Source organism: Methanobacterium sp. (genome assembly GCF_038562635.1).
Taxonomy (GTDB): Archaea; Methanobacteriota; Methanobacteria; order Methanobacteriales; family Methanobacteriaceae; genus Methanobacterium_D.
Map to the genome: position 1 here is coordinate 1,216,911 of NZ_JBCFBO010000001.1, position 57,671 is coordinate 1,274,581.

The 57,671-nt window shown below is 34.3% G+C and carries 58 protein-coding genes (2 of these 58 cut by a window edge); 29 read left to right on the top strand and 29 right to left on the bottom strand.

Translation table 11 applies throughout. From position 1 onward, the window contains the following. The 8 genes from rpl12p to AAGU07_RS06080 all read right to left on the bottom strand — a co-directional run. A protein-coding gene (gene rpl12p, locus AAGU07_RS06045) for a 50S ribosomal protein P1 (RefSeq protein WP_048080322.1) crosses the window boundary here: on the bottom strand, positions 1-209 show its 5' portion. It extends 94 nt beyond the left edge of the window; only the first 209 of its 303 coding nucleotides appear in the window; it begins with the start codon at positions 207-209; its stop codon lies beyond the left edge, outside the window. Positions 210-235: 26 nt separating this feature from the next. Further along, positions 236-1,240: a 50S ribosomal protein L10 gene (locus AAGU07_RS06050; protein WP_342458239.1), complete on the bottom strand. Its 1,005-nt coding sequence runs from the start codon at positions 1,238-1,240 to the stop codon at positions 236-238. Beyond that, positions 1,240-1,878, bottom strand: a complete 639-nt coding sequence (locus AAGU07_RS06055; RefSeq protein ID WP_069585608.1) for a 50S ribosomal protein L1 — start codon at positions 1,876-1,878, stop codon at positions 1,240-1,242. The genes AAGU07_RS06050 and AAGU07_RS06055 overlap by 1 nt, the downstream gene beginning before the upstream one ends. Before the next feature lie 103 nt (positions 1,879-1,981). Beyond that, entirely contained in the window at positions 1,982-2,461 is a 480-nt protein-coding gene (locus AAGU07_RS06060; protein ID WP_342458240.1) for a 50S ribosomal protein L11, read from the bottom strand. After that, entirely contained in the window at positions 2,461-2,904 is a 444-nt protein-coding gene (locus AAGU07_RS06065; protein ID WP_069585610.1) for a transcription elongation factor Spt5, read from the bottom strand. The genes AAGU07_RS06060 and AAGU07_RS06065 overlap by 1 nt, the downstream gene beginning before the upstream one ends. A 54-nt stretch (positions 2,905-2,958) precedes the next feature. Continuing rightward, a complete protein-coding gene (locus AAGU07_RS06070; protein ID WP_069585611.1) occupies positions 2,959-3,144 on the bottom strand; it encodes a protein translocase SEC61 complex subunit gamma in 186 nt (61 codons plus the stop codon). Positions 3,145-3,341: 197 nt separating this feature from the next. After that, positions 3,342-4,493, bottom strand: a complete 1,152-nt coding sequence (ftsZ, locus tag AAGU07_RS06075; RefSeq protein WP_069585612.1) for a cell division protein FtsZ — start codon at positions 4,491-4,493, stop codon at positions 3,342-3,344. Between the two features lie 276 nt (positions 4,494-4,769). Next, entirely contained in the window at positions 4,770-5,333 is a 564-nt protein-coding gene (locus AAGU07_RS06080) for a pyruvate kinase alpha/beta domain-containing protein (protein WP_342458241.1), read from the bottom strand. Between the two features lie 311 nt (positions 5,334-5,644). On the opposite strand from AAGU07_RS06080, the gene comA reads away from it, so the two are divergent. Then, positions 5,645-6,418 (top strand): phosphosulfolactate synthase, encoded by a 774-nt coding sequence (gene comA, locus AAGU07_RS06085; protein ID WP_342458242.1) that lies wholly within the window; start codon positions 5,645-5,647, stop codon positions 6,416-6,418. Positions 6,419-6,450: 32 nt separating this feature from the next. Here the strand turns inward: comA and AAGU07_RS06090 are convergent, their stop codons facing one another. Beyond that, complete coding sequence (locus AAGU07_RS06090) at positions 6,451-7,131, bottom strand: class I SAM-dependent methyltransferase (RefSeq protein ID WP_342458243.1); 681 nt, start codon at positions 7,129-7,131, stop codon at positions 6,451-6,453. A gap of 305 nt (positions 7,132-7,436) precedes the next feature. Here AAGU07_RS06090 and AAGU07_RS06095 point away from each other — a divergent pair, with 305 nt between their 5' ends. The 3 genes from AAGU07_RS06095 to AAGU07_RS06105 all read left to right on the top strand — a co-directional run bounded on the left by AAGU07_RS06095 (position 7,437) and on the right by AAGU07_RS06105 (position 9,602). Continuing rightward, positions 7,437-8,279, top strand: coding sequence for a coenzyme F420-0:L-glutamate ligase (locus AAGU07_RS06095; RefSeq protein ID WP_342458244.1), 843 nt, complete (start codon positions 7,437-7,439; stop codon positions 8,277-8,279). A gap of 326 nt (positions 8,280-8,605) precedes the next feature. Continuing rightward, positions 8,606-9,082 (top strand): transcription factor E, encoded by a 477-nt coding sequence (gene tfe / locus AAGU07_RS06100; protein ID WP_342459348.1) that lies wholly within the window; start codon positions 8,606-8,608, stop codon positions 9,080-9,082. 31 nt (positions 9,083-9,113) lie between these two features. After that, positions 9,114-9,602, top strand: a complete 489-nt coding sequence (locus AAGU07_RS06105) for a TIGR00295 family protein (RefSeq protein ID WP_342458245.1) — start codon at positions 9,114-9,116, stop codon at positions 9,600-9,602. Positions 9,603-9,628: 26 nt separating this feature from the next. On the opposite strand, the gene AAGU07_RS06110 is transcribed toward AAGU07_RS06105, so the two are convergent. The 8 genes from AAGU07_RS06110 to AAGU07_RS06145 all read right to left on the bottom strand — a co-directional run bounded on the left by AAGU07_RS06110 (position 9,629) and on the right by AAGU07_RS06145 (position 16,392). Continuing rightward, on the bottom strand, positions 9,629-10,414 hold the full coding sequence (locus AAGU07_RS06110; RefSeq protein WP_342458246.1) for a polymer-forming cytoskeletal protein: 786 nt from the start codon (positions 10,412-10,414) through the stop codon (positions 9,629-9,631). Between the two features lie 159 nt (positions 10,415-10,573). After that, positions 10,574-11,668 (bottom strand): ABC transporter permease, encoded by a 1,095-nt coding sequence (locus AAGU07_RS06115; protein WP_342458247.1) that lies wholly within the window; start codon positions 11,666-11,668, stop codon positions 10,574-10,576. Further along, positions 11,669-12,598 carry an ABC transporter ATP-binding protein gene (locus AAGU07_RS06120; RefSeq protein ID WP_342458248.1) on the bottom strand — a complete coding sequence of 310 codons (930 nt, stop codon included), beginning with the start codon at positions 12,596-12,598 and terminating at the stop codon, positions 11,669-11,671. Positions 12,599-12,627: 29 nt separating this feature from the next. Beyond that, a complete protein-coding gene (locus AAGU07_RS06125) occupies positions 12,628-13,308 on the bottom strand; it encodes a polymer-forming cytoskeletal protein (RefSeq protein ID WP_342458249.1) in 681 nt (226 codons plus the stop codon). A gap of 41 nt (positions 13,309-13,349) precedes the next feature. Continuing rightward, positions 13,350-14,108 (bottom strand): ABC transporter permease, encoded by a 759-nt coding sequence (locus AAGU07_RS06130; protein WP_342458250.1) that lies wholly within the window; start codon positions 14,106-14,108, stop codon positions 13,350-13,352. Between the two features lies 1 nt (position 14,109). Further along, complete coding sequence (locus tag AAGU07_RS06135) at positions 14,110-15,039, bottom strand: ABC transporter ATP-binding protein (protein WP_342458251.1); 930 nt, start codon at positions 15,037-15,039, stop codon at positions 14,110-14,112. Between the two features lie 46 nt (positions 15,040-15,085). Further along, positions 15,086-15,757 (bottom strand): polymer-forming cytoskeletal protein, encoded by a 672-nt coding sequence (locus AAGU07_RS06140; protein WP_342458252.1) that lies wholly within the window; start codon positions 15,755-15,757, stop codon positions 15,086-15,088. An 11-nt stretch (positions 15,758-15,768) separates the two neighbouring features. Further along, entirely contained in the window at positions 15,769-16,392 is a 624-nt protein-coding gene (locus AAGU07_RS06145) for a YhbD family protein (protein WP_342458253.1), read from the bottom strand. Between the two features lie 299 nt (positions 16,393-16,691). Here AAGU07_RS06145 and AAGU07_RS06150 point away from each other — a divergent pair, with 299 nt between their 5' ends. Then, positions 16,692-17,342, top strand: coding sequence for a TfuA-related McrA-glycine thioamidation protein (locus AAGU07_RS06150; protein WP_342458254.1), 651 nt, complete (start codon positions 16,692-16,694; stop codon positions 17,340-17,342). Positions 17,343-17,522: 180 nt separating this feature from the next. Beyond that, positions 17,523-18,578: an ATP-dependent sacrificial sulfur transferase LarE gene (gene larE / locus AAGU07_RS06155; RefSeq protein ID WP_342458255.1), complete on the top strand. Its 1,056-nt coding sequence runs from the start codon at positions 17,523-17,525 to the stop codon at positions 18,576-18,578. A gap of 66 nt (positions 18,579-18,644) precedes the next feature. On the opposite strand, the gene AAGU07_RS06160 is transcribed toward larE, so the two are convergent. The 10 genes from AAGU07_RS06160 to rimI all read right to left on the bottom strand — a co-directional run bounded on the left by AAGU07_RS06160 (position 18,645) and on the right by rimI (position 30,118). After that, a complete protein-coding gene (locus tag AAGU07_RS06160; RefSeq protein ID WP_342458256.1) occupies positions 18,645-19,070 on the bottom strand; it encodes a hypothetical protein in 426 nt (141 codons plus the stop codon). A 1-nt stretch (position 19,071) separates the two neighbouring features. Continuing rightward, positions 19,072-19,908, bottom strand: a complete 837-nt coding sequence (locus tag AAGU07_RS06165; protein WP_342458257.1) for a CBS domain-containing protein — start codon at positions 19,906-19,908, stop codon at positions 19,072-19,074. A 45-nt stretch (positions 19,909-19,953) separates the two neighbouring features. Beyond that, the gene (locus AAGU07_RS06170; protein ID WP_342458258.1) at positions 19,954-20,403 is read right to left on the bottom strand and encodes a universal stress protein; all 450 of its coding nucleotides are present in this window, start codon (positions 20,401-20,403) and stop codon (positions 19,954-19,956) included. Between the two features lie 114 nt (positions 20,404-20,517). Beyond that, a complete protein-coding gene (locus tag AAGU07_RS06175) occupies positions 20,518-20,964 on the bottom strand; it encodes a universal stress protein (protein ID WP_342458259.1) in 447 nt (148 codons plus the stop codon). A gap of 55 nt (positions 20,965-21,019) precedes the next feature. Next, positions 21,020-22,177: an amidohydrolase family protein gene (locus AAGU07_RS06180; protein ID WP_342458260.1), complete on the bottom strand. Its 1,158-nt coding sequence runs from the start codon at positions 22,175-22,177 to the stop codon at positions 21,020-21,022. 127 nt (positions 22,178-22,304) lie between these two features. After that, complete coding sequence (locus AAGU07_RS06185) at positions 22,305-23,357, bottom strand: CARDB domain-containing protein (RefSeq protein WP_342458261.1); 1,053 nt, start codon at positions 23,355-23,357, stop codon at positions 22,305-22,307. Between the two features lie 247 nt (positions 23,358-23,604). After that, positions 23,605-24,528 (bottom strand): hypothetical protein, encoded by a 924-nt coding sequence (locus tag AAGU07_RS06190; RefSeq protein WP_342458262.1) that lies wholly within the window; start codon positions 24,526-24,528, stop codon positions 23,605-23,607. Between the two features lie 380 nt (positions 24,529-24,908). Beyond that, positions 24,909-28,088 carry a carbamoyl-phosphate synthase large subunit gene (gene carB, locus AAGU07_RS06195; RefSeq protein WP_342458263.1) on the bottom strand — a complete coding sequence of 1,060 codons (3,180 nt, stop codon included), beginning with the start codon at positions 28,086-28,088 and terminating at the stop codon, positions 24,909-24,911. Between the two features lie 126 nt (positions 28,089-28,214). Then, positions 28,215-29,297, bottom strand: a complete 1,083-nt coding sequence (gene carA, locus AAGU07_RS06200; RefSeq protein ID WP_342458264.1) for a glutamine-hydrolyzing carbamoyl-phosphate synthase small subunit — start codon at positions 29,295-29,297, stop codon at positions 28,215-28,217. 377 nt (positions 29,298-29,674) lie between these two features. Next, positions 29,675-30,118: a ribosomal protein S18-alanine N-acetyltransferase gene (gene rimI, locus AAGU07_RS06205; protein ID WP_342458265.1), complete on the bottom strand. Its 444-nt coding sequence runs from the start codon at positions 30,116-30,118 to the stop codon at positions 29,675-29,677. A 19-nt stretch (positions 30,119-30,137) separates the two neighbouring features. On the opposite strand from rimI, the gene AAGU07_RS06210 reads away from it, so the two are divergent. From AAGU07_RS06210 to AAGU07_RS06235, 6 genes are all read left to right on the top strand, one after another. Beyond that, complete coding sequence (locus tag AAGU07_RS06210) at positions 30,138-30,524, top strand: UPF0146 family protein (RefSeq protein ID WP_342458266.1); 387 nt, start codon at positions 30,138-30,140, stop codon at positions 30,522-30,524. A gap of 799 nt (positions 30,525-31,323) precedes the next feature. Beyond that, positions 31,324-33,858 (top strand): calcium-transporting P-type ATPase, PMR1-type, encoded by a 2,535-nt coding sequence (locus tag AAGU07_RS06215; protein WP_342458267.1) that lies wholly within the window; start codon positions 31,324-31,326, stop codon positions 33,856-33,858. After that, a complete protein-coding gene (cobK, locus tag AAGU07_RS06220; protein ID WP_342458268.1) occupies positions 33,855-34,631 on the top strand; it encodes a precorrin-6A reductase in 777 nt (258 codons plus the stop codon). The genes AAGU07_RS06215 and cobK overlap by 4 nt, the downstream gene beginning before the upstream one ends. Positions 34,632-34,854: 223 nt before the next feature. Then, positions 34,855-35,601: a hypothetical protein gene (locus AAGU07_RS06225; protein ID WP_342458269.1), complete on the top strand. Its 747-nt coding sequence runs from the start codon at positions 34,855-34,857 to the stop codon at positions 35,599-35,601. A gap of 225 nt (positions 35,602-35,826) precedes the next feature. Next, positions 35,827-36,303, top strand: coding sequence for a flavodoxin (locus AAGU07_RS06230; protein WP_342458270.1), 477 nt, complete (start codon positions 35,827-35,829; stop codon positions 36,301-36,303). A gap of 221 nt (positions 36,304-36,524) precedes the next feature. Beyond that, positions 36,525-37,313 carry a transcriptional regulator FilR1 domain-containing protein gene (locus AAGU07_RS06235; protein ID WP_342458271.1) on the top strand — a complete coding sequence of 263 codons (789 nt, stop codon included), beginning with the start codon at positions 36,525-36,527 and terminating at the stop codon, positions 37,311-37,313. Between the two features lie 46 nt (positions 37,314-37,359). Here AAGU07_RS06235 and AAGU07_RS06240 read toward each other — a convergent pair whose 3' ends face one another. Both AAGU07_RS06240 and glp read right to left on the bottom strand, forming a co-directional pair. Beyond that, complete coding sequence (locus AAGU07_RS06240; protein ID WP_342458272.1) at positions 37,360-37,530, bottom strand: hypothetical protein; 171 nt, start codon at positions 37,528-37,530, stop codon at positions 37,360-37,362. A 121-nt stretch (positions 37,531-37,651) separates the two neighbouring features. Continuing rightward, positions 37,652-38,866 carry a gephyrin-like molybdotransferase Glp gene (gene glp / locus AAGU07_RS06245; RefSeq protein ID WP_342458273.1) on the bottom strand — a complete coding sequence of 405 codons (1,215 nt, stop codon included), beginning with the start codon at positions 38,864-38,866 and terminating at the stop codon, positions 37,652-37,654. Between the two features lie 904 nt (positions 38,867-39,770). Here glp and eif1A point away from each other — a divergent pair. The 17 genes from eif1A to AAGU07_RS06330 form a co-directional block, all read left to right on the top strand. Continuing rightward, positions 39,771-40,082, top strand: a complete 312-nt coding sequence (gene eif1A, locus AAGU07_RS06250; RefSeq protein ID WP_342458274.1) for a translation initiation factor eIF-1A — start codon at positions 39,771-39,773, stop codon at positions 40,080-40,082. A gap of 91 nt (positions 40,083-40,173) precedes the next feature. Beyond that, positions 40,174-40,950, top strand: coding sequence for a serine protein kinase RIO (locus tag AAGU07_RS06255; protein ID WP_342458275.1), 777 nt, complete (start codon positions 40,174-40,176; stop codon positions 40,948-40,950). 154 nt (positions 40,951-41,104) lie between these two features. Next, entirely contained in the window at positions 41,105-41,671 is a 567-nt protein-coding gene (locus AAGU07_RS06260; protein WP_342458276.1) for a KH domain-containing protein, read from the top strand. Positions 41,672-41,745: 74 nt separating this feature from the next. Then, on the top strand, positions 41,746-43,350 hold the full coding sequence (gene top6B / locus AAGU07_RS06265; RefSeq protein WP_342458277.1) for a DNA topoisomerase VI subunit B: 1,605 nt from the start codon (positions 41,746-41,748) through the stop codon (positions 43,348-43,350). After that, the gene (locus AAGU07_RS06270) at positions 43,343-44,395 is read left to right on the top strand and encodes a DNA topoisomerase IV subunit A (protein ID WP_342459349.1); all 1,053 of its coding nucleotides are present in this window, start codon (positions 43,343-43,345) and stop codon (positions 44,393-44,395) included. The genes top6B and AAGU07_RS06270 overlap by 8 nt, the downstream gene beginning before the upstream one ends. A 394-nt stretch (positions 44,396-44,789) precedes the next feature. Further along, positions 44,790-45,728 (top strand): GTP 3',8-cyclase MoaA, encoded by a 939-nt coding sequence (gene moaA / locus AAGU07_RS06275; RefSeq protein WP_342459350.1) that lies wholly within the window; start codon positions 44,790-44,792, stop codon positions 45,726-45,728. Positions 45,729-46,070: 342 nt separating this feature from the next. Further along, the gene (locus tag AAGU07_RS06280) at positions 46,071-46,607 is read left to right on the top strand and encodes an SIS domain-containing protein (protein ID WP_342458278.1); all 537 of its coding nucleotides are present in this window, start codon (positions 46,071-46,073) and stop codon (positions 46,605-46,607) included. Further along, the gene (locus tag AAGU07_RS06285) at positions 46,604-47,620 is read left to right on the top strand and encodes a phosphorylating glyceraldehyde-3-phosphate dehydrogenase (RefSeq protein ID WP_342458279.1); all 1,017 of its coding nucleotides are present in this window, start codon (positions 46,604-46,606) and stop codon (positions 47,618-47,620) included. Before AAGU07_RS06280 ends, AAGU07_RS06285 begins: the two co-directional genes overlap by 4 nt. A gap of 200 nt (positions 47,621-47,820) precedes the next feature. Next, positions 47,821-48,699, top strand: coding sequence for a decaprenyl-phosphate phosphoribosyltransferase (locus AAGU07_RS06290; protein ID WP_342458280.1), 879 nt, complete (start codon positions 47,821-47,823; stop codon positions 48,697-48,699). A 2-nt stretch (positions 48,700-48,701) separates the two neighbouring features. After that, positions 48,702-50,408, top strand: a complete 1,707-nt coding sequence (locus tag AAGU07_RS06295; protein ID WP_342458281.1) for a glycosyltransferase family 39 protein — start codon at positions 48,702-48,704, stop codon at positions 50,406-50,408. Positions 50,409-50,425: 17 nt separating this feature from the next. Further along, entirely contained in the window at positions 50,426-51,058 is a 633-nt protein-coding gene (locus AAGU07_RS06300) for a PHP domain-containing protein (protein ID WP_342458282.1), read from the top strand. 75 nt (positions 51,059-51,133) lie between these two features. After that, positions 51,134-52,063 (top strand): lysylphosphatidylglycerol synthase transmembrane domain-containing protein, encoded by a 930-nt coding sequence (locus tag AAGU07_RS06305; protein ID WP_342458283.1) that lies wholly within the window; start codon positions 51,134-51,136, stop codon positions 52,061-52,063. A gap of 27 nt (positions 52,064-52,090) precedes the next feature. Then, entirely contained in the window at positions 52,091-53,725 is a 1,635-nt protein-coding gene (locus AAGU07_RS06310) for a hypothetical protein (RefSeq protein WP_342458284.1), read from the top strand. Positions 53,726-53,806: 81 nt separating this feature from the next. Next, positions 53,807-54,934 (top strand): DUF362 domain-containing protein, encoded by a 1,128-nt coding sequence (locus tag AAGU07_RS06315; RefSeq protein ID WP_342458285.1) that lies wholly within the window; start codon positions 53,807-53,809, stop codon positions 54,932-54,934. 205 nt (positions 54,935-55,139) lie between these two features. Next, positions 55,140-56,099, top strand: coding sequence for a radical SAM protein (locus tag AAGU07_RS06320; protein ID WP_342458286.1), 960 nt, complete (start codon positions 55,140-55,142; stop codon positions 56,097-56,099). 54 nt (positions 56,100-56,153) lie between these two features. Then, positions 56,154-56,993, top strand: coding sequence for a TIM barrel protein (locus AAGU07_RS06325; RefSeq protein WP_342458287.1), 840 nt, complete (start codon positions 56,154-56,156; stop codon positions 56,991-56,993). A gap of 221 nt (positions 56,994-57,214) precedes the next feature. Next, a protein-coding gene (locus AAGU07_RS06330) for an AAA family ATPase (protein WP_342458288.1) crosses the window boundary here: on the top strand, positions 57,215-57,671 show its 5' end (the start). The gene runs 665 nt beyond the window's last position; the window shows 457 of its 1,122 coding nt (coding positions 1-457); it begins with the start codon at positions 57,215-57,217; its stop codon lies beyond the right edge, outside the window.

Genomic DNA, 57,671 nt, shown 5'->3' on the forward strand with positions numbered 1-57,671 from the left:
GCTGGAGCTGCTGCTGCTGGAGCTGCTGCTGCTACTGCAGTTTTTTCCATTGCTTCTTCGATGTCTACGTCTTCGAGTGCTGCGATTAATGCTTTTACTCTAGCTTCGTCTACTTCTGCTCCTGCTGCTTCTAATATTTTAGTTACATTTCCTTCGTTAATTTCCTGACCAGTTGTGTGCAATAACATTGCTGCGTATACATATTCCATTATAATCACCTTTCAATTTTATAAATTTAACCAAACAAGGCACCTAACCCTGCTGCGGCATCTTCTTCTTTTTCTTCTTCCTCTTCTTCTTCGTCTTCATCTTCTTCTTTTTCTTCTGATTTAACTTCAACAGCCTGTGGGCGTGATTTTAGTTTGTCCAGAAGTTCATCATCAAGTGCTTCTTCATTTTTGCTAGCTATTTCAGATGCCAGTGCTAACATTTGTAAGTAAGCCTTGGATAACAGTAAGTCTGTTGTTTTTGATGTGAGAATTTCTGCATTTAATGCTAGATTCATTGACTTGCTTGCAGCATTCTGTATTATATATGGCATAGCCACTTTGTTGTATATTGAAGCATTTACTGATAAGTTCAATGCTTGAGAGAATGCAGTCTGTATATCAGATATGGTTTTACTCTCATCAATTGTTAAAAGATCAGATGTGTATACCGTTTGATCTTCATATGCTGCTACTAAATCAATTCCAACTTCCATTGGGTGGATATCAAGTCTTGTAAGAATACCTGCTATCTCCCTGGAAACTACTTCCCCTTCAGCTACAACAACCTTATCCTTGGTTATGACGATTTTTCCTTTATCAATTTTTGCAGGAATACCGACTTTTTGAAGTTCCCCAAGAATAGGACCTGGTTTGAAAGCTGTGTCACCTTTAGGTACTACAATATCTGCAGGGGCAATACTTCCAGCCTTTGCAGGAGCAGGAGTCTTACTAGCTTCAAGAATCTTAAAAAGCTTAAATGGATTCATATTTGTAAAGATTAATGCAGGTTGCCCTTCCATATGTTCTCCGAGAGCATCTATATTAGATTTTTGAGATTCACTTAAAGCAAGGCTCATCAATGTCTTTCTTGACATTTTTACAGTTGCGTCCTCTTTTAAGGTTCTTCTCATCTTTTGGAGTTGAGGAGCTGGTATATCTGCTAGATTAGCCATACCTACTACGCTATGGCCGTCAATCAGTTCTTTAAGATTATTTACCTCGTCCTTTTTCCAATTAGCAACATGAGCCATTAGATCACCCTCGTTACTGGACCCATGGTTGTTTTAACATACATGGATTTTATTTGGTTTCTTCCTTTTTCAAGGTTCCTGTCCAATACGCCAAGCACAGCTTCTACATTATCCGCAATCAGTTCATCATCCATATCTTGTGAACCTACAATCGCCTGAATAACTGGCTGATCTTTTATTCTTACTTTTACAGTATTAGAAAGCCTTTCCAATATAGGATCTGGTTTTACAGTAGCTGGAACTGGTTTTGGCATTTTTTTCCTAGGCCCAAGAACTGGTCCTAAAAATCTACCAACCTGTGGCATCATATCTGCCTGTGCAACAAAAAATGTGTATTGACTGGCCATTTTTTTGGCCTGTTTCCGGTCTTTTCCCAGCTCTTCTAAATCAGCTTTGCTGATTACAAGGTCTGCACCGGCATTTTCTGCTAGAATTGCCAGTTCACCATCTGCTATAACGGCAATTTTAATGCCTTTACCGCGTCCATTTGGAAGGAAGACTTCTTCATCAAATCTGTTTTCTGGTTTTTTCACGTCTAAATCTTTGATGTTTATAACAACATCGATAGACTGTGTGAAGTTTCTCGGCTTGGATTCTTCCTTAGCCTTCTTCACTGCTTCCACTATCTCTTGATTCATCAAATTCCTCCATGAACTTTTTTGATAAAAAGTTCACAATTATATGTGGTATTTAAACCAAACGGATTATTTTGGTCAACTTATATATTTAATTTATTAAAATTTATAATAATTTATCGTCGTAAATACCTTCATCGATTTCTTTTTGAACTGTTTTAGGATCCTTTCCTTCTACAGTTAAACCCATACTTACACAGGTTCCTACAACTTCTTTTGTAGCCATTTTGTAATCGTTTGAAAGTAACGCGCTAAATTTCATTCTGGCTACTTTTAATGCTTGTTCTATTGATAGATCAGCAACTTTATCAAGTCCAGGATCTTGAGAACCCTTTTCAATATTAAGTTCATCCTTTATAAGTGCTGTTGTTGGTGGTGTACCTACTTCAATTTCAAATGCTTTAGTTCCAACGTCTACAATTACTTTTACTGGAACTTTCATTCCATCGAAATCTGAAGTTTTTTCGTTTATCTGTTCAACAACTTGCATCATGTTAATACCAAGCGGTCCTATTGCAGGTCCTAATGGTGGTCCTGGTGTTGCTTTTCCGCCTTCAATGAGAATTTCTACGGTTTCTTTTGCCATTAATCTGCCTCCTTCTGTATTAATCTAATTTGGTCACCTTTGACCGTAACTGGGATTGGAATCGCAGCTTCAATAAGTTCTAAAACTACTTCTTCCTTAGATTCATCTATTCTAACTACTTTAGCTTTTTCATCTTTAAAAGGACCAGATATAAGCTCTACAATACTTCCTTTTTTAACAGAGGCAAGTACCGGTTCTGGGTTTAAAAATGTTTTTATCTCTTCAAAGGATATTTCACCTTCAACTGATCCCCTTAAATTTGGAACTTTAAATGCGGGATCCTGCATATCTACTTTTGAAGGAGTTTCTACTAGTATATAACCTTTTAAAGTATCTGGAACAAGTATTGAAGTTACGTCTATATCACTGTTTCTAATATTTCTTGCAAGCAGCCTTGCAACGTTTTTTTCTTGTCCCACAAGGGTTCTAAATGCATATATCAAATTATCACTTACCTAAAACATTTAAGCTAATTTAATGCAGTAAATCAATAAAAATTATGTTTGACTAATTAACTGAGCCACAAGAGTTATTACAAAACCTATGACCCCTATGATTATAATTCCAATTCCAGTTATCTTTGCTACGTTTATATATTCATCACGTTCTGGCCTTTTGGATATGTATAAAACTCTTCTGTATTGTTTTAAAGCTTGGGTAATAGATTCTTTATTCAAATTCATAAAAATACCTACTTAAATTCATAATAGAATAAGTTATTGAATTAAGGATTGGGAATAATGTATTTGGTAATTATTCTATATAAATGATAATAGTTTATTTTCATTATGAATTTATAAACCTTTTCATTTTTATAGATAACTAAAACTAACCAAGAGAGAGAAAATCATAGGGTGTTTTTATAATTTATATTATATGATTAAAAAACACCATCTATAAACTCTTCTAAAGCAGATTCATGCACAGAATCTTTGCTTTCTTCTTCCAGATACTCGCGTTCAGCAGGCGCGCCATATATGTGAGGAGATTTTACTCCAGCTACTACTATAGTTGTCCTGATGATATTTTGAAGGTCTTCCTGTATCTGTGTACCCCAGATTATGTTTGCATCGGGATCAAGTTCATCAGCCACTATCTGAACAATCTTTTCAGCTTCGTGTAATGTCATATCTGAACTTCCAGATATGTTTATCAATGCACCTTTAGCATTTGAAATATCCAGATCAAGTAATGGACTATTTAATGCCTCATGAACAGATTCAATTGCCCTATCGCCAGATTCAGATTCGCCCATACCAATCATTGCCATTCCAGAACCCTGCATTATACTTCGTATATCTGCAAAGTCAAGACTTACAAGACCAGGTTTAGTTATGAGCTCGGTTATTCCTTTAACAGCTCTTCCTAAGAGTTCATCTGTAACCATGAAAGCTTTGTTTATAGGCAGATTTGGTGCAACTTCCAGTAATTTATCATTAGGTACAACAATTACTGTATCTGCATTACTCTGCAGCTTTTCAAGTCCTTTTTCAGCATTTTCTCGTCGTCTGAGTCCTTCAGCACTGAAAGGCATTGTAGCGACTGCAATAGTTAATGCGCCAATTTTTTTGGCTAACTTCGCAATTACTGGAGCAGATCCTGTTCCAGTACCTCCACCAAGCCCACAGGTTACAAAAACCATGTCGGCTCCTTCTAACCTTTCTTTTATCTGTTCTTCACTTTCTTCAGCACTTTCTTCACCTATCTCAGGTATACCGCCAGCGCCTAATCCTCCACATGTTCCTTTACCTATGAGTATCTTTTGATGAGAATTTGAGTAGAATAAGTCCTGTGCATCTGTATTTACTGAAATAGTATCTGCGCCTTCGATTCCTATTTCCATAAGTCTTGAAACTGTATTATTTCCAGCCCCTCCAGTTCCAACAACAAATATTTTTGCTTTACTCTGTTCTATAATGTCTTTGAGGTCACTGTTGATGTCTGATATATCGAAGTTATTCTGGATATCACTTGGTGTTCTCTCCCTTCTCACTTCAGATTCTTTTAAGGTACTATTTATAAGAGATTTCAATTCCTACCCCCACAGCCAATGTTGTTAAATTTATTTGTGGTATTGTAATAACTTATATTTAAAACCAGCGATTATATCAATGATAATTTACTATCTTGCAAATAATTTTTTAGTTTTATGAGGATATCCCCGCCACATCTTTTAGATATTGCTCAAGTATATTACTACATTAATGTCTTTGATTTTCTAATATATGTCCACGTTAAATTCATGAAAATATATCTAAATATAAGAATTATCTCCTAAAATTTAAGATTAAAAAACTATTCCCGCAAACTAAGATCGAGGCATTGCAATTATCTCTTTAATTTTAAGATCAAAGAAATTATTCATATGCGCCGGCTCTAAAACTACCGCAGCATCAGCACCCCATGCAGTTCCACCAATTGCAATTATCTCAGAGTCCATGGGTATTAAACCAGCATCAGCAGCCATAATGGTTACTTCAACACAAACCTTTATTCCCTGGCCAAATAATCTAAGGGTGCCTGCTATTACCTCAACAGGTGTTACTCCACCAAATTTATTTGATATTCCCCTGCCAACACCACTTAAAGCATGCGATCCTGTGTAAAATGTTATACCTTTTTCTACAAGCTTACTTTTGCCTTCTTCAGATATTTCCAGTTTTCCTTTTTCTTTAAATCCGGCATGATGAGTTATACTTACTATATCCACATCATCCATCGCTTCTTTTAGTTTAAGCGCGGTTTTACCAGATACAGATGCAACTACAATATTTTTTATGCCTAATTCTTCTTTTCTCTGCTTTACAACTTCTACCAATTTATCTGTATTTTGTTCACCAGGACTTTCAAAATAATAAATGCTCTTTTCCATTTATTTCACCTCAATAACACCCTTATTTATCTATCTCCAAAACTTTATACTTTATTGATATTTTTTGCAGCTATGCCAGGTTTACCCCATAAATCACCGAAGACATGATGCCCTAAAATAAAGCGTAACTAAAAATTTTATTTTTGATAGTATTATCTGTTACAATTTACATATTTATACAAAAATTAGAATGTCAAATTAACAAACACAAACTTTAAAATTTACATGCATTACTATATAAATCACAAAAACAATAAAAAACTGACATAATTAGATTTAATTGTTTTAGAAATTTATCAAAAGGTGAATTAATGAAAGCATTTGACTTTATTGGGTCATATAGAATTCCTAAACCCCGAAAAATAGGAATAACAATGATGTTAGATAAAGGTCTGGGTTTAAATGCCCTAAACGATCTGATGGAAGTATCTGGTGAATATATAGACCTCGCCAAATTTGGATGGTGCACTTCAGCACTCCATGATAGAGATCTTGTTAAAGACAAAATTGACACATATTTATCCTACGATGTAACTCCTTATCCTGGAGGAACTCTTTTTGAAGTTGCATATATGAAAAATAAATTTTCAGAGTTTTTAGATGAATCTGACGAGTTAGGTTTTACAGCCATTGAGATATCAGATGGATCTACAATCATATCCCCCGAAGAAAGAAGAAATATAATCTCTGAAACTAAGGATAGAGGATTCACAGTTATTTCAGAAGTTGGAAAAAAGAATCCTAAAGATGATTGTAAACTGGACACTGAAGACCGTGTGAAACTTATAAATTCCGATATAAATGCAGGTTCAGATAGAATACTGATTGAAGCACGTGAAGGCGGAAAGGGTATAGGCATTTATGATGAATGTGGAAATGTTAAGGAAGAAGAAGTTGAAATACTTGCAAAGACAGATATGGAAAAAATAATCTGGGAAGCCCCTTTAAAAAACCAGCAGACTTATTTAATCCTGAAATTTGGACCAAATATAAATCTGGGCAATATAGCGCCAGATGAAGTAACTGCACTTGAAACCATGCGGCGCGGGCTTAGAGGGGATACTTTAGGTAAATTAGACCTTTAACCCACTATTTCTTATTTTTATAATTACACTCACTATTTAATACAGTAAAATCCAGCCTGCATATAAGAATACCAGAACATCTCAACTACACTAAATCCACTTTTTCTAAGTAATGAAAGATGATCCTCAACAGTTATAGGGAAATATTCTACACCAAACCGTTTAATATGGTTATCAGCATCAACAACTGTTTTACCCCTTGAAATTTGAAATTTTCTCCAGTACTCTTTTCCTATTTCAGTTCCTTGGTCTGTAAGCGGGCGAATATTTTCAAATGTTACATAAACCCCATTTTCATTTAAATTATTATAGCAGGACTTTACAGCTTTATATCTCTCATTTTCATTTAGGTAATGATGTGATTGAATTGAAGTAATTACATCAGCTGGATCTGAAAGAGAAATATTCTGACTTGGTGCAGGTTCTAGAAATTCCACGTTTTTATTATCTTCTAATTTTTCTTTTGCTTTATTTAGCATGTCTGCAGAAGGATCAGCCAGTATAAATACAGTATTTTGGAATTTTTGCAGCGCTTTTTCTACCAGATTACCTGTCCCACAGCCAGTATCTAACCAATTATCAGGCCGAATATCCATCGATTCAATTAAATTAATGATTTCCTGGTGAAAGAAATTATAGTAAGGGATTGTATTTGCTATTTGTAAGTCATATTCACTTGAAAGGTGTGATGTTAAATTATCTAATTTCTGCATTTTTACTTCTCCAAATAATCTTATAAATTAAAATTAAAGCTAATCTTTAATATAGGGAATAACTAAATATTTTTGACTAATTATTTATAAGAAAATCATCTAGTGTTTTGGACCTCCAAAAATCTCTGATTTTTTAGGGATTCGCAGGTTACGATTTTCAAATATATCTAAAAATTATTAAGTTTAAAAAAGTTACGTTATTGACTATATTTAATGATATATTTGATTTAATTGTAAATGTTATTTTCTAAATATCCCATAGATACTCTCAAATTTAGTTATACAACTCAATTAGATGTGCAGTTATGAAAAATCAAAAATATAAAATTATTCCAGTTAAAACAGGTTATATCAAACCAAATGAACCATATGACATCATCATTGATAATGCTGAGAATTTATTAGAGAATGGAGATTATCTCGTAATTTCAGAGACCCCCATAGCCATAGCCCAGGGCAGGATGGTTGATGAAGCATTGGTTAAACCTTCATACCTTGCAACTTTTCTTGCAGATATCTGGTCAAAATACCTGTGGGGTTATATCCTCGGCCCTCTTTTAAGAATTAAACAGAGAACAATTAAAAATTTAAGAAACCTACCTCCTGAAGCGCGATCACATAAGGAAGTTGTACTGAAATATTATGGATTAAAACATGCTTTGAAGCCGGCTTCTGAAGCCGGAATTGACCTGAGTAATGCACCGGGGACTTATGTCTCGCTGTTACCACACGAGCCGCAGCATGTGGTGGAAGACATTGCACAAAAAATATCTAAAAATGTTGCAAAAGAAGTTGTAGCTATAGTAATTGATACAGATGCAACTTATGAATTTTTAGGTATGAAATTTACATCACTTCCCATAGCTGCAGAAGGAATTAAAGCTGATTTTGGAATAATGGGATATCTGCTGGGAAGATTCGGCAGAATCATAGGCCCTACCCCCTTAGCTATCTCCAAACCTCAGAATATGGAAAAAATCCTGGAAATTGCCAAAGTTGCCGATGATTACCAAAACCAAACTGAATACAGTATGAAAACTGTTTACGACATGGGAAATACATTTGACAAAGAAGTTGACAGCGTAACAATTGAAATGTTGAGTTCTATAGAACATACCCCTGCAGTCATCATCAGGGAGATTAAATAATGATAATATCTGTTGACATCATTGTTCGCCATGATCAATATTGTTACATCCAAATAATTAAATAGTAGTATAACAATAATAATAACAAGAGTCAAAATGTGTTACTCAACATCATTTTGATAAAAATTAAAATTTAAATGTCTTAAGAACCAGTGTTTTTCAGAAATGCTCGTTAAATATTTTTTTAATTTAACTTTAACGACTTTGCAATTTACATCTACCGCACTTTTTTAAAATAATTTCCTAGGAGGATAAACATGCTTAATGTTAATGGCCCAGTAACTCAAGAATTAATTAAATCTTCCCTATCTAAAGAAGGAACCCAGATTCTAAACGAAACTATGGTTCAAGAATTGATCCAGGAAGTCACTGAAGATAATGAACATAGTCTCACCATTATCAAATGTCTTTTAGAAGGTAAAATAACCGATGAAGAAATTTCAGAAGAAATCGAAGTAAGACTCAATATAGTGAGAAGAATTCTTTACAAACTCTACGATGCAGGACTTGCAAGCTACAAGCGAAGTAAGGACCCTGAAACTCAATGGTACACCTACAGCTGGACATTTGAAAAAGACAGTGTTATTGAAACTATTTCTAAGAATTACGAAGAAAAAGCGGAAGAAATCGAAGAATCATTAGCATATGAAGAAGACAATATGTTCTTTGTATGTACCAATGGATGCAGATTTAAATTTGAAGAAGCTGCAGAGTACAACTTCATATGCCCGGAATGTGATGAAACACTAGAGTACCAGGATAACGCTTCCGTAATAACTGGATTAAAAGAACAAATGAGCTAACACTCAAAAATCTATTTTCAGGGGCAAATATTTGACTATTAAAATTTTAAAGGATTTAAATTGCCCTATTCATTTAATTAATCACTCCAAGGCTGTTTGCATGAAAGCCTTGAAATTATCTTCTAATTTTGATGTTGATATCGAACTGGTAGAAACAGGCGCTCTACTCCATGATATTGGTAGATCTAAAACAAATGGCATAGATCATGCAATAGCAGGCGCAGAAATACTAAAAAACATGGGATTCCCAGATTCCATTGCAAATATTGCACTGAGGCATATAGGTGCAGGTATTCCAAAAGAAGAAGCAATACAGCTCGGTTTACCGCCACAAGATTATATTCCACTTACACTCGAAGAAAAAATTGTCGCCCATGCAGATAATTTAACCCACTGGGACAAAGAAGTAAATTTAGATTTTGTAATTAAAAAGTGGAATGAAAGGCTTGGAGAAGATCATCCCTCAATCAAGAGGATTATTAAGCTCCATAATGAGATTGTAGGTTCTAATACTTATTAATTTTCAGCTTTTTTTACTATATGTAATTATGTTTTCTTATTATCAATGATCTCAGATTTTTCATCCTGTTTAAAACTATTTGTATATTCCACCAGTTCAATTTTACAGCCAGACCCGATGGTTACATCAGTCCCTCTCACCACTTTTGCAGTTGTATTTTCAAGGTAAATACGGTCTCCTTCAATGATATCTGCAGTAAGTTCATTTTGTCTGCCAGGCGTGACAATAAGCTTAAGGCCTAAAAAGCTTAATTTTCCGCTTTTTTTAACTGTGATTTCTGATCCTCCAATTTCATGTACTTTACAAGGCCAGTATAAGTTTATTTTTACTATATCTGCATTTAAAAGGCCATCAATTGTAAGACTTCCTTCTACAGTAAAAATTTCGGCATTACAATCCCCTGAAGTATTGATATTTCCAGTAACTTTAACTTCGTCTGCAACTAATTCACCGTTAACTTCAAGTTCCCCCTGAACTTTAACTTTTTGAGCTTTTAGATCACCTTTAACATCTGCTTCGCCCCTTATGGTTACGTTACCTTCAGCTTTTAGGTTTCCATCGACTCCACCTTCTCCATTAACTTTAAAATCAGTGCAGTCAACATTTCCATCTAACATTCCTTCCCCCATTATACTGACCGTATTTACTGCTTTTAAATTACCCTCTACTGTACCTTCTCCATTAATTTTAAGATCTTTACATTCAATATCCCCATTTATTCTTCCTTCTCCCATTATGCGGATTTTATTGTATTCTCCTCCAGATGAACTTCCAGATCCATAAATTTTTAAATCTTCAACTTTGTTTTCCATAATAACCTCTCCTCAAATAAAACCCGCAAAAATCACCGATTTTTGGGGGTGTTTGCAAATCTAAGCATGCAAATCCCTAAAAAATCTGCGATTTTTTGGGCAAAAAATGCAACGCATTTTTCTAAAATTCCATAATTTTCTAGCATTAAAGAAAGAGAACTAATCCTCTTTCCAGCTAAATGTAGCTACCCCCAACCCAAACAGTATGATTCCAAGTACTGCGACAATTGCCAGGTTAATAAATGCATCTCCCATATTTCCAGTAATCATAGAGCTCCTCAAACCTTCACTCAGGTAAGTTAAAGGAGATATTTTTGCCAAATACTGCAGGAACCACGGCATGTTCTCAACAGGTATTAACGTACCTGAAACGAACATCAATGGAAATGTTATAACTCCTACAGCGTTCATGGCCGATTCTTCATTTTTAACGAAGTTTGCAACCACTATTCCAAACCCTGCAAACAGTGCAGTCCCAAGTACTATCAGCAGTAAACTTATCAGGTTGATATTTGGATGTATGTTAAATACAAGCCATGCTATGAATACAGCTACTGCCAGGGAAAGAATCACCAACACAGTCCATGTGGTAATTCTTGCAGCGATCCATTCCTTACTTGAAAGGGGCGTGGTTGAAAGTTTTCTAAACACGCCAGTACTGCGTAATCTTGCAATGGTTCCCACTGCCATATTTGTAGCGGCAGACATTATGGTAATAGCAAGTATTCCTGGAAGCAGGAAGTCAAAGTAGTTCATTCCAGATGAAGCAGCTTCAGTTGGTTTTACATTAATAATATTTTTGGCACCTGCCATTTTCATGTTAAAACCATTTGCAACCTGTTGAACCACAGAAACAGCTGCCATGGATGTAGATTTTGACTTATCGTAGTATATTGGCAAATCAGCACTAGGAAAACCACCAGATCCTGTCGTTAAAATGTCTTGCCCAAATCCTTTAGGTATTTCAAGATATGCGGAGACTTTCCCATCTTTAAGCATCTGCTCCAGATTCATACCCGAACCATCTTTGAGTTCCAGTGCACCTGTAGAGTTCAGCGCCTGAATAAAAGAATTCGACATCTGTGAACCATCGTTATCCTGATAATATAATGTGATAGAGCCAGATTGACCACCAAATATGTATCCAAATAATAGGAATAAAACTATGGGAAATACAAACATCCAGAAAATATTCATTCTGTCCCGGAAGGTCTCTTTAAAACTGTATTTAATATCAGTGCTAATTCGTGACATTTATTTTCCCCCCTCAACAAGTTTGTCCCCAGTTAAATTTAAAAATACATCTTCAAGAGTTGCTTTTTTAACGTAAAGCTCTTCACATGTTAAACCATTTGCATTAATAATAGATATTGCCTCGGACATGCTCTTCATTCCATTTCCTTCTTCTAATTCTACCAAAATGTCATTACCTTCAACTTTACAATCAGGGATAGCTTTAATAAGTTCACCTCTTGTATGTTCGTCACATTCTCGGATAATAAGCATATTACCCCCACCGTAACGGTTTATTAAGTCTTCAGGGGTTCCTTCAGCAATAATATGGCCGTTATGTAAGACGCACACCTTACCTGCAAGATAGTGGGCCTCATCCATATAATGAGTTGTAAGAAATACAGTCTTACCCTGTTTTTTTAATTCCTTAACTGCATCCCATACATCTCTTCTTGCTTTTGGGTCAAGACCAGTACTTGGTTCATCAAGAAAAACTATTTCAGGATCGTTAACCAGAGATATAGCAATTCCCACGCGCTGTTTTAAGCCTCCGGAAAGATCCTTAAATAAAGTGTCTCTTTTATGCTCTAAACCCAACATTTTGACTAAATCATCGACTTCAAGATGTTTTGGATACATTTGAGCGAAATAATCGATATTTTCATATACTGTCAACCATTCAAATGCATTAAAATCCTGTGGAAGCACGCCAATTTTTTGTTTAACTTTCATTTCGTCTTTTTTAATGTCAAATCCAAGAATATTTACAGAACCAGCAGTTGAACTTTTAAGACATTCCATTATTTCAACTGTTGTAGTCTTCCCTGCACCATTAGGTCCAAGGAAAGCAAATATTTCACCTTTTTTAATATTAAATGATATGTTATCTACTGCAGTGAAATCCCCATATTTTTTTACCAGAGATTTCACTTCAATTACGTTATTTGTCATATTTCCACCTTAAACTAAACAATTTATAATCATATCTGCCTGTAATCGCCCACTTCTGCTTTTTCATCCTGTTTGAAACTTTCATTGTATTCCACAAGTTCAATTTCACATTCAGGCCCTAATTCTACATTATTTCCCCTTACAACTTTAGCACATGTATTCTCGAGGTAAACATCATCTCCCTCGATAACATCTGCATTAAGGCCTTTATCGTGCCCATGCGGCCAGATAAAATTTTTTAGACCTCTTAATCCAAACCGGCTCATTCTTTTAACCGTAATTTTCTCACCGCCAATTTCGCGTGCTCTGGAGGGTCCATGTAAATTAAGTCTTAATTCACCTGCATTTAAGAGGCCTTCGACTGCAAACATGCCGTCTACACGGAACATTTCAGCGTTGCAGTCCCCTCCAATATTGATATTTCCATAGGTTTCAGCCTCTTCTACAGACAAATTCCATTCAATATGTGTCATACCCTTAACTTTAACTTTCTCAGCGCTCAAATCCCCTTTTATTGAGCTATTACCATTAATTTTAAAGGATTCTGCTTTTGTATTGCCTTTAACATTACCCTGTCCATTAACTCTCAAGTAAACACATTCCAGATCGCCGTTTATACTTCCATTTCCATTTATAGTTACAGAGTTGTATTTACCCCCGGCTGAACTTCCATGACCGTTGATTTTCAGGTCAGATATTCCATTTTCCATAATAATCACCATTAAACTATTTTAATTTTCGGACAAACTTTTTAATCCTCTTTCCAGTTGAATAACGCGACTCCTACACCAAAAAGTAATATTCCAAGTCCTGCAACAATTAACAGGTCAGTGACTGCGTTTCCAGTATTTCCTGTAATCATCGAACTTCTAAGACCTTCGCTTAAGTAGGTTAAAGGCGATATTTTCGTCAGGAACTGCAGGAACCATGGCATAGTTTCTACAGGTATGAAAGTCCCTGAAACAAGCGTTAACAGAAACGCTGTGCCCATTGTAACAGTAAATGCAGCTCCTTCATTTTTAATGAAGTTTGCAACAAGTATTCCAAATCCTACAAACAATGCAGTCCCAGCGACCATTAATAGCAGGCTTATCAGATTGATGTTTGGATGTATGCCAATTATCAGCCAGGCTGCAAAAATGGCTACGGCCAGTGAAAGAAGTGTTAAGATAGTCCACATAACGATCCTTGCAGCAATCCATTCCATGTTTGAAATTGGTGTTGTTGCAAGTTTTCGAAATACTCCAGAATTGCGGTAGTTGACAATAGTTCCTGCAGCCATTTGTGCACCAGTCATCGTAATAAAAATAGCCAGTATCCCCGGAAGCAGGAAATCAAAATAGTTCATACCAGAAGATGCATTATTCTGTAATTGACTTCCCAGACCCCCCAACACATTTCCTAACAACAGAAACAGAATAGTTGGGAATATGAAGAAAATAGCAATATTTGTTTTGTCATTAAAAGTTTCTATGAAACTGTATTTAAGGTCAGTGCTAATTCTTGACACTTTATTTTCCCCCTTCAATTAAGTTATCACCAGTTAAATTTAAAAATACCTCTTCAAGCGTTGCTTTTTTAATGTATAATTCTTCACATGTTGATTTATCTGTATCAATGATAGAAGCTGCCTTAGATATTATTTTCATATCATCTTCGCCAGACAATTTCACCAATATATTATCACCATCAATAGTGTATTCGGGGACAGTTTTGATAAGTTCATTTTTCGCTTTTTCGCTACATTTTCGGATAATTAGCATCTTATCGCCACCATAACGACTTATTAATTCTTCAGACGTTCCTTCAGCAATAATTTGACCATTGTGTAATATACATACTCTATCAGCAAGATTTTGGGCCTCCTCCATATAATGAGTTGTAAGAACTATTGTCTTACCATGAACTTTTAAATCTTCTATTGCATTCCATACATCTCTTCTTGCCTTTGGGTCAAGACCAGTGGTTGGTTCATCCAGAAAAACTATATCTGGATCATTTACCAAAGATATTGCGATTCCTACTCGCTGTTTAAGACCACCAGAAAGATACATAAATAACGTATCTCGTTTGTCCTCCAAACCCAACATTTTGATGAGACTGTCCACATTTACGTGTTTTGGATACATCTGAGCGAAATAATCAATGTTTTGGTAAACTGTTAGCAATACAGATACGCCGAAATCCTGAGGGAGAACACCAATCCTCTGTTTAATTTCTATTTCATCTTTTTTTATGTCATATCCCAGAATTTTTATGGATCCTGCGGTTAAACTTTTAAGACACTCCATCATTTCGACTGTAGTTGTTTTTCCTGCCCCATTAGGACCTAAAAATGCAAATACTTCACCTTTTTTGATATTAAAAGATATATCATCTACAGCAGTGAAATCACCATATTTCTTTACAAGCAATTTAACTTCAATTACATTTTTTACCATATTTTCACCTAAAAAAGCATTCATAAGCTCAAAATTAAACATTTAATCAGTATATATTTTTATGAGTCCTTACTTCAGACTTTTTATCCTGTTTGAAATCATCTTTGTATTCTACAAGTTCAATTTCACAACCTGGCCCTATCTCTATGTTATTTCCCCTTACAACCCTAGCTTGAGTATTCTCAAGGTAAATATCATCTCCTTCAATGGTCCTCACAGTAAGTTCTTTACCTTGCATCATACCTTTTAAGCCTAAAAAGCCACTTTTTCCTTTTCTTTTAACTGTAATGTTTTCGCCACCAATTTCTTGTGCTTTAGATGCTCCATATAATCTGAGTTCCAATTCACCTGCATTTAAAAGTCCTTCGATTGCAAACGTGCCTTCTATTTTGAAAACTTCAGCATTACAATCTCCATCAACACTGATACTTCCATAAGTTTCAGCATTATCTATAGATACATTCCCCTCAATGTTAGCATTACCATAAATTTTGGCTTTTTCTGCTTCAAGATTTCCTTTAATTGAATTAGTGCCGTACACATCAACAGACTCAGCTTTTACATTGCCATTTATATCACATCGCCCATTAATTTTCAATTTGATACAGTCCAGATCACCGTTTATTATTCCTTCTCCATTTATAATTACAGAGTTATATTTTCCCCCACCAGAACTTCCATGACCGTTGATTTTCAGGTCAGATATTCCTTTTTCCATAATAATCACCATTAAGCTATTTTAATTTTTAATTCCTCGATTAAATCTGAAAGATTCATCCTTTCAATGATTTTCATACTGCTTTCAAAATAAATATCACAAACATTCGAGACCAGACAGCAGCTTGAAATTCCAAGTTTACGCAGGAAAAGCAATTCTCCACCTTTTCCCTTAAATTTAGGATATTCTTCCTCTAAAAGGTTTAATATTATTTCTCCCTCGTCAAAATTGATTTTTCCAGATTCAAACATTTTGTCTAAAGTATACAGATAAAGCATCTTTCCAAAGGCAAATTTCTCTACTTCGCCCCTCTTTTGTGTGTAAAAATCAAGGGTAGTTTTTGAAACAATGTTCCGTTCCACTAACTTCTCACTTTCAAACACCGTTTCCATCAAGTTTGGGGAAAGCATTTCCGCCAGATCATCTAAAGATACGTCTCCTTTCATGTTTTTTATCTTTTCAACCCTGTCCAATATCCTATCCCTTGGAAAAAATGTTTCCTGACCTGTAAATGTAGACTTCTTAATGAACCATTCTTCAGGTATAAGGTTTTTCCGTTTCCAGCGGTAAAGCTGGCCGTAGGAAATCCCGGTCAATTCCAAAAGTTCTTTTTTGGATATTAATTCATTTTCCATGAGTAACTCACCCCCATTGTGGCTATTTTTATTAATGAAGCATCTAAAAACTTGATTAGTTTAAATTATAATCAAAGTACCAGCAACATCATTACACTAACTTCACGTAACATAACATTGTTACACTAACTATATAAAGATTACCTTCAAACTAAAAATAAAAATAAATTTTTAACACACCCCACTTACCAAAATTCCAGACATAAAAATATAATAATTACCGCACATATCTATACTAATACAAGTTCAACTGATTTCACAAGTTTACTCTGTTAATTTCACCAAATGAGGTAAAAATATTGAATTTAAACAAAAAGAATATCATAATCTTTCTCGGACCATCACTGAGTGCTGATGAAGCTTCCAAAATATTAGATGCAGATTATCGTCCCCCAATACAGAGAGGAGATGTAACAGCCGCCCTACAGGATAATCCGGACATAATTGGGATTATAGATGGTGTTTTTCACCAGCAACCTGCAGTTTCCCACCGCGAGATATTAGATGCCCTTAAAAAAGGCGTTAACGTTGTGGGCGGTGCGAGTATGGGTGCACTCAGGGCATCAGAGCTTGATGGCTTTGGAATGGTTGGGATAGGTTATGTTTACAACCAGTATAAAAACGGCTTTATTGAATCTGATGATGATGTAGCTATTGTTATTAATCCATTAAATTTAGAACAGCTCTCAGATTCACTTGTCAGCATGGAATACAACTTCAAAAAGATGCTTGAGGAAGGAATAATATCTGAAGAAGAATTTAACAGATTACTTAAAACTGCAAAATCTATTTTCTATCCAAAAAGAACCTATGATCTGGTTTTTAAGAGTGTTGATATTGATAAAGGTAGAATTAAAGAACTTGAAAGATTTTTAGATGAAAAAGGAATTGATATTAAACAACAAGATGCAGTTGATGTTATAAAATACATTAAAAACATGACCGAATGAATAACAATTTCATAAGATACCATTGATGTTATAAAATACATTACAAGTGAAAAACAGCAATCATAAATACAGTTGATGTTACAATACATTAAAAACATGATAGACTAATAAAATTAATTCTAACACACTATTTAATTATTAAACTGAATTTACTGCGTATTGAATTTTAAGGATGAGTTTATGGACCTTGAACAGAAAATAGAAAAAATAAAAGAATGTCTTAATAATAAAGAAGTTATAATTGCATTTTCAGGAGGTGCAGACAGCACGCTGATCGCGAAAATAGCAAAAGATGTCTGCAAAGAAGCAGCGGCTGTAACAATAGATAATGGAGTTCTGCCTCCAGACTGTATCAGCAACGCAACTGAAATTGCAAAGGAAATTGGGATTCCCCACGAAGTGGTGAGATACAATCTTCTTGAAAATGAAACTTTTAAATCTAATCTACCCAGCAGATGTTTTATTTGCAAAAATGAAATGTACAGCCAGTTACAGGACATAGCTAAGGATAAAGGGATTGATACAATCATCGACGGGACAAATATCAGTGATTTGCTTGAAGACCGCCCCGGAATAATGGTTAACTATGAAAAAAATATAGTCAGCCCCCTCGTATACGCCGGTTTTACAGACGAAGATGTAAGGAAAACTCTTAAAAAGCTGAATATACATTATTCAACATCCACAACATGTTTTGCAACCAGGATTTCCAGATACAGTGAGATAACCCCCAAAAAAATAAACAGGATAAGCTACGCCGAATCATTTATCAAAAATATGGCAAGAGACGGTCCTGTAAGGGTAAGAGACGACAACAATATTGCCCGGATCGAAGTTGGAAATGTCGAAAAACTATTGAACATGGGAATTTTAAATCATATAAACTCAGAATTAAAAGCAGTTGGATTTAAACGTGTTGCGCTGGATATTAGCGGTTACGGGGAGCCAGAGAAAGAATTAGTTGTTTATAAACCGTGTAAAGATGAAGAAAATAAAATAATGTTTGAAACAGAACTGCCCTATGAATTAGATATTAAAAATACATGTTCAGAGCTTAAGAAACTAGGATCTACTAAATGTTCAGAGCAAATGGGAATAGCAATGCTTGAAATAGAAGGTAGAAATGTAACGGTATTTAAAACAGGTAAAATCGTTGCCAGACGTGTTGCAGATAAAGAAGATGCAGAAAAGATTTTAATTGATGTTCTGCCACGTATTAGAAGAAAATTGGAGTAAATATGGTTTTGAATAATTACTCCCCTATTTTTTATACATTCAAATTTTTACCCATTTAAAATATAATTAAAAGTCTTTATGCACGCTTCCGCTGGCCTTTCTTCTAGAACTGGTAAGTTTTTTCCAGAATCCCCTTGTATCTTCACTTTCAAAGGAGATATACCTTCCAGTAACCTCAATTTCCACACCATCAACCACCACACTATTTATAAATATTTCAATAGTTGATGCATCTTCTAAAAGGTCATTTGCTTCGTAATCATAGTCGATCACAAGATCGTCATAGTCATAAACGTTTTTGATGGTACTTTTAATTGCATCTTCAATTAAATTAAATACCGTTTCAACTACTGGAACATTTGCCCACCAGCAGTATCCAAGGATTAATTTAAGTAGTATACTTTTAATAGACACTTCACCATCAAGTTTGGAAACAACTTTAATATTTCCGTTCTGCGATGTTATTTTGAGAGTAAGTAGTGATTCTGACATCTTAATCCTTAATTGCTTTTATTAGATCTGTAGCTCTTACAAGTCCTGTTAATTCTCCATCAACATCTATAACTGGTATCTGCTCAATATTATGATGCCTCATTTTATTGGCACATTCTGTCACAGTGGTTCTTGTGGTGGCTGTTATTAAATCAACTGCCGCAACATCTTTAACCTCTTTATCAGAAAATTTAAGATGGTTTGTTATGACATAAAGAACATTTGTACTGTCCCATGACCATTTATCTCCTTCAGTACCTACAGATGTGTTATGAACTGTTCTTTCAGAGACAACTTCACTTTCATTTATAAAATCAGTTTCTGTGAGTATTCCAGATAATTTTCCATCTTTATTTAACGCGATAAGCACTTTAAATCCAGAATATCTCATCATTTCAAAAGCTACATTCAAAGGAGTTCTTTCCCATGTTGTAGGAATATTTTCAAGCATATAATCTTGAACTGGTTCTCCAATGTCTAGTTTAGATAATGCCTTTTGTATCAAGTCAAATGCAGTAACTAAACCAACTAATTCTCCATCATGAACAACTGGAACTCTTCTTATATTGTTCTCTATCATTTTGACTGCAGCATCTTTAATATCATCATCTGGAGTAGTTGTTACCAGATTTCTAGTCATTATAAGAGCTATTTGTTCTTCATCCGGGTTATTTACAAGATCTGATCTTGTAACTAATCCAACAAGTGTCTTTGTTCCAGATTTTACAACAGGCAGCCCTGACACATTCTTTTCTCGCATTAATTCCAGAGCGTTCAAACGGTTCCCTGGAACCTGTATATAGTGTATATCCTCTGACATTACCTCTTTTACAAGCATTGTTACACCAACTAATAAAAATAACTACAAAACAGATATTCAAATTTAATGCACGACTAAAACCGGGCACTGTGATGACCGTACCACATTTTCAGTCACACTTCCAAGTAAAAATCGGTCTAATCCATGTTTTCCTGAAGTACCCATTACAACAAGGTCAACACCTTCTTCTTTCACAGTATTTATTATAATATCTGAAGGAGAGCCTTCTTTAGTACTAAGGGTTAATTTAACTTCTTTTTGACATTCGTCTTCAATTTTACTTTCCTTTAATATGTCAGAAATATTCTCCAGTGATTTACGCCCTTCTTCCTTTAGCATCTCTTTGATCCGCACTATAAGATCCTCTGCAGGTAATCCAACAAGCGATGATGTCTCAATTACGTTTAGAGCTATAAGTTCTGCACCGTTTAATCTTGCAAGCCATATTGCATGTTTTGCAGCCTTGTTTGCATACTCAGAACCATCTGTAGGCAGTAAAATTTTTTTATACATGAATTCACCTCTTAAGATAATATATGACTTAATAATATATATTTTAATTGTACTGATTCAAATATTATATAAACTAGATTATTAATTTTTACTTAATTAAAAGATGATTTAATATTAACGTATTACTAAAACAGGACATTGTGCCGATCTCATAGTGTTTTCAGCTACACTTCCAAGCAAAAATCTATTAACACCATGTCTTCCAGCAGTGCCCATTACCACAAGATCTATATTTTCCTCATCTATAGTTTTGAGTATTTTATCTGCAGGAGACCCTTCCTTAAACTTCAAATCTAATTTAACATCCTTCTGGCATTTTCCGCCATCCATAATTCCAGTCAGCATATCTGAATATTCGTCAAACACCCTTTGTACGTCCTGTTCTAATTCTTTTTTTAGTTCAGTTTTATTAACTGATCTGATTCCACTAAATCTAGGGGTTTCAACTACATATAAAACCAGTATCTCTGCACCACTTCTACTTCCTATTTGAAAAGCTTGTTCTGCAGCCCTTTTTGCATTTTCAGAACCATCTGTAGGCAATAAAATTTTTTCATACATTAATCCACCTCTCACATTTTTCTAATAATAGTTATGTGCTGTAAAATGCCATAAATTAATTAATATATACAATATTGCCTTCTGTGATTAAACCAACTATATCTTTCGGTTCTGTTCTGTTAATAAGAGATAATATTGAATTAACTGAAAATTGTTTTACAATGATAATATCTGCAGTACTTTCTTCTTTTATACATCCTGTATTTAAATCAAATGCATTTGCAGCGTTTACTGTCGCCATCTTAAATATTTCTGCGGGAGAAAAATATTCTCGGTAATAGCCACGAGTTACTTTCAAGGCATATTCCATTTCCCTCAACATATTAGGGGAATTAAACATTATATTATCTGTTCCAAGAAGTACATTTATTTTATGTTTAAGCATGTCACTTAGTGGTGGAATTCCAACAGAAAGTGTTCCATTTGATCGAGGGCATGAGACCACAGAACTACCGCTGTCACCTATCAATTTTAAATCGTTCCCAACAGGAGCTGTAACATGAATTAAAGCATTTAAATCTGCTTCAACAGCCCTTTGAACTTCACTCTTTCCAGTTGCTTTAATAGAATCTTCCTGCAGTTTTTCATATTCTGCAGTATGTATTGCAGAGATTTTTCCATGTTTTTCACATATTTTAGCAATTAAAGCCACCACTTCATCCCTTATTTCACCAAATCCACTTAAACCTATACCATCACACGATTTAAGGAGATTTTTAGTGATGCTTTTAATTTCTCCATTTCCCACGTCAGGATCAAAGAATGCATTATCCCTTCCAAGAACTATTTTTCTAATTGGAATATCTTCAGAAGCTTCTTCTAGTAAAAGTATCCCTTCAAGTCCTCCTTCTCTAAAATCAACGAAAGTTGAAGTGCCGCTTGCAAGCATATCATTCATAGATCGCTTCATGGAATTTATGATTTCTTCAGGTTTTGATCCTTCAAGTATCCTGTGTTTAAGGCCGTTTGGTGGTTTAACAATTTCAGCTATGGTTTTTCCATCCCCAACATCGCAGGCTATAGAATCACCGATGTGCACATGAGAATTAATAAATGCAGGGGCCACAATACATCCCCTTGCATCGATCTTTTTGCCGCCCCTGACTTTATCTTTAGTAATTTCAATTATTTTATCGTCTTCAATTACCACATTTGCATTAATGGCATCCATGCCTTCTCCATACAGTACTTTGCCATTTTCAATTGTTATCATGTGAATCAGTATTTTGTCTTGTATCTATAAAGTGAAATTTTAAATTAATTTATTATCTTTTAGTTTAAGTATAAAAATTTGAATGTAAAATTAAAAAGTAGAAAAAATATGGATTTAAGAAGAAAAGTTAGAAAGATTTCCCATTATTATTCTCATTTATCTCAGAAACCTTCTTATTATAATCTGATTTAACTGTACCATGCTTATATTTAAAATAAACCTTGTAAGTTTTGTATGCTCCAGATTTAAGCCCATATGTGTAAATATTTTTGTAATAACTGCCGTACCACGCCCTTGTGTAACAAACCCCTGAGGAAGCAGTTCCCTGGTTTTTGACAGTTACATACAAATAATTTCCAGATTTGTAAGCTTTTGTTATTATAAGATCAGGTTTTGGGTTTACTGCAGTATTATACCACTTTTCAGCGGCAGAATTATCGTAAGCCGTAGTTTGAACAGCAGTTGGGAATTTACCGCCCCAGTTACCTACAAAAGCACACATCCCTTTATCATTCCGCCATACCTGAACCCCATTGTAAGTTGTATACTTGGCTATCTTTTCATAATTTTTAGTGTTAGCATCCGCGAAATTTGTCGCTCCCCTTAAGAAATCATAAACTATTTCTGCCCCATTCCATCCACTGGCATAATAATTTGCCCCTGCGCCATTGAACATCCTCGCAAAGTTGTAAACTGTTTGGGCGGGATTTGCAACTTCTTTTCCATTGACCCAGCCTGTTGAAAAGCATGTGTGTAACAGGATTACAGGGATATTTTTCTTAAATGGTGCTGTAAATAGTTTTCCGTTCCATCCTTCGCGCATTTGGCCGTTTATACCCCAAATAAATCCATTAGATCCAACAAGTGCGAAGGGGGCTTTTGCTGTTCCGCCGTTTCCATTGTAGTTTCCTGACTGGTAACCACCATGCCCTGCATAGATCACAGCATCCGCATTGTACATTCCTTTTATAATGTTTTTAGTGGTTGCATTTTCTTTATAAAGCTCTAAAACCTTGTATCCCTTACTTTTTAGAGCCTTACCAATTGTTGAAGCTTCATTGTAATTATTAGAATCAGATATAATGAGAATATGAGCTTCAGCAGCAGGTAAAAAAGTAAAAACACCCACCAGAAATGCCGCTAAAGTTAATTTCACTAATTTCTTTTTAGATTTATACAACTTTATACCCCACAAAGAAATAAGACCGACAATATACTGTTAAAAAATCACATCAATATCATTTTTATTGTATATTTAAGTGATTTAAGGCACATGTTAATAAAACTAGTGTTAAATAAAATATATTTTAATATAATAATACCATAAAATAATTATTTAAGATTTATTTAAAATATTTTTAAAGTGATTATAAAAAAAGTAGGTAAAATAAAATTTTACCCAATTTAAAGAGCACATACTGCCATATTTAATAATAATTACCTATTGCACCTTTAACAAGTTTAAAAAAATGATTTAAATCATTTTGAAGAGTTATACACAAATAATTCCATGATTTATAAACATTTGAAGTTACAAGATCTAAATTTGGAATGCCATCAAATACATTTCCTGCTACATTACTATCATACCATTTTTCAGCCGCAGCATCGTTGTAAGGAGTAGTTTGAGCAGCAGTTGGGAATTTACCATTCCAGTTACCAACAAAAGCAGCTATTCCATGGTCATTCCGCCACACAAGGGTACCGTTGTAACTTGTACTTTTTGTTATCTTTTCAAAGTTCTTATTGTTGGCATCAGCAAAGCTTGTTGCCCCACCTAAAAAATCATAGATTATTTCTGCCCCACTCCAGCCAGTGGCATAATAATTTGCCCCTGCACCTGTAAACATCCTTGCAAAGTTGTAAACAGTTGCAGTAGGGTTTGCAACCTCATTATTTTCCACCCATCCATCGGAAAAACATGCATGCAGCAATATTACAGGAATGTTCTTTTTAAATGGCGCTTTAAATGTTTTATGTCCTAATCCAGTGCTCATTTGATTTCCCACACCCCATACGAAACCGTCCGATCCAATAAGTGCAAATGGAGGGCTTGCAGTTCCACCATTTTGATCATAATTTCCAGATTCATAGCCGCCATGTCCTTCGTAGATCACAGCGTCAGCTTTGTACATTCCTTTTATAATATTTTTAGTGGTTGCATTCTTTCCATAAAGCCATAAAACAGAGTATCCTTTACTTTTTAAAGTTTTGACAATTTGTGAAGCTTCATCATAATTATTTACATCAGATACAACAAGAATATGCGCCTCAGCTGCAGGTAAAAAAACAAAAATACATATCACTGTAGCTAAAGCCACTTTCAATAAATTTTTTGAAATTCCATGCAATTTTATGTCTCCAATATAAAAAATTTAATTTTTTATACCATTCGCCACATTTTTCCAGAGGTAGTACATGACTGGTAAAATGAAGTTGCATATAATTTATTTCATTGTAATACTATAAAATATTTATTTAATAAGGCTCATGTCTCAAAAGTTGTGCAAATATTATATTATTTTTCATAGTAGGTGAACTACATGTTTTAAGATAATTTGCTATCAATCAAAATTACAATTTAACATGAAGTATATTCCTGCACTTGTCGGGCATGAACGTTTAATAAAATTAGTTAGAATGCTTAAAAAGATAGTTAAGTTAATTAATTGGATTAACTTTGTAATTGGGATAACTAAGTTCAAAAATTAAAAATAAGGATTTTTAAGACCTATGAATTATGGTAATCATTCAATGATTTTACTCCAATTTCATCGTCTTTAACCTTTTCAATTGCAGTAAGCGCTGCACGAGCTCCCGCAAGTGTTGTAACATAAGGTATTCCAAGTTCAATCGCCATTCGCCTTATGAAATAGCCGTCATCTGCAGACTGTTTACCTGAAGGCGTATTTATTATAAGATCTATTTCATCATTTACCATTGCTTCTTTTATATTTGGAGAGCCTTGACTGATTTTTTTAATTCTTCCAATTTTTACATGGTCTTCAACTGCTTTTGCAGTTCCCCTTGTTGCTACAAGATCAAATCCAAGTTCTTCTGCTTTTTGAACTATGTCAAGGATTTTAGTTTTATCGGCATCTTTTACACTTATGAATATTTTACCTTCAGTTGGAAGTTCCATACCCGCTGAAAGCTGAGATTTATAGTAAGAAACACCGAAGTTCTCATCAATTCCCATACTTTCCCCGGTTGACTTCATCTCAGGGCCGAGTATTGCATCAGATTCTGGAAGTTTGATAAATGGAAATACTGACTCTTTAACAGCCACATGGTCAATTTTAACCATATCTACAAGGCCTAAATCTTTTAATTTGGTGCCCATCATTAGTTTAGCCGCTACTTTTGCAATTGGCACTCCAACAGATTTACTGACAAATGGAACAGTTCGGCTTGCACGTGGATTTGCCTCTAAAATGTAAACTTTAGGGTTTCCATCATCTTTTACTGCATACTGGATATTCATAAGCCCAACTACATCCAGTTCAAGTGCGAGTTTCCTTGTGTAATCTTTAATGGTTTCTATAACTTCAGCAGGAATAGTCTGTGGTGGTATAACACATGCTGAATCTCCGGAGTGTACTCCAGCCTCTTCTATGTGTTCCATTATTCCACCGATGAATACATCTTCTCCGTCACACAGGGCATCCACATCCACTTCAATAGCATCTTCAAGGAATTTATCCACAAGGATAGGATGTTCTGGCGAAATTTTTACAGCTTCTTTCATGTATTCTTCAAGTTCTGTGTTATCATAAACTATTTCCATAGCTCGCCCACCCAGCACATATGACGGACGGACCAGTACAGGGAATCCTATTCTCTCTGCAGCAGTTTTAGCATCTTCAAATGAATGAGCAATACCAAAATCTGCCTGAGGAATTCCAAGGCGATCTAAAACTTTTGTAAATTGTTCACGGTCCTCTACACGGTCTATACTCTCATGAGGAGTACCTAATATCTTTACTCCTTCCTCTGCAAGAGGCACAGCTAGATTTATTGATGTTTGACCACCAAACTGTACAACTACACCATATGGTTTTTCTTTATTGACTATGTTCATGACATCTTCCAGAGTCAATGGTTCAAAATAAAGTTTATTGGAGATATCATAATCAGTACTAACAGTTTCAGGATTGTTATTTATAACTATAGTTTCTATTCCTTCTTCTTTAAGTGCCATTGCACCATGTACACAACAATAATCAAATTCTATACCCTGTCCAATCCGTATAGGTCCAGCACCGAGTATAATAACTTTTTTATTATCAGAAACTTCCACTTCATCAAACTGTTCATATGTGCCGTAGTAATAAGGAGTTTTTGCCTCAAATTCAGCAGCACATGTGTCAACCATTTTATAGGTTGGGATGATTCCATTCTCTTCCCTTAAAGCCCTTACCTGTTTTTCAGGCATTCCTGTAATTTGAGAAAGTTTTTTATCTGAAAAACCCATTCTTTTTGCTTTTTTCAGTAAAAATGGATCATAAATAGTGTCTTTGTTTAATTCTTTTTCAAAATTAATGATATTTAATATTTTATAAAGGAAAAATTCGTCAATTTTAGTGATCTTCTTTATCTCTTCAATGCTTACGCCGGATTTAAGAGCCGTATACACCTCAAATATCCGCTTATCAGTAGCATTTTCAAGTGATTCCTCATCAAATTCCACATCGTCAAATCCATATCGCCCAATATCAAGAGATCTTATGGCTTTATGCAGAGACTCTTCAATTGTTCGCCCTATTGCCATAACTTCACCAGTAGACTTCATCTGGATTCCAATCTGCCGATTTATGCCTTTGAATTTATCAAAGGGCCATCGGGGTATTTTAGCAACAACATAATCAATAGAAGGTTCAAAAGAAGCAGGTGTTTCTTTAGTAATATCGTTTCTGATTTCATCAAGGGTCATTCCAATGGCGATTTTAGAAGATATTTTGGCTATTGGATATCCTGTTGCCTTGGAAGCTAATGCACTGCTTCTACTTACCCGTGGATTCACTTCAATTACTTTATATTCACCAGTTACAGGATGCACTGCAAACTGTATGTTACATCCTCCCTGAATTTTTAATGCCCTTATTATTTTAATAGAAGCATTTCTAAGTCTCTGGTTATCATCATCGCTTAAAGTCTGTGAAGGAGCAACAACGATACTCTCCCCAGTGTGTATTCCCATTTGGTCAATATTCTCCATGTTACACACAATTATGCACGTGTCATTTTTATCACGCATGACCTCATATTCAAACTCTTTCCATCCCATTACAGATTGATCAATGAGTACCTGGCCAATATAACTCATATCAAGCCCACGAGATGCAATTTCCATTAATTCCTCATCATTATGGGCTACTCCACCACCAGTACCTCCAAGGGTAAATGCAGGCCGGACAATAACAGGGTATCCAATCTCTTCAACTGCTTTTAATGCACCTTCCAGTGTGTCTACAGCGTGGGCTTTTGGTACAGGTTCATTGAGTCTCTTCATAAATTCATCGAAAAGTTCACGATCTTCTACATTTCGTATAGTTTCTACTGATGAACCTATTACCTTAACACCTTTAAGAGCACCTATTTCTTCAAGTCCGGTTGCGACATTTAAACCTGTCTGTCCACCCATTGTTGGTAAAATTGCATCTGGTTTTTCTTTTTCTATGATTTTTGCAACGATTTCTGGAGTTAATGGCTCGACATACACTCTATCTGCCATATCTACATCCGTTTGAATTGTTGCAGGATTACTATTTACAAGTACAGTTTCAATTCCCTCTGCCCGGAGGGATTCGCACGCTTGAGAGCCAGAGTAATCAAATTCGGCTGCTTGACCTATTTGAATTGGCCCTGATCCAATGATAAGAACTTTTTTTATGTCATGATCCTTCGGCATCTTTATCCCCGTTATTTTGTAACTTATTTTTGTGAGTTTAAATCCATTGAACTATGTTTTTATCTTTATTAAATATTTTTCAATCTGGCAGTCTTATCTTTCAAAGTACTCCCAATGATGATTTTATTAATATTCATTTATTGTCTTAAGGAACCTATCAAATGTATAATCTGTATCGTGAGGTCCAGGACCTGCTTCTGGATGGTACTGTACACTTGAAACTGGAAGTTCCTCATGTTCAATTCCTTCAGGTGTACCATCGTTCAAATTAACCTGAGTCATTTTAAGAGGAGTTTTTTCAATTGATTCTGGATCAATAGTAAATCCATGATTTTGAGAAGTTATAGAAACTTTATCAGTCCTCAGATCCATTATTGGTTGATTTATTCCCCTATGGCCAAATTTCATCTTGTATATCTTGGCCCCAAATGCAAGCCCTATTATCTGCTGTCCAAGACATATTCCAAAAACAGGAAGTCTTTCAGATAATTTCCTTACATTTTCTATAGCCTCTTTTACCCTTGTGGGGTCTCCAGGGCCGCTTGATATAAGTATTCCATCAGGGTCGTGATCAAGAACGTCTTTATAATTAGTTTTATACGGTAAAACAACTACACCAGTTTCTCTTTTGAGTAATGCATTTATACTGTTATTTTTTATTCCGCAGTCAACAATAGCTACCCTTCTTTTGAAATCTCCCCCATAAATTACGGGCTTGTCAACACAAACTTGATCTACAAGGTCTATTTCTTCTATATCCGGTTGATGCTTTGCAGTATCCAGCAGTTCCTCATCAGATATGTCTTCAGTTGTAAGTGCTCCTTTCATGGTTCCGTGTTCTCTGATCTTTATTGTAAGTGCTCTTGTGTCAACTCCACTTATTCCTGGAATTTTATAGTCGCTTAAAAATTCTGAAAGGCTTTTTTGGGAGTGGCTGTGTGATGGATGCTTACTTTCATCCCTTACTATGAACCCTTCTGCCTTTATTCCATTTGATTGGAACCACTCGTCAGATATTCCATAATTTCCCTGAAGAGGATAAGTATTCATTAATATTTGACCTTTATATGAGGGATCTGTAAGCGATTCTACATATCCTGTCATTCCTGTAGCAAAAACTACTTCCCCAGTTTTTGTAGTTTCAAAACCAAAACTTTCTCCTTTAAATATTGTTCCGTCTTCCAAAGCTAATTTTGCTTCCCTTACCATTTAATCACCATATAATCGCGAGTTAGTTTAATAGCTTAAATTAATTTAATTAAAAAATTGAACTTTAATTTAGTAGTTATCTTTATCACATTTGATCTTTTACTATTATAGTTTTATGTAGTTTTCGAGAATTAGATATTGAAAAATTATTCGGTGGCCTTCAAAAACCCATAGGGGTTTTGATGCCTACAAAAACGAAGTTAGCAACTCTTCAAGTTGCACTCCGAAATCGCAGATTTCGAGAGTTTTCGCATGCCCGCAAAATCCTCAAAAATCGAAGATTTTTGGGAGTTAGAAAAATGCAATGCATTTTTCTAAAATTCTAAGAATTTTGCACGGCTTTCAAAAACCTTTGGTTTTTGATGCCCACAAAAAAATCAAAGATTTTTTTGGACGGCTTTTTTCATGATTACGGCGTCTTCACCGTCTTCATAATAACCTTCACAGATTTTACTTTCTTTAAAACCTAAGTTAGTGTAGAATTTTCTTGCTCCCCTATTTCCAACTCTAACCTCTAGTTTAATTTCCCTTACATTGCATTTTTTGAAGATATCTACAGCATAGCTTACAAGTTCCGCACCTACACCTTTCCTTCTGTAATTTTTATCTACCGCAATTGAAATTATATGGCCTTCATCTTCATATCTGATCCAAAATATAATATATCCCACAACAATATTATCTTGTTGGGCAACTAAAAATCCTGCCCCTAAATTATAAATATCTATAATAATACTTGCCGGATAAGGATCCTTAAATGATTCCATTTCAATTTCAAGGACTCTTTTAATATCTGGACGTTTAAATTCTCTTATTATCATGAATATCTCCGTGGTAGAAATGTGGAAAGATTTTGCTCAGTATATCATTAACAATTATAGTAACGCAGAGAAGATAGTGGAAGTAGGTGCTGGAAAGTTCCATAAAGTTGCCTCTATTCTGGAAGAAAGCCTCAGTTCATCTATTGTCATGACAGATATTAAACCTTCTCATGGGAAAATAATCAAAGATAATATTTGTAATCCTGACTTAAAAATATATGGTGGATCATCTCTTATTTATTCTATAAGGCCCCAGCCAGAATTGATGCCCCACCTTATTCTTGTTGCAGAAAAAATTGGTGCCGATCTTATCATAAAACCATTTTCTACAGACTCGGTAAATTCCAGCAAAATGAAGCTTATAAATTATAAAAGGGCAACTTTTTACAAGGCGTCTTATAAATAATAGTCCTTAAAAACGTGATTCCTGCTAAAATTGGATTATTATTTATTTTTCAACATAATATATCGTAAAAACATGATATTAAGCTTTAAAAATTGAAAATAATTTTTAAAATGGATTTTCTAAACAGCATAATGCTATTTGAAAATTGTTCAGGGTTATGATATTATAACATAATTTTGACCAAATGAAAGAATTTAATTAATTATATATTAGGTTAATTACTATAAAGATTGAAGAACGGTTGTAAAATCCCTCAAAAATTTGAAGAATTTTTGGGGCACGAATCGAATCTGTAAAACATGCTGTGCATGTTTTACGCATAAAAAAATCGGAGATTTTTTAAGATTCGTAAGCTTCAATTTTACACAGCAAAAAACTTCATTTTTTGCATGCCGTCGAAAAATCGGAGATTTTTCGGGCAGCAAAATTAAAAATTTTGCATGTTTGCAAAACAAAGTTAGCAAAACTAAAGTTAGAAAAACTTTGTTTTTCTACATCAAAAATCAAAGATTTTTGAAGTTTTGCATTTTTGGAAATCGAAGATTTCCGATACCCCGAATGCGAAGCATTCGAGGGCTCCAAATCCTTTGGATTTGAGAGTTTCGCAACCGCAAACATGGAATGTTTGCATGCCGTCGAAAAATCGGAGATTTTTCGGGCAGCAAACACAAAGTGTTTGCATGTTATAAAAAATATAAAATTTGAACCATAATATAACCTTAAATGTATTAAAACTATTTTTTACAAACTATCAAAAATAAATTTATGTTAATATATCATTTTACAAAGATGTGTTACAATGAAATGGCAAAAGTTAAGTGTAGATGAAACGTTGAAGACACTCAACTCAGATGCAAATAAAGGTTTAACAGATGAAGAAGCTAAAAAACGTAACCTTAAATTTGGACTGAATGAACTAGTTGAAAAGGAGAAACCTGGCCCAATACGTCTTTTTTTAGGGCAGTTTAAAGAAATACTTATAGTCATACTCATATTTGCCGCCATAGCGGCATATTATGTCGGGGATACAATTGATGCGGTTGTTATCCTGATTGTTGTTGTAATAAATGCTGTTGTTGGATTTATACAGGAATACAGGGCAGAAAAAGCTATGGAAAAGCTTAAAGGCCTCATCTCTAATGAAGCAGTTGTTATCAGGGATGGTAAAAAACAGAAGATACTTGCTAAAAACCTAACACCTGGAGATATTGTTGTTATAGAAGAAGGAGACAATATTCCTGCAGATTTAAGACTAATAAAAAGTTTTGATTTGAGGGTAGATGAATCAGCACTTACTGGAGAATCACTTCCAGCTAAAAAACACTTCGAAATCCTTGATGGTGAAGAAGAAACAGATAATTTGGTCTTTATGGATACTGATGTGTCTCTAGGTAGAGGAAAAGGTGTTGTAGTAGCAGTAGGTATGGACACTTCTATAGGGAAAATAGCAGAATTAATACAGGAAGAAGAAGAGGATACTCCCCTACATCAAAAAATAGGCCGCCTTGGAAGGAACTTAGGAATTCTCGCACTGGTTGTCTGTTCAGTGGTATTTGTTTTACAGTACCTGCAGGGACTCCCAATAATTGACACATTTTTAACAGCTATTTCTTTAGCAGTTGCAGCAGTTCCAGAAGGTCTTCCTGCAATTTTAACACTTACACTCGCCCTTGGAATGCAGAGAATGGCAAAAAGCAATGCTATTGTTAGAAAACTCCTCGCAGTTGAGACTTTAGGGTCATGTAATGTTATATGTACCGACAAAACAGGTACACTTACCAAAAATAAGATGACCGTAAGGGAAACCCGCATAACTGCTCCTGAGAAAGCCTTTGAGATTTCTGCATTGTGTAACAATGCGGTTTTAAATGAAGGCAAGCTCATAGGTGACCCTACTGATGGGGCCATATTAGCTTATGCTGAAGAAAATGGGTATACCCGGTCTGAACTTGAAAAAATACATCCAAGACTGCTTGAAATCCCGCTTGACAGCGTTAGAAAACGGATGACGACTGTGAATGATTTCAATGGAACTAATTATGTCCTGGTTAAAGGAGCTCCAGAAATCGTTTTAGACAAATGTATGTGGATTGAAAAAGATGCACGACCTCAAAAACTCGCTAAACAAGATAAAGAGATCATATTAAATGACTTAAAGGACATGACAGGTAAAGCCCTTCGTGTTCTGGCTCTTGCATACAAAAAACTAACACCTGTAGAACAAGATATGGATAGTGTTGATAAAGATAAATTAGAAGAAAACCTTGTTTTCGTTGGTTTAGTTGGAATGATGGACCCACCAAGACAGGAAGCTAAAGAAGCAGTTGCAACCTGTATGAAAGCAGGGATCAGAGTTGTAATGATAACAGGAGACCATGAAGATACTGCTGCAGCCATAGGAAAAGAAATTGGAATTCTTACAGAGGGCAAAGTCCTCACAGGTTCCGAACTTGATAAACTCAATGAAGCTGAATTTAAAGAGATGGTTGATGATATCCAGGTTTATGCAAGGGTTTTCCCTGAACAAAAAGTTAGAATTGTAGAAGCCCTTAAAGAAAAAGGCAACATCACATCAATGACTGGAGACGGTGTAAACGATGCTCCTGCGCTTAAGAGGGCAGCCATTGGAGTTGCCATGGGAAGCGGTACCGATGTCGCTAAAGAGTCGGCAGATATGCTTTTACAGGACGATAACTTTGCTACTATTGTTAAAGCTGTTAAAGAAGGACGTATAATATTTGATAACATCAGAAGATTTGTCAGGTTCCAGCTTTCAACCAACATAGGAGCCATACTCACCATTACTTCTGCATCGATCCTTAGCCTTCCCGTACCATTTAACCCAATCCAGGTTCTATGGATAAACATAATTATGGACGGCCCACCAGCACAATCCCTCGGAGTTGAGCCTCCTGAAAAGAATGTTATGGAACGCGCTCCACTAAAAGAAGAAATAATACCCCGGAAGAATTTGCTTAAAATAGCCATTGCAGGAGTTGTAATGACTGTAGGAACACTGGTACTCTACTATTTAGAGCTTGTAAATGGAGCAAGTACTTTAAAAGCTACAACAATAGCATTTACTGTGTTTGTTATGTTCCAGATATTTAACGTGTTTAACTGCAGAGCAGAGAAGTTCTCAAACTTCTCAAACAAGTTCCTGGTTGTGGCAATTGGGCTGTCGTTCTTACTGCAGCTAGCCGTTATATATGTTCCATTCCTACAGGGCGTATTTAGAACAACTGCACTGTCAATAATTGACTGGGTTGCAATTATAATAGTTGCTAGCTTGATTTTTTTAAGCGACTGGCTAGTTGAGAGGTTTATAAAATGAATATAATGGTAATGGCAGGTACAAAAGATGCTGCAAATATCATAGAAAAGTTAAGCAGTACAGAAAAGTTCAATATACTTGCCACAACCACTACATCTTATGGTGCAGACATTGCAAAAGCAGCGGGTGCAGATGAAATAATTTCTAAAGGGCTTACCCTGGAAGAACTGGTTGAAGTAATTAAAACAAATGATATAAACATTTTAATAGATGCTACCCACCCATTTGCTGCAATTGCAACCCATAATGCTATAAAATCTTCAAAAATAACTGGAATCAAATATTTAAGGTTTGAAAGGCCATTAGAAGATTTAAAAGAGAATGATCTGATTTATGAAGCGCCTTCATTTGAAGAAGCCGCATTAAAAGCAGAGAAACTAACTAAAGGCAGAGTTTTGCACCTTGCAGGGGTTTCAACATTAAAACCTGTGGTTGAAAAAATTGATTCTTCAAGGTTATTTGCAAGGGTACTTCCATCAGTCAATTCCATCCAGAAATGTATTGACCTGGGAATAAAACAGGAAAATATAATAGCAATGCAGGGCGTATTCTCAAAAAAATTCAACAAAGTATTGTTCGAGGAATATAACATATCTCTCATTATAACAAAAGAAAGTGGAGAAACAGGCGGAACTCTATCAAAAATAAGTGCTGCCGTTGAACTTGGGCTTGATGTAGTATTGGTTACCCGCCCAAAAGTTGCAGAACTTGAGAATAACGATATTTTTATAGATCTAGATGAAATAGTTGATTTTATGTTAAAAATTACATAAATCATTATTTAAATTCTTTAAAAACATCCATATAATTTTAACTTTATTTTTTAAATTATTTCTATCCTTATTTCCAATTTAACTGTTTTTAACACTGGTCGCTTCCATTTAGGACTAATTACAATATTGGAAATACAATATACTAACCATAACCATACCTAAAGATAGTTAATATATATAGCATATGTTCAAATAAGATCAACTCAACGTATGAGGTGTTTTTATGGATAATCATGACTATGTTTTACTTGCATCTATTTTTACAATAGGCCTACTTATTGGCCTTGCAATTAATGGAGGCACCTCCTATTTTACAGATACTCTCACAGTGCCCGATGATCTCAACCAGACTTATACAAATGCCATTGATGACGCTATGATCGCAGATGATAACGAAATCAGTACAAATCTCACCCCCATTACTGAAGATAATTCCAATTTAACCTGGCAAGGAAATAGCAGTGATAAAAGAGTTTTAGTTGTTTTATGGACAACACATAAATCCAGCTATCCTGTCGGAGGAAATATAACTACATACTGGGGTGAAACATGGGTTACAGCTGTTCCTGAGATAAAAAACTTCTTTAAATCCCATTCAATTTCCGAGCAGTACCTCCAGTTAAGAGTGGCACAGCTTTTAGGTTTACCTCCAGATTCAAAGGATGATTACTTTGTAGAAGTTTGGGTAAATCCAAAAGACCTTTTTAGACCAGCACCTGACAACGAAATCAATGATACAACTGCACAACTGGATTTCCCAAGCTCAGTTGATCCGGCATATGAGAAATGGTTCGATAACAACATAATATCTTCCTATTTCCCTAAAGAGTACCCCTGGACACGGTTAGGATATACATATGATTGGGGCAACCCCAATTCCCACATAGGACTAAGCGAGTTCGTGATGAAAAATAATTCAAATATCACAGTTAAATCAGTGCAGACAACAAAGGAGTATCTTGCCTCTTAAACCATTTCCATTTTTTATTTTTTTATAAACAGATACATCTATTGTTGCTATGCGTATAAAGTGTTTATTATTAATTTTTTAGGTTAAATAGACATATCATGATTTTAAATGTATTTTTAAGATTTAAATTTTGTTTGTATAATAAAATAAGTTATTTATTACAAAAAAGACATAATTATAACCATCTGTATACAAATAAATTAAAATATAAATGGAGTTGTAAACTTGAAATCAATAGTTCTATATTATTCAAGAACTGGAAAAACAGCCATAGCTGCAAAAGCCATTGCAGATAAAATATCCTCCGAAATAATTGAAATTAAAGACCTTAAAGGTAGAAAAGGATTTATAGGTTATATAAAAGCTGCCCTTGATGCACGAGGCATGAAAACAACACCTATCGAACCAAATACTATAAATGTTGCAGACTATGATACCATCTGTCTTGGAACACCAGTATGGGCTGGAAAACCAGCTCCCGCCATAAATACCATTATAAAAAACATGGAAATTAGAGGAAAAGATATTATTCTATTTATAACTCTTGGGGGAAACAACTACAAAGATGCACTCAACTCAATGAGCAAAGAAGTTGAAGCAGAAGGAGGCAATGTAATTAAAACCATTGCAGTAATAAAAAGCGGTAATAAAACTGAAGCAGATATTGCAAATGAAATAAATAAAATAGATATTAATATTTAATCCATTTTCAAAAGTAACCGGCAGTTCCATCCCCATGCCCTATTTTAATTAGCAATTTTATAAAATTAATACTTATTTTAAAATATTTATGTAGTTTTGTCTAATTATAAACCGTTTTAAAAAATTTAACACAATTTCGTACATTACAAACTATTTTAAATGAGTAAAAATAAGTAAAAACATACAAAGTAGTATAGATATAATTACAAACAGGTGTATTCATGGCTCCAGAGGATATTTTCGAACTCTATGAAGAAATAAAGGAGGATTTAAAGTTTATAACTTCCTCTGATATTCGAGCGAAAATAATTATAAGTTTAAAAGAAGGACCAAAGAAGTTAGGTGATCTAAAAAATGAAGTCCATATGAGGTCCTCTTCTATTTTACACAGCATGAGCCAGTTAGAAACTAAAAACCTCATAACTAGAGAATTCCAAAGTTATTCACTATCACAGACCGGAGAAATGGCAGCAACCGTTCTTATAGACATGGTAAATTCATTCTATTTAATTAAAGAAAATGAAAATTTCTGGTTGAACCATGACATAACTGAAATTCCAGAGGATTTAATGGGAAAAATTGATGATTTAAGTGGTTTTAAAATCATAACCTTTCCAGATTTTTCTGAGAAATCCCCATTCCAAGAGCTGCTTTTAGATTCTAAAGTCATAAAAGGGATTATTTCCCCTTTAATCATTTATGATGAACTTGAAGTGGTAAATAAAAAAGAAGACATACATCTCATTTTAGCTAATAATAACTCAAATGAAGTTATTGAAAAATTGAAGTTTCAAGATATATCCATAACCGAAAATATTAAGCTATGGAAAATAAACGGCAATTTAAAATTAATTTTAATCGTTACAGATAACTTCATATTGTTGAATTTACCCCAAGTACTAAAAAATGATTCTATCAGTTATCTAGTGAGTAAAACTGAAGAATCAATTGAATGGGGAAATAAATTATTTAATCACTATCTTAGCCAAGCTGAAGAATTAAATATTTAATTTATAGTGAATAACATGTGAAAATTCCCTCAAAAAATCAAAGCCTTCAAAAACCGCTGGTTTTTGATGTTTGAAAATCGTAGCTTACAAACCTTCGGTTTGTGCCATCGAAACCTCTGGTTTCGTGGCCCTGAAAATCAAAGATTTTCAAGGCTCCAAACCCGAAGGGTTTGAGAGATTTTGTAAACATTTTTCTCCAGCTTCGTTCCGTAAACATAACTTATTAAGCTTATAAATTTAAATAATTATTTAAATTTAATATTAACAAGTTTTAAAACACTTAAACAATTTTTTTTATAAATTAATAATTCAACATCTGGTTATTTACTATAAATCTATTATCTACTTTCTAAAAGGATAACTTCAACTTCAGCTCCTTCTGGAACCAGTTCCACATTTTTATTAATTTCAAAGTATCCATCAGCCTCTGCAATAGCTGTTATTGCACCAGAATCTTTTAGTATAGGACTTGCCATCCCATTTTCTATTTTAACAAGAACATATTGATGTCTTCCCCTTGATGAATGGTATCTCCTGGACAATTTAAGTCTTAAAACATCTGATTTTCGACGGCTTACAGAAGCCATTTTTCGCAGGAATGGAGCTACAAGAACGTGGAAGATAGTTAAAGCTGCTGCAGGATAACCTGGAAGTCCAAAAACCGGTTTATTATTAATTTTACCGACTATTGTAGGTTTACCTGGCTTTACAGCTATCCCATGAACAAAAACTTCACCAATATCATCCAAAACCAATTTAAGTACATCTCCAGCACCTGCTGAAGTCCCACCTGAAGTTATTATTACATCTGCATCTAAATGCTGTTCTATACGAGTTCTGATGTCATCATAATCATCTTTTGCAACTCCAGAATATATGGGAGTACATCCACAGGATTTCACTGCATTTGTAATAGTTTGAGAGTTTATATCATATACCTTACCATATTCCAGCGTTTCATCATAGCTTATTATTTCATTTCCGGTTGATATCACTGCAACTTTAGGTTTCTTAAAAACAGGTACTTCCCCCATCCCTATAGCGCCTAAAACTCCAATTTTATCATGAGTAAGTATAGTGCCTGAAGCTAAAAGAAAATCTCCTTCAGATACATCAGAACCCTTAGATGCTATCCATTGTTTAATAGCTGCGCTTTTATGCATATGTACATGTCCATCTACTTTCTCTGTAAATTCTACCATTATCACAGCATCTGCACCCTCGGGAACTGGAGCCCCAGTACCTACCTCAATACATGTCCCTTTTTCAACTTTTTTCTCTGGTTTATCTCCAGCCCCAATAGCATCGATTAATTTTAAAGTTACAGGATTATCTTCAGAAGCCCCAAATGTATCCTCTGCTTTAACTGCATATCCGTCCCGTGATACCCGGTTAAACGGCGGAAGATCAATTGTAGCGTGCACATTTTCTGCCAGTACTCTCAGATATGCATCCGTTAGGTGTACTGTTTCAATTTCCCGTTTAATCTCTATATTTTCTATGATGCCCTTTACGTCTTCCGAATCAATTATTTTTAAAAACTCTGTTCCCATGTGAATCACTTTCAAGTTAAATCCGTTGATATACTCTCTTTAAAAATTTAAAGATATTTTATTAATGATATTAATTTAACATATATCCAATAAAAATTTTCTGAGTTCAATATCTTTAAATCCATATTCCTTTAAATTATTTTTATAGTGAATGACCAAATATTTTTGACTACTGTCAAAATTTACAATTTTCGAATATCTAATAATTTATAAGTTTAAAAAATTACATCATTCACTATAAACCTGATTATATCTAATTAAAAATATTTAAAAAAGATCATATTAATGGTTTCAACTTATAATTTTAATAAATATTTCTCATTTAACTTAAATACGACATTTTAAGAATTAATTATTTTTAATGGAGTTTCATTTAACCATTTTGTTAAATCAAGGAACATATTATGATTTAAAATATCTTACTTGATCCTAAATTTAATTAATTTTAATATTTATCAGTTGCCACTTCAATTTAAATAAAATAATGATAAAAATTATTGTTTAGATGTATATGGTATTCATTTTATACAATGCATTAATCAATTATTTAGATTTTCTATAAAAAACGATCAAAATTTGATATGAAAATAGTTTTCATTTCAATAATTTTAATAGACCATTTTATATACTATAATACACATATAACTTATAGCAGGAAATAGATGATTATTTTACTAATAAGATTGCTTAATTTATCAAAAAATACCTGATAAACCTGTAATTTCACTATTGATTGTATAAAACATGACTATTTAAAAATCTAAGGTTTTTGGACTCGTAAAGTCATGATTGTCAGGTTAATCAAAAAGGTGATTAAACAATATAATTAGTATTTATACATTGTTCATCTTATTTATTATGTATTATAAAAATTAGAAAATATTTCAACTAAGGAGGAGAGTATTTGAATAGAGGCAGAGGACGTGGACAGGATACACAACAGGTTAGAAGAGTAAGGTCTCCAAGAAAAGGAGAAATACCAGGTGTTGTTGAACAGATATTGGGTCACGGAAAATTAAAAGTCAGATGTGCTGATGGAAAAACAAGGCTTTCCAGAATACCTGGAAAAATGAAAAAGAGGATATGGATAAGGGAAGGAGATGTAGTTCTTGTTAAACCATGGGACTTCCAAAGTGACGAAAAAGCAGACGTCATATGGAGATATACAAGAACAGAAGCAAACTGGCTTGAACGTAGGGGTTATCTTAACTTATAATCTCTAATACATTTTAATTCATGATTTAGCGATTATTTAATGCTTCATTTTAATTTTATAGTAAACAACTAAAAAGTATTTGCGGGGCCAAATGGATTCTAAAATATCAAAAGCAGACGACATTTTACAGAAAATATTATCTGAAAAAAGAATTAAGAGCGTTGAGGATAAGCGCGTTGGAAGCGAAGTATTTGATAGAATAACTCTTAAAACACTTTACAAACTCGCAAATGATGGGTATATTCACAGGTTAAATGGAGCAATAAGCACTGGAAAAGAAGCCAATGTCTTTACAGGTATAGATAAGAATGATAATTTTGTAGCTGTTAAAATTTACAGAGTTACCACATCTGATTTTAAAAAAATGCAGACATACATCCAGGGAGATCCTCGATTCCACGTAAGAACTACAAATAAACGCCAGCTTATAAATGCATGGGTTAATAAAGAATTTAGAAATCTTCAAAGGGCCGATGAAGCTGGAGTTAAAGTACCAAAACCAATTGTAGCTAAAAACAACATACTCGTAATGGAGTATATTGGAGATGAAGAAGGAGATGCAGCGCTCCCAATGAGACATTCCGATATTAAAGACCCTGAAGAACTGCTAAATAAAGTAATCAATAATATGAAACTTTTATACAAAAAAGCAGGACTTGTACATGGAGATCTTTCAAGTTACAACATTTTAATTCAAGATAATGAACCCGTAATTATCGATATATCTCAAGGAATGACCAAGGATCATCCAATTGCTGAAGAGCTTTTAAATAGAGATATAGAAAATATTACTAAAGATTTTAAGAAATTAGGCGTTAAAACATCTGCAGAAGAAATTAGAAGCGGAATTATGGATTTTAAATCATAAATACGCGCGACTAAAATTTATAATTTAAGGTTGAAAAAACTGAAAGTTTCCGAACAGTAAAATTATAGATTTTGCACAAATCGGAGATTTATATACTATGTTTTGCAACTGCAAAACAGGGTTTTACATTCAAAAATTCATAGAGGTGAATAGCATGCCCAACACTGAATATCTTAAGATCCCAAAAGAAAGAGTAGGGGTCCTAATTGGAAAAGACGGTACTACAAAAGAACATATTGAAAACACGACTAAAACAGAACTGGATATTGAAAGTGAAACTGGGAGTATCACCATTACCCCAACAGATGAAATGGAAGATCCTTTATCTGTTTGGAAGACTAGATACATTATAAAAGCTATAGGCAGAGGCTTTAGCCCCGAAACAGCTTTTAAATTACTTGATGATGAATTTATTCTAGACATAATCAATTTGCAGGATTTCGTTGGAAAATCAAAAAAAGCAATACTCAGACAGAAAGGAAGAATAATCGGTAGAGAAGGAAGAACAAAAGAAATAATTAAAGAAATGACCGATGTAGATATTTCTGTATATGGTAAAACAGTATCCCTAATTGGAGACATGGAAAGAATACAAATTGCCAAAGAAGCAATTGAAATGATTTTAAATGGTGTAAGACATAAAAGTGTTTACTCATTTTTAGAAAAGAAGAAACAAGAACTTAAAAGAAAAGAATTTGAGAATATTGTACTCAAAGAATAAACTCATCACTCAATTTTTACGATTCAAACAAAAAATAAAAAAAACCTAAAAAACACTAATTAAGGAGGCTAAATTTGGAAACAAACGCGTCTTTGCAAAAAGAAATATCTGCAGAAAGAGAAGCATCTGAAATCTTTGAAGAATTCAAAGAACTTACTCCATCAGAATTTTTCAGAAGAAATAAGCAAATGCTCGGTTTTTCTGGTAAAATACGATCACTAACAATAGTTTTCCACGAACTGATCACAAACAGTATTGATGCTGCAGAAGAAGCAGGAATTTTACCAGAAATGGTAATAGATCTCAAAAGAGTAGATAAAGATCATTACATTTTACGTCATCAGGATAACGGGCCCGGTATTCCCGAACCTTTCATCACCAAGGTATTCTGTACCATGTTTGCTGGTTCTAAATTTAGAAATATCCAATCAAGAGGACAGCAAGGGTTAGGTTGTAGTGGATGTGTTTTATTATCTCAAATGACCACAGGACAGCCTGTTAAAATAAGGTCAGGATACAAAGAGGGAAACAAGATCAAAGGAGTGGAAATGACGGTCAAAATGGACGTCAAAACAAACCAGGGGCTCATATTAGACCGGAAAGAAATTGAATTAGATTCAACTGGTGTGAGCATGGAACTTCACTTTAAAGATGTTTCCTATTCTTTAAGTGAACAGGGAGCATTTGAATACATAAGAAGAACCATGATTGCAAACCCCCACGCTAAAATCGTGTTTAAAGATCCAACCGGCGGCAGGTATATCTTTGACAGGGCAACTGATGAAATACCACCAATGCCAAAAGAAGTACTCCCTCATCCAAAAGGAGTAACAGCGGATGACCTGATCTTTATGGCAAAGCATACTGATAAAAGACGGTTCAGGAGCATGCTTACAAGTTCCCTTTCCAGAATGTCCAATAAAAGGGTGGATGAACTTGAAGAAATAACCGGCATTGATTTCAACAAACGTCCTAAGGACATGAAATGGGAAGAAGCCGAAAAAATCGTTGAACTGTTCCAGTCAATGGACTTTATGGCACCCCCAACAGCAGGGTTAATTCCAATAGGTCAGGAACAAGTTGAAAAAGGTATGATAGAAATATTAGCACCTGAATATGTAAAAACCATAACCAGGAACCCCAAAACATATAAAGGAGGAGTATCCTTCGTTATAGAAGCAGGGCTTGCCTATGGTGGAAAATCAGGAAGAGTTGTTGGCGAGCAGAAAAAAGCAGAAATCATGCGTTTTGCAAATAGAGTTCCGCTTACATTCGATCAGGGAAGCTGTGGTATAACTGAAGCTTTAAAAAGTATAGATTGGAAACGTTACGGTATACGAGACCTTGAAAATGCCCCAATAACAGTATTCGTTAATATTGTGTCAACTCACGTGCCTTATATGTCTACAGGAAAGCAAAGTGTTGCCCCTGAAGCTGAGATAATGCAGGAAGTAAGGCAGGCTACAATGAAAATTGCAAGGAGCTTACAAAAATATTTGAACGCAAAAAGAGCTGCTAAAGAAGAAGCAATGCGTGCTCAAATATTTGAAACACTGGTACCTGTGGTACTCAAAGAAGCTGCAATCCTTGCAGAAAGGGATGTTCCAGAGTATGCTGATGTTATGGCAAAAGTCACAAGAAAACCAAAAATTTTAGGCGGTGTCACTGATGATGAATAGACGAGATTTCACCTTAGCTAAACTCAAAGGCCTGGGAAATACAATAATAGACGACGTTGAGAAAAACACGGTTCCTGCAGTAAAGGTTCCTTCAAGAGGTACATCAAACATAGTTTACGATCCAGATAAACGTTATTATGTCCTTGGTGACCGATATGGGCAGAGATCCCTCGGAAACGTGAAACAGATCAAAAAAGTTGCCCAAATGGTCAGCATGGCAAACTTCTGTAAAGTTCTTGTGGAAACCCAAAAAACAGCCACCATGAGGGAGACGTACTACGTTTCAGAAGGATGGGATGTCGACTTTGGAAGCCAGGATGAATCTAACCTTATAGGTGAGGACCTGGAAGTTACACTTGGAGTAACACGTGAAGACCTTGGACTAATGCCTGAAGAAGACGGCGCATCTGTTTATGGTAACATCACCATAAAAGATGATGATGTTGAAATCAACGCTGCTAAATCAGGTAAATCCGGATACTCCATATCTCCAACCATTGACGATGTTGAATTTGTCGATCATGATGTTCAACGAGTAATCGCAGTGGAAACCATGGGGATGTTCCACAGGATGGTTCAGGAAAAAGCTTACAAAAAATTCGACACTTTAATCGTTGGATTAAAAGGTCAAGCTGCAAGAGCAACAAGAAGATTCCTTAAAAGAGTTAACGAAGAGTTACATTTACCAGTTTATATTTGTAACGACGGAGACCCATGGGGATTCCACATCGCCATGGTTATAATTTCTGGAAGTGCAAAACTTGCTCACGTTAACCACGACCTTGCAACACCTGATGCTAAATTTATGGGTGTAACTGCAAGTGATATAATAAACTATGACCTTCCAACTGACCCATTGAAAGACATAGATGTCTTAAGACTTAAAGAACTTGCCAAAGATCCAAGATATAAAAATGAATTCTGGCAGAATGAAATTAAAAAGATGCTTAAAATCGGGAAAAAAGCAGAACAGCAGTCTTTTTCAAAATATGGTCTCGAATATGTCGTAGATACATATTTCCCAGAAAAATTGGACTCAATGTAAAGTTTTAGAAGATTTCTTCTAGATAAGGAAACCTACAAACATTTCATGTTTGGAGCTCTCGAAATCTTTCAAAATTCTACAAATTTTGAACACACAAAACCAAAGTTAGAAAAATGCAAAGCATTTTTCTACATAAAAAATCAGAGATTTTTTAAGGTTTTGTTAGCTCCGATTTTGGAGCGTGAAACAGAGTTTTCGCAAGCTTTGTCTCGTAGCCACGAAAGCATAGCTTTCGAGAGTACAAAAATTTTATATTCAAAATTTTTGTAATTCTTAGTTTCCCATTTTTTTTACTTTTTAAATAAATTACTTCATAGAAGTAAATTAACCAAAAATAATAAATTAGATTTCAACTCAATTATTTTAATTCTACTTATAAAAAATTCAACTGTTGATAAATATGCCGGCAATCGATAAATTTGAAAGACCTGTATTTTCGCTTAGAATATCAATAACCAACCGATGCAACGTTAGATGCTTTTACTGTCATCATGACGGTATACTCCCACAGAGCTATGAAATGACTCCTGATGAGATCTACAGAGTTTCAAAAATAGCAGCAGATACTGGCGTTCGAAAAATCAGGCTTTCGGGCGGAGAACCTTTAATAAGAAACGACATTGTTGAAATTGTTGAAAAAATAGCCGCTGTTGAGTTTAAAGATATAGCTATAACAACTAATGGAACGCTCCTTGGAAAATATGCCCGCGAGTTGAAAGCTGCCGGCCTTAACCGTGTGAATGTAAGTTTTGATACGCTTAATCCAGAGACTTACAAATTTATAACCAAAAAAGATTACATTGAAAAAGCCAAAGATGGAATTAAAAAAGCCTCAGAAGCGGGACTTTATCCGGTCAAAGTAAACATGGTGGTTATGAAAGGGATAAATGACCATGAAATCTGGGACATGTTCCAGTTTTGTAAAGAAAATAATGCAATACTTCAGATTATAGAGCTTTTAAAATCAGACAATCAACCTAATTCTAGATTTTTCAGCGAATATCATTTTAAAATGGATGAACTAGAGGAAGAACTTACTCAAAAAGCAGATGAGGTTAAAACAAGACAATTCATGCAGGACAGAAAAAAATATTTCATTGAAGATGGTGAAATCGAAGTTGTAAAACCAATGGACAACACCGAATTCTGCAAAAATTGCACCAGAATTAGGATAACACCTGACGGTAAAATTAAACCATGCTTACTTCGAAATGATAATTTGGTTGATTTAATAGAACCAATGAGACAGGGATCTTCTGATGAAGAGCTTAAAAAAATATTTTTAGATGCCATACAAAATCGAGAGCCATTCTTTAGAGAGTGTTCTAGCTAAATAATTTAAGTAAGTTCATCTCCAAAAAGTAAATAACATAATTTTACTAATTATTTAGACAATTAATCAAATTCTGTTTAAATAGATAACACACAAATATATACTCCTTATTTTGATTCTATACTTAAAATTAGTTTTAAAAAAATATTTTATTTAAATCAATTTATAGATCAATTCCCCCTTTTTTGAGATTATTCTAATAATATCCCTTTTAAATAAAGTATTTGAAAATTAAGCTAATTTGATTTATCTATTTTGATTGGGCATAACTAAAACAAATATGAAATCATAAATATTTATAATGCCAAAAAATATACTAGAACATGTGAAACTGGTGTTTTTATGTTGAGGCTCGTACTTGAAGAGATAACGTCGCATGTGAAATCCATGGATATCGATGATGATGCTAGAATACTCATGGAAAAATATTTGCGTGAGGCGTCTAAAGTATTTATATGTGGTTTTGGAGAATCAGAGCTTGTAGGAAAAGCTTTTGCTTCAAGGCTTAGTGAAATCCGCCGAAATGTTTTTGTTATTAGTGAAACTATAGTTCCCGAGATCAATGAAGGGAACATTCTCATAGCTATTTCAGGATCTGGGGAAACGGAACCAACTTTAAGTATTACAAAAAAAGCAGCAGATATTGGTGCAAAAATTATATCCATAACTTCTTTTACTGATTCCCCGCTTGCCCAGATATCCGATGTTGTAATTGAAATACCCGGTAGAATAAAAGCAAAAACTAAAAATTATATAGAAAGGAGAGTATCAGGCGAATATGAGCCATTAACACCTTTCGGTGCCCTCTTTGAGATATCGACGATGATATATCTTGAAGGCATCATTGCAGAACTTGCAAACAAGGAGGTCAATTTATGAAATCTGTTGGTATAAATGGATATGGAACAATAGGTAAAAGAGTAGCAGATGCTGTTTCTGCCCAGGATGATATGAAAATTGTTGGGGTTACCAAGCGAAGCCCCGATTTTGAAGCCCGCATGGCTGTTGAAAAAGGTTATGATCTCTATATAAGCGTTCCTGAAAGAGAAAGTTCCTTTGAAGAAGCAGGCATCAAAGTAACTGGAACTGCAGACGAACTACTTGAAAAACTGGACATAGTGGTCGATTGTACTCCTGAAGGAATTGGAGCTAAAAATAAAGAAGGAACATATGAAAAAATGGGCTTAAAAGCAATATTCCAGGGTGGAGAAAAACACGACCAGATAGGGCTCTCATTTAATTCATTCTCAAATTATAATGATGTAATAGGTAAAGATTATGCAAGAGTTGTATCCTGTAACACTACAGGACTTTGCAGGACTTTAAATCCAATAAACGATTTATGTGGAATTAAAAAAGTAAGGGCAGTTATGGTAAGGAGAGGTGCTGATCCAGGACAGGTTAAAAAGGGACCGATCAACGCCATAGTTCCAAACCCGCCAACAGTACCATCACACCACGGGCCTGATGTCCAGACTGTGATGTACGATCTTAACATAACTACAATGGCATTACTTGTACCTACAACCTTAATGCACCAGCACAACCTGATGGTTGAGCTTGAATCTTCAGTCAGTATAGACGATATAAAAGAAAAACTGAATGAAACCCCTAGAGTTTTACTCCTTAAAGCTGGAGAAGGTCTTACCTCAACAGCAGGATTTATGGAATATGCTAAAGATTTAGGGCGTTCAAGAAACGATTTATTTGAAATATGCGTCTGGGAAGAGTCTTTAAATATCGTTGATGGAGAACTCTATTACATGCAGGCAATTCACCAGGAATCAGATGTAGTTCCTGAAAACGTGGATGCAATAAGAGCCATGCTTGAGATGGAAGATAATCCTTTTAAATCAATCGAAAAAACTAATAAAGCCATGGGAATTCTTTAATATAACCAATATAATTCCCTTAAATTTTTATTTTTGCCGGTAAACATTTAACAATAAAAACGTACAATAGTAGTCCTGTAACTATTGCTTTCTTTTTGAATAGGCATACTATTAGAATAAATTAACTATATTTATAATAAATTAGTTGCTAAATTATTTGATAAATCTTAAAAAGGATATTCTAGACTTACAGTGATATAATGATAAAAGAACTCATAATCTCAATGCGTCCGAAACAGTGGTATAAAAATTTAGTTATATTCATTGGAATTGTTTTTTCTCTAAAACTTTTAGATTTAAGTCTTTGGATTGATGTAATTGCAGCATTTACAGTCTTCTGCGTGATTTCAGGGTGCTTATACCTAATAAATGATATCATTGATGTTGATAAAGATAAAAATCATCCTAAAAAGCGTAATAGGCCAATTGCATCAGGCAAATTAAAAACAAGAGACGCATGGATATCTGCAATTATATTGATCACTGTGGCATTTGGAGTTTCGTATTTAATTAATATCTGGTTTTTAGCTTCAGCAGTAACTTTTTTCCTGTTAATATTGATTTACTCCCTGTTCTTGAAACAGCTCGCCATAGTAGATATGATGGTAATTTCTGTAGGTTTTGTTATAAGAGCCATTGCAGGATGTGCGGCGGTAGGAGTAATTGTATCACCCTGGCTTATAATTTGTGCATTTCTTCTTGCGTTATTTTTAGCAATTGGAAAACGAAGACATGAACTAGTTGTACTCGGAAAGAATGCGGGAAATCATCGTAAAATCCTGGACGGATACTCAACTGAAATGCTTGATCAGATGATGAATATAACTACCAGTGCTTTAATCATGTCTTATTCCATTTATACATTCTTTACAGGCAAAATATACATAATGATTACCATTCCATTTGCATTTTACGGACTTTTTAGATATATATACATGGTCCATGCTGAAAATTTTGGCGGTGAGCCAGAAATGCTGTTTAAAGACAAAGGAATGTTACTCAGCATGGTATTATGGGCAGTTTTAGTTATAGTCATACTTTATGGAAGTTCAATATCCCGATTTTTAGGAGTATTTTAATCATGTTGGATAAATTTCATTTAAATCACTACAGTTCAAAAAAAATTGATATCATCATTTCAGCGATTTTAACTCTTTTAATAGTGGTAACAAGAATTCCTTTTGTAAGCAAATACTTATACGAATGGGACTCTGTAAATTATGCCCTTGGATTTGAGAAATTTGATATTGTACATCATCAACCCCACCCTCCAGGTTATATATTTTATATAGGCATTGGAAGAGTGATAAACGCCCTATTCAATGACCCCAACACTACAATGATATTTATCAGTATTGTGTTTAGTATTATTACAGTCATATTAATTTACTTCCTCGCTAAACAGATGTTTTCAAGACAGTTTGCAGTTATAGCAGCATTACTACTCGTATTTAATCCATTATTCTGGTACTATGGAGAAATATCTACAATTTATCCAACTCAGGCTTTTCTTGCCACTATTGTTGCTTACTTATCGTATCAGGTGTTTAGAGGAAAAGAAAAATTTTTCTATCCTTCCATCATTGCTTTAGGCCTGGCAGGAGGTTTCAGGCAAGATTTAATCATTTATATGTTCCCATTATGGTTCTTTTGTGCATTTTACCACAAAAGAGATCCAAACAGATTATTAAAAGCGATTATAGTGCTAATCCCCTCTGTTCTAGTATGGGTTATTCCAACGATGATATTTTCAGGGGGTATTGAACAGTACTCCCAGGCTTCAAGCACATTATATAAAATAGCATTCCCAAGATCATCAATACTCTTTGGATCGACTATTATTAATAAACTCACAGCAGTTGGTTCCTATTTTACATGGTTGGGGCTTGCTTTAACCTATTCCGGAATTATTATAATGGCACTGTTCACCAAATATGTTGGAAAAGGACCAAAACATGTATTCCGTGAAAATATAAAGGATTATAGAGTTATATTTCTTATACTATGGTTTTTACCTACTTCGCTTATGTATCTACTCATACATATAGCTAAACCAGGATACATGCTGGTGTTTATCCCCGTATTGGCCATTGTGTTAGCATATTTTGTTAAAGAACTGTCTTATAGTTTAAGTTCAAGATTTAAGAAATACAGTCCCAAAAAATGTCTTACAATAGTACTCTCCTTAATCCTCCTGTTTAATATAGCATATTTTACAGTCCCATACAATATAAATGAAGAAAAGCTGTGGGAAACTCCAATAAGTGATTTAGGTAGTTTATCCATACAGGATCAAGTTTTATGGGTATTAGATATGGGATTTATGTCTACCCATGAAAAAATTAACGCTGACGACCAGAGTACTCAAACCTACCTCAATGCCATATCCAATGTACCCGGTTCTAATTCCAGCAATACAATAATAGTTATGGGCGAAATTACCCGTGAGAATGAAGGGTTTAATTGGAGAAAAGCAATGTATTACCTGCCAGATTATCAAGTTTACTACTTAATTGAAGCGGATCATTTTGTAACTTCAGAATGGTATGCTAAAAACCATACAAACACATGGTTAGCATCCAATATATTTAAAATCCCAGTTAATAGTTCCACACAAAAAGTAATATGGGTAATCAGTAACCAATCGGCGTATTTCCCCCAGATAACATCACAAATTCCTGTAAAAACTATAAATTTACCAGATGGCCTAAAATTGTATTATTCCGACATTAATGGGACTCAAATAAAGAATAATGAACTGGTATTTAACGGACCAGAGCAATATTAAACAATTAGGAGCCTAAAATGAAATACGATCTTCACTCTCATTCAAAATATTCTTCAGATGGAATTCTTGATCCTCGAAAGATCATTAAAGTTGCCATTAAAAAAGGCCTAGATGGTATTGCAATTACGGATCATAATACCATAAAAGGAGGATTAGAAGCAAAAAAATATGAAACAAATGATTTTAAGGTTATAATCGGTTCAGAAGTCATGACAACTAAAGGAGAAGTAATTGGGCTATTTTTATCTGAAGAAATAAAATCTAAGGATTTTTATGATGTTATAGGTGAAATTAAAGCGCAAAACGGCATAGTGGTCCTCCCTCACCCCTTTGACGAATGGAGATATGCATCATTCCCTGCCAAAGAGGATGTTAAATATATTGATAACATTGAAATATTCAATTCACGCTGTGTTAAAAAGAAATATAATGATAATGCAGGTAAATTTGCAAAAAAATATAAATTAGGAGTAACTGGAGGGAGTGATGCTCATTTTGCAAATGAAATAGGACATGCCGGCATAATAGTAGAAACAGATGACATTTATGAAGCTATCTTAAAAAATAATTTACAGGTGTTTGGTAAAACATCCACCAGTTTGAATCATGTTTTTACAAAGATGTTAAAGACATGGAAAAAACATTTCTAATAACTAACATTAATTTAGAAAACATTACAACGAAATAGTTACAGTGTGTTTCTAACAACAATCAGGTGCTAAAGTATGGAAAATAACAAAGTTTGGCTGGTTATCCTATTTGCAGTTGTTGTTTACCTTATAATGGGTATATACGCAGATTTTGGAAGCCTGTTAACTGCAATTGAAAAATTTAACTGGGTTTTCATCCCATTAATGCTTATTCTAGTTTTGATAGCGTATCTTGTTCGTTTTTTAAAGTGGAGTCTTTTTTTAAAAAGTGCAGGCGTCCGCTTAAAACTTAAAGATAATTTATTTGTATTCTTCAGCGGAATGGGAATGATTATAACTCCTGCCAAAGTAGGGGAAATATGGAAAGGATGGTTAATAAGAGACATAAACGGCGAAAAACTAAGTAAAACAGTTCCGGTTGTGATTACAGATAGAGTTACAGATGTAATTGGATTAGTTATACTTTCTCTACTTGGAATTCTGTATTATAAAGATGGAATCTATATTTTAGCAGCACTGCTTTTAATATTTGCAGTATTCTTCATAGCCATAAGATCTGAAAAAATTTCAGGCATATTGATTTCCATACTTGAGAAGAGGGCAGGAAAATATTCCAAAGATATCAAAACCATGCACGCCACATTCCTACAGTTAATGCACCCCAGAAATATAGTGGGATTATCATTTTTAAGCGCTTTTGCATGGTTCTTTGAATGCCTTGCGCTTTACTTCGTAATAGTAGGATTTGGACAATCCCTTAACTTAATATTATCCACATTTGTATTCAGCTTCGCATCGTTAGTTGGTGCAATAAGCATGATTCCGGGAGGTCTTGGAATTGCAGAAGCCACAATCTCAGGAATGCTGCAGTACTTTGGATTAACATCAGTAGATTCTATAGGTGTAGCCATAATAATAAGGTTCGGAACACTCTGGTTCGGGGCAATTTTAGGGTTCTTGATACATTTCATCTTTAAAAAGAAGATCATGGGAAAACAAATATAAATAGTTAAATTATGAATAAAAGTTATTATGAAGCTTAAGTTCTCCATCATATCAAAGTATTTACCAATTATAGTCGCTGTTGCTGTGCTATGGATAACTATACTCATACTATTTAGAGAATCCATTACTATAAATCGGGGAATTTTCACATACGTACTTGATGATCCTTATATTCACATGGCAATGGCCAAAAATCTAATTTTACACGGCGTGTGGGGTGTAGATAAATACGGTTTTACATCTTCTTCATCGTCGCCCCTATGGATAATAGTGTTATCTCTGGCCTATTTTTTGTTTGGAGTAAATTTATTTATTCCTTTCATATTAAATGTCATGTTTGCCACAATTTTTATTTTCATAGCATACTCCATATTCAGATACTATAAAATGCAACCCATGTACAACCTGATTTTTTTGCTGTTTTTAATATTTTTTACCCCAATTCCTGCGTTAGCATTTACAGGCATGGAGCATATCCTGCAAATAGTGATTATTGTTTTGTTTACTTTTATCGGAGTCAAAATGCTTTGTGAAGATAAATCAAACAATTTAAAGTATATAATGCTCCCAATATTAGCAGCCCTGGTTGTTGCGGTCCGTTATGAAGATTTAATTATTGTTTTAATTATTGCAGCCATGTTTTTTATTAAAAGAGAGTTTTGGAAGTCATTATCAATACTGGGTGCAAGTATGGTCCCTGTATTTGCATACGGAATATATTCTACCATGAATGGATGGTTCTTCCTTCCCAATTCACTTATAACTAAAACCATTTTTGTGGAGGCTAAAACTCAGGCTTTCTCATTAAATGGTATAACCCTGCTCATGAATAATTTTTTAAATATTCAAAATTTATTTATATTTATTCCATTGATTTTAGCCATTGGGCTATTGATTTTCCGTTTCAGGGAAAAGAAGAGATTATGGAACGCTCAAAATATCTTACTTATTACATTCATAGGCACGGCCACATTACATATGATTGCAGCACGAACAGGCTGGTTCTACCGTTATGAAGCATATCTTATAGCTTTAGGGATTCTGACAATTGCCATTGGTATAAATGAATACTTGCCGGCAGTTCCAAAATGGGATAAAAAATTGATTTCTAAAAATTTAACATTAATCACCATAATATTCGTGTTATTCGTCTCCCTCGCGGGAAGAGGGTATTGCTCCTTTAATGAGGTCCCTAAAGCCACCCATAACATCTACGATCAACAGTATCAGATGAGCCTGTTTATACAGAAATATTATAAAGGAGATGCAGTTTCTTTAAATGATGTAGGTGCAGTAAATTACGCTACAGATATCAAATCAGTAGATCTACTAGGATTAAGTGGCCTAAACGTTTCTAAAGAAATTTTAAAGGAAAACTACACTATAAAAGATATTGATAATATTACGCGTCAAAACCATGTTAAAGTAATTATAGTCTATGAAGATCTTTATAAAAAGTATTTAACAGGAGGAATACCTTCTGATTGGGTTAAAATAGGACAATGGAAGATCAACAATAGAATAACTTGTTTTATGGACACCGTTTCTTTTTATGCAATTGATCCTCAAGATGCAGAGAATTTAACCAAAAATTTAAAGGAATTCTCTTCCCAATTACCTCCTGACGTTCAACAAAGCGGGAAGTATATGGATAATAGTTAAAAATATAATTCAATTTAAAAACATGAAATTGGTATATATTTGGGAAAAAAGATATAGATAATAAAAACTGAAGTGAATAACATGTCAAAAGTCGCTTTACTTAAAACATCACCAGAAACAGTAATTGATGATTATTACAAATTAATGCATCTTACAGATTATGAAAAATCATTATCAAAACAGGATAAAACAGTTTTAAAGCTCAACCTTTCATGGACACTCTACTACCCAGCATGTTCAACTCCCCCATGGCAGCTTGAAGGGGTTTTAAATACATTAAAAAAGGACGATTACAAGGACATCGTAGCTGTAGAAAACCAGACTGTGGTAACTCACCCCTGGAAAGGAGCATACTATAACAAATGGTTACCTCTCTTAAAGGAGAAGGAAATAGATTTTCAACCGTTAACAGACGTAGAATGGGAAACTCATAAACCAAAATCTGAAATGCTCGCAATGAATGATATATTCGGCGAAGTATTAGTCCCAAAAATGTTTTACGGTTCTAATGTGATTCATTTCCCAACAGTAAAGACCCACGGCCACACCACAACTACAGGGGCTATGAAGAATGCTTTTGGAGGATTAATTCCTAAATACAGGCACCATGCCCATAAAAAGATACATGAAGTCCTTGTTGATTTACTGGCAATTCAAAAAGAAATCCATAAAGGAATCTTCTCAGTTATGGACGGGGGGGTTTGCGGAAACGGTGCAGGTCCAAGAACAATGGAACCATACTGTGGAAATATTATCCTTGCCAGTGAAGATCAGGTGGCAATTGATGCCATTGCAGCTAAAATCATGGGCTTCGACCCACTAAAAATAGATTACATCAAAACAGCACACGATAAAGGTCTTGGAACTGGTGATGTGGACCAGATTGAAATAGTGGGAATGGATAAGGTAGATCTGAAAAATCTAAACTTCAAATTTGAAACAAGCAGAAGCCCAGTTGTAAAATGGGACCAAAGGATAAGAAAAAGCACCATGAACGTCAAATGGTTACACCATCTATTATTCAACTCACCCATATTTAAAACGTTTATTTTCGCATCTGAATTCTACCATGACAAACTCTGGTACCCTACAACAGGAAAAAAGAAAATAAACGAATACAAAAAAACAAACTGGGGACAATTATTTGATAAATATCCATATGGAGATTTTCCAGAGTATACAGAAATCAAAAACTGGGACCCATATTAATACCCAGTTAATTTATATATTCCTTTAAAATCTATTTTTGAGTCATATTTAATATTATTTAAATTTTTATCCCCAATGCGTATTAATTCAAAAAAGCTTCCACGTAATCCACTTAAATAATCATTGGTTGTTATACTGCCCATATAAACATATTTACTTGTCTGAAACATGTTAAAGTTTTAAAGGTTATCTTTTTAGTCAAAAAATGACAATAATGATTATGGATCTTTACGATTTCAAAAAGCCAGAAAACACTGGAGAAAAAATTGAAGGACAACCAAAAATAAATAAAATTAGTGTTAAATCGATCTTAAATAAACATAAAAAGAGAGATTCATGGTTTTTAAGTGATTATACCCTAAATCCGTACTATGGATGCTCAGTTAACTGCCTTTACTGTTACATTCGAGGGAGCCACTACGGGGGAAATATCACCCATAAAACATCTGCCAAAGCAAATGCTTCAGATATCCTGGTAAAACAGCTCAAAAAAAGGGCAAAAAACAAAGAGTACGGATTAATAGCCCTAGCAACTTCCAGTGAAGCTTATCCGAAGATCGAAGAAGAGTTGAAATTAACAAGATCTGTTCTCCAGATAATAAACAGGTTTAAATTCCCCGTTAGTATTTTAACTAAATCTACCCTTGTTTTAAGAGATATTGACATTTTAAAGAAGATAAATGAAAATGCAATTTTACCCCATGATTTAAAACCTAAATTAAAAGGAGGGGCCATAATATCCTTTTCTTTCTCCACCCCTGATGAAAAACTGGCCAGAATATTTGAACCCAATGCCCCCACACCTAAAGAAAGGCTTGAAACCATGAAAAAGTTTAAAGAGGAAGGTTTTAAGGTGGGAGTATGTTACATACCGGTTCTGCCATTTTTGTCTGATTCAGATAAACAAATAGAGAAAATGGTAGTAATGGCTAAAAACTACGGGGCAGATTCAATTTTAACTGCAGGCCTTACTTTATTTGGAGAAGAATCTAATGATTGTAAGACAGTTTATTATAAAATAATTGAAAGGAATTTCCCTGAAATTTTAGAAAAAACAAAGCGTTTATTTGGGGATAATTTTTATCCTACTTCAAAATATCAGAGAGACCTTGCTGAAAGGGCAGACAGGATATGCAAAAAATATGAGATTAAAAATAGGTTTTAAATTGAATAATTAAAAAATTAGATTTATACGATACCTACTATAAAAAGTGATTAAATGAAACCAGACATAAGATTCGGTCCAGCAGGAAGACCCACAGGATACAAAGGTAAAACCACACAAGTTTGCGATTATATTAAAAAAGTAGGGCTTGATGCTTTTGAGTATCAAGCTACTTACGGAGTTAGGATATCAAAACAGTCTGCACTTGAACTTGGCGAAAATGCAGCCAAAAATGATATCCTGGTTTCAATGCATGGCCCCTACTATATCAATTTATGCTCACAAAAAGAGGATACAATTAAAAAATCAGTTGAAAGATTAGTTCAGTCTGCAAAAGCAGGAGAATGGATGAATTCATACAGAACAGTTTTTCACATGGGGTTTTATACAAAATATTCTCCAGATGAGGCCATGAAAAAATGTAAAGCTGCTATTTCTGAACTCTTAGAAAAAGTTGAAGCGCTTGGAATTAACAATTATACATTTGCGCCAGAAACTACTGGTAAAAAGTCGCAGTTTGGATCACTTGACGAGCTGATAGAAATATGCCTGTCTTTTGATAATTTTACCCCAACAGTAGACTTTGCACACATGCATGCACGGTCTGGAGGAATTATTAAAACTAAAGAGGATTATGCAAAGATATTTGATAAAATAGAAAATGAATTGGGTTTAAAATCACTTCACTGTCATTTTACAAAGATAGAATACACAGATGCTGGTGAGAAAAAACATCATATACTCTCTGATTCAAACTTTGGACCTCCCCTTACCCCTTTACTTGAATTAATTTCAGAAAATGGATTTAATGTCACTTTAATATGTGAAACTCCTTACCTGGATATTGATGCATTGGAAATGAAAAAAGAATACAGCAGTATTTTGAGGGGATAAAATAGAGCAAATGTCAACCAATAATTCTGTACGACACCAAAAATAAAGCCATTTTTTCATTTTTTTATGCCCATAGGTTTATATACAATCTGAAGCTAAAGTTTTTATTCCTAATCATACATACCATACTATAAAGATGTATAAAATTAAACCAACTTACGAATTTTTATATACAAGAAAATTGATTTTTAACATTATATTTAACGCTGGAAGGTGTATTAGTGAAATTTAACAATGTAGCGCCTGATTCATATATAGTAGAGAAAAAAATGCCAACAAGTCAAAACGGGCCTAAAAAAGAAGCCAAAGTTGTTGTCCTACAGTCAGTTGGCTATCCATTCCTATGTAATCTGGTTGAAAGCCCAAAGATAGAGATAGTTAATAAAGAACTTTTTGAACTCTATGCAAGGGAACAATGGGAAGGCTATGAAGTTTGCGAAGGCTCTTTTCTCTTTGATCAAAAACTATTACCTGATTACGCATTTAAAATAATAAAAGCTCATCCAAATAATTCCAAAATAACTGAAAATACCTCAATATTCCTTATGGAAAATGAAGAAGACGAGGAAATTAAAAAAATAGAAACCAACGTTAAAATGGATGATGTAATTGGCCAGGAACGTGCAAAAACAAAATGTAAGATAATAATGAAATATATACAAGAGCCAGAGAAATTTA

Excerpts from the sequence above, each read along its gene's own strand:
- AAGU07_RS06050 (WP_342458239.1), bottom strand. The coding sequence starts at position 1,240 with ATGGCTCATGTTGCTAATTGGAAAAAGGACGAGGTAAATAATCTTAAA.
- AAGU07_RS06140 (WP_342458252.1), bottom strand. The coding sequence starts at position 15,757 with ATGGAAAAAGGAATATCTGACCTGAAAATCAACGGTCATGGAAGTTCT.
- AAGU07_RS06115 (WP_342458247.1), bottom strand. The coding sequence starts at position 11,668 with ATGTCACGAATTAGCACTGATATTAAATACAGTTTTAAAGAGACCTTC.
- AAGU07_RS06110 (WP_342458246.1), bottom strand. The coding sequence starts at position 10,414 with ATGGAAAACAAAGTTGAAGATTTAAAAATTTATGGATCTGGAAGTTCA.
- AAGU07_RS06235 (WP_342458271.1), top strand. The coding sequence starts at position 36,525 with ATGGCTCCAGAGGATATTTTCGAACTCTATGAAGAAATAAAGGAGGAT.
- AAGU07_RS06285 (WP_342458279.1), top strand. The coding sequence starts at position 46,604 with ATGAAATCTGTTGGTATAAATGGATATGGAACAATAGGTAAAAGAGTA.
- AAGU07_RS06125 (WP_342458249.1), bottom strand. The coding sequence starts at position 13,308 with ATGGAAAATGGAATATCTGACCTGAAAATCAACGGTCATGGAAGTTCA.
- AAGU07_RS06280 (WP_342458278.1), top strand. The coding sequence starts at position 46,071 with ATGTTGAGGCTCGTACTTGAAGAGATAACGTCGCATGTGAAATCCATG.
- AAGU07_RS06095 (WP_342458244.1), top strand. The coding sequence starts at position 7,437 with ATGAAAAATCAAAAATATAAAATTATTCCAGTTAAAACAGGTTATATC.
- AAGU07_RS06325 (WP_342458287.1), top strand. The coding sequence starts at position 56,154 with ATGAAACCAGACATAAGATTCGGTCCAGCAGGAAGACCCACAGGATAC.
- AAGU07_RS06240 (WP_342458272.1), bottom strand. The coding sequence starts at position 37,530 with ATGTTTACGGAACGAAGCTGGAGAAAAATGTTTACAAAATCTCTCAAA.
- carA (WP_342458264.1), bottom strand. The coding sequence starts at position 29,297 with ATGGTAAGGGAAGCAAAATTAGCTTTGGAAGACGGAACAATATTTAAA.
- AAGU07_RS06305 (WP_342458283.1), top strand. The coding sequence starts at position 51,134 with ATGGAAAATAACAAAGTTTGGCTGGTTATCCTATTTGCAGTTGTTGTT.
- AAGU07_RS06270 (WP_342459349.1), top strand. The coding sequence starts at position 43,343 with ATGAATAGACGAGATTTCACCTTAGCTAAACTCAAAGGCCTGGGAAAT.
- comA (WP_342458242.1), top strand. The coding sequence starts at position 5,645 with ATGAAAGCATTTGACTTTATTGGGTCATATAGAATTCCTAAACCCCGA.
- AAGU07_RS06055 (WP_069585608.1), bottom strand. The coding sequence starts at position 1,878 with ATGAATCAAGAGATAGTGGAAGCAGTGAAGAAGGCTAAGGAAGAATCC.
- AAGU07_RS06060 (WP_342458240.1), bottom strand. The coding sequence starts at position 2,461 with ATGGCAAAAGAAACCGTAGAAATTCTCATTGAAGGCGGAAAAGCAACA.
- AAGU07_RS06120 (WP_342458248.1), bottom strand. The coding sequence starts at position 12,598 with ATGACAAATAACGTAATTGAAGTGAAATCTCTGGTAAAAAAATATGGG.
- AAGU07_RS06315 (WP_342458285.1), top strand. The coding sequence starts at position 53,807 with ATGTCAAAAGTCGCTTTACTTAAAACATCACCAGAAACAGTAATTGAT.
- carB (WP_342458263.1), bottom strand. The coding sequence starts at position 28,088 with ATGCCGAAGGATCATGACATAAAAAAAGTTCTTATCATTGGATCAGGG.
- AAGU07_RS06320 (WP_342458286.1), top strand. The coding sequence starts at position 55,140 with ATGACAATAATGATTATGGATCTTTACGATTTCAAAAAGCCAGAAAAC.
- cobK (WP_342458268.1), top strand. The coding sequence starts at position 33,855 with ATGAATATAATGGTAATGGCAGGTACAAAAGATGCTGCAAATATCATA.
- AAGU07_RS06255 (WP_342458275.1), top strand. The coding sequence starts at position 40,174 with ATGGATTCTAAAATATCAAAAGCAGACGACATTTTACAGAAAATATTA.
- rimI (WP_342458265.1), bottom strand. The coding sequence starts at position 30,118 with ATGATAATAAGAGAATTTAAACGTCCAGATATTAAAAGAGTCCTTGAA.
- AAGU07_RS06070 (WP_069585611.1), bottom strand. The coding sequence starts at position 3,144 with ATGAATTTGAATAAAGAATCTATTACCCAAGCTTTAAAACAATACAGA.
- AAGU07_RS06160 (WP_342458256.1), bottom strand. The coding sequence starts at position 19,070 with ATGTCAGAATCACTACTTACTCTCAAAATAACATCGCAGAACGGAAAT.
- AAGU07_RS06225 (WP_342458269.1), top strand. The coding sequence starts at position 34,855 with ATGGATAATCATGACTATGTTTTACTTGCATCTATTTTTACAATAGGC.
- AAGU07_RS06295 (WP_342458281.1), top strand. The coding sequence starts at position 48,702 with ATGTTGGATAAATTTCATTTAAATCACTACAGTTCAAAAAAAATTGAT.
- larE (WP_342458255.1), top strand. The coding sequence starts at position 17,523 with ATGGACCTTGAACAGAAAATAGAAAAAATAAAAGAATGTCTTAATAAT.
- AAGU07_RS06210 (WP_342458266.1), top strand. The coding sequence starts at position 30,138 with ATGTGGAAAGATTTTGCTCAGTATATCATTAACAATTATAGTAACGCA.
- AAGU07_RS06180 (WP_342458260.1), bottom strand. The coding sequence starts at position 22,177 with ATGATAACAATTGAAAATGGCAAAGTACTGTATGGAGAAGGCATGGAT.
- AAGU07_RS06290 (WP_342458280.1), top strand. The coding sequence starts at position 47,821 with ATGATAAAAGAACTCATAATCTCAATGCGTCCGAAACAGTGGTATAAA.
- AAGU07_RS06165 (WP_342458257.1), bottom strand. The coding sequence starts at position 19,908 with ATGCTTGTAAAAGAGGTAATGTCAGAGGATATACACTATATACAGGTT.
- AAGU07_RS06170 (WP_342458258.1), bottom strand. The coding sequence starts at position 20,403 with ATGTATAAAAAAATTTTACTGCCTACAGATGGTTCTGAGTATGCAAAC.
- AAGU07_RS06260 (WP_342458276.1), top strand. The coding sequence starts at position 41,105 with ATGCCCAACACTGAATATCTTAAGATCCCAAAAGAAAGAGTAGGGGTC.
- AAGU07_RS06135 (WP_342458251.1), bottom strand. The coding sequence starts at position 15,039 with ATGGTAAAAAATGTAATTGAAGTTAAATTGCTTGTAAAGAAATATGGT.
- glp (WP_342458273.1), bottom strand. The coding sequence starts at position 38,866 with ATGGGAACAGAGTTTTTAAAAATAATTGATTCGGAAGACGTAAAGGGC.
- AAGU07_RS06215 (WP_342458267.1), top strand. The coding sequence starts at position 31,324 with ATGAAATGGCAAAAGTTAAGTGTAGATGAAACGTTGAAGACACTCAAC.
- AAGU07_RS06310 (WP_342458284.1), top strand. The coding sequence starts at position 52,091 with ATGAAGCTTAAGTTCTCCATCATATCAAAGTATTTACCAATTATAGTC.
- AAGU07_RS06175 (WP_342458259.1), bottom strand. The coding sequence starts at position 20,964 with ATGTATGAAAAAATTTTATTGCCTACAGATGGTTCTGAAAATGCAAAA.
- AAGU07_RS06300 (WP_342458282.1), top strand. The coding sequence starts at position 50,426 with ATGAAATACGATCTTCACTCTCATTCAAAATATTCTTCAGATGGAATT.
- AAGU07_RS06145 (WP_342458253.1), bottom strand. The coding sequence starts at position 16,392 with ATGGAAAATGAATTAATATCCAAAAAAGAACTTTTGGAATTGACCGGG.
- AAGU07_RS06080 (WP_342458241.1), bottom strand. The coding sequence starts at position 5,333 with ATGGAAAAGAGCATTTATTATTTTGAAAGTCCTGGTGAACAAAATACA.
- AAGU07_RS06090 (WP_342458243.1), bottom strand. The coding sequence starts at position 7,131 with ATGCAGAAATTAGATAATTTAACATCACACCTTTCAAGTGAATATGAC.